Here is a 56897-nt window from a genome sequence, read left to right as displayed (position 1 = left end):
GGGACGTTGACCGCCACGCCCGGCAGGTTGATGCCCTTGTTGTTGGACACGGTGCCCGCCACGGTGACCTCGGTGACCACGTCCGTGTCCGTGACCTCCACGGCCCGCAGCGCGACCTTGCCGTCGTCGATCAGCAGGGTGTCCCCGGTGCGGACGTCCTGCGGCAGCCCCTTGAAGGTGGTGCCGCACCGCTCGGCGGTGCCCTCCACCTCCTGGGTGGTGATCGTGAACCGGTCCCCCACGGCCAGCGCGTGCGGCCCGTCGGCGAACCGGCCCAGCCGGATCTTCGGGCCCTGCAGGTCGGCGAAGACCGCCACCGGGCGGTCCAGGTCCGTGGCGGCCCGGCGGATGTCCGCGTAGGTCCGCTCGTGCACCTCGTACGTGCCGTGGCTCATGTTCATCCGCGCGACGTCCACGCCCGCGGCGATCAGCGCCCTGGTGTTCTCGTATCCCTCCGTGGCCGGACCGAACGTGGCAACGATCTTCGCGTGTCTCATGGTTCCACCCTAACGAGCGGAAGGTCCCTTCCGGGACTGACGCGGGACGACGTGCGGGTGAACGACCGGATCATCCGCGCACCCGGGCCTCGGCCGCCTCGGAGGCGTACTCACGCCGCCGCGGCCGCAGGGCACCGTCGTCGGCGCGCACCGCGATCGGCCGGTCCGTGGGCTCCACCGGGGAGGGCAAGCGGGTCCAGCTCTCCAGCGACTCGTCCACGGCCCGGGCACAGGCCCGGCCCTCGGCGATCGCCCACACCACCAGCGAGGCCCCGCGCCCTGCGTCGCCGGCCACGAACACCCCCGGGGTGTCCGTCTCGTACCGCCGGTCCCGGCGGACCAGGCCGCCCTCGAGCACGACGCCGGCGCCGTCCGGTCCCTGGGTCAGCCCGGTGTCCTCCACCCCCGTGAACCCGAGGGCCAGCAGCACGAGGTCGGCCGGGATCTCCCGTTCGGTGCCCGGCCGGGGCACCCGCCGCCCGTCCGGCAGGTACTCGGTCTCCGCCACCCGCAGGGCGCGGACGTGGCCGTTGCCGTCGTCGAGGAACTCCACGGTCGAGGCCAGGTACTCGCGGGTGCCGCCCTCGGCGTCGGCGCTGGTCACCTCGAAGACCTTCGGCATGGTGGGCCAGGGCTGGTCCTCCGGCCGCTCGGTGGGCAGTTCCCGGCCGATCGCCAGCGTGGTGACGGAGGCCGCGCCATGGCGGTGCGCGGTGCCGATGCAGTCCGCGCCGGTGTCCCCGCCGCCGAGCACGATCACGTGCTTGCCGTCGGCCCGGATCTGGTCCGGGACCTGCTGGCCGGCCACCACCCGGTTGGACTGCACGAGGTAGTCCATGGCGGGGTGGATCCCGGCCAGGTGCCGGCCGGTGACGGGCAGGTCGCGCGGCACGGGCGCACCGGTGGCGATGATGACGGCGTCGTAGCGCTCACGCAGTTCGGACCACGTGATGTCCTCGCCGATGGACACGGAGGTGCGGAACCGGGTGCCCTCGGCGACCATCTGCTCGATGCGCCGGTCCAGGATGTCCTTCTCCATCTTGAAGTCCGGGATGCCGTAGCGCAGCAGTCCGCCGACCTTCTCGTCCCGCTCGAAGACGGCCACCGTGAACCCGGCCCGCGTGAGCTGCTGGGCCGCGGCCAGCCCCGCCGGGCCGGAGCCGACGACGGCCACCGTGTGCCCGTTGAGCCGCTGCGGGATGACCGGATCGAGCCAGTCGTTGTCGAAGGCGGCGTCCGCGATCGACACCTCGGTCTGCTTGATGGTCACCGCCGGCTGGTTGATGCCCAGCACGCAGGAGGACTCGCAGGGCGCCGGGCAGATGCGCCCGGTGACCTCGGGGAAGTTGTTGGTGGCGTGCAGCCGTGCCGCCGCCTCCTCCATCCGGCCCTGGCGGACCAGGTCGTTCCACTCGGGGATGAGGTTGCCCAGCGGGCAGCCCTGGTGGCAGAACGGCACGCCGCAGTCCATGCAGCGCCCGGCCTGCTGGCGCACCACGGCCGGGTCCTGCCGGGCGTAGACGTCCTTGAAGTCCATGATGCGCACGGGCACCGGACGGGACGGACGGTCCCGGCGTTCGCGGTTGGTCAGGAATCCACGGGGATCAGCCATTGGTTGCCTCCAGAATCCGACCCCAGGCGTCGACGCCGTCCGGGTCCAGTCCTTCATCGATGACGGCCGCGCGGGCCTTGAGCACGGCGTCGTAGGTGGCCGGCAGCACGGTGGTGAACCGGGGCAGGGCCTCGTCCAGCGTGGCCAGCAGGTGGGCCGCCACCGGCGACCCGGTCTCGGCGTGGTGCCGGGCCAGCAGTTCGGCGATCGCCTCCCGGTCCTCGGGCCGGGGTTCCAGCAGCAGCAGGTCCCCGTTCGCCATCGCCAGCGGGTTCATCACGGTGCGGTCCAGGTCCAGGACCCAGGCCACACCGCCGGACATGCCGGCCCCGAAGTTGCGCCCGGTGCGGCCCAGGATCAGGGCCCGGCCACCGGTCATGTACTCGCAGCCGTGGTCCCCGATGCCCTCCACGACGGCGCTGGCCCCCGAGTTGCGCACCAGGAACCGCTCGCCCACGCGACCGCGAAGGTACAGCTCGCCGGACGTGGCCCCGTAGCCGATGACGTTGCCCGCCACGACGTTGTCCTCGGCGGCGAACCCGGCCCGCTCGTCCGGGCGCACGACGATCCGTCCGCCGGACAGGCCCTTGCCCACGTAGTCGTTGGCGTCGCCCTCGAGCCGCAGGGTGATGCCCGCGGGCACGAACGCCCCGAGGGACTGTCCGGCCTCGCCCGTGAGCCGCACGGTGATGGTGTCGTCCGCCAGCTCGTCCAGCAGCCGGGCCCGGGTCACGTGGTAGCCCAGCATGGTCCCGGCGGCACGGTCGGTGTTGACGATCGCCTTGGACACCTCGAGCGGCTGCCCGGTGGCGATCGCCGGCTCGGCGGCGGTGATGAGGTCGTTGTCGAAGTGCCGGTCCAGCTCGTGGTTCTGCCCCGTGTGGCTGAGCAGCTGCCGCGCCTTCTCGGGGTCGGCCGGATCGTAGCCGGACAGGATGCCGGACAGGTCCAGCCCACCGGTCTTCCAGTGGTCCAGGGACTCGTCCCGGTCGAGGACCTCGATGTGGCCGATCGCCTCCTCGAGGGACCGGAAGCCCAGCTCGGCGAGGTACTCCCGCACCTCCTCGGCGATGTACTCGAAGAAGGTGACCACGAACTCCGGGGTCCCGGTGAAGCGGGAGCGCAGCTCGGGGTTCTGGGTGGCCACGCCCACGGGGCAGGTGTCCAGGTGGCACACCCGCATCATGATGCAGCCGGAGACCACGAGCGGCGCGGTGGCGAAGCCGTACTCCTCGGCGCCCAGCAGGGCGGCGATCACGACGTCCCGGCCGGTCTTCAGCTGCCCGTCGACCTGGACCACCACGCGGTCGCGCAGCCCGTTGAGCATCAGCGTCTGCTGGGCCTCGGCCAGGCCCAGCTCCCAGGGGGCGCCGGCGTGCTTGAGCGAGTTCAGCGGCGAGGCGCCGGTGCCGCCGTCGTGGCCGGAGATGAGCACGACGTCGGCCTTGGCCTTGGTCACGCCGGCCGCCACGGTGCCCACCCCGGACTCGGAGACGAGCTTGACGTGCACGCGGGCGGCCGGGTTGGCGCGCTTGAGGTCGTGGATCAGCTCGGCGAGGTCCTCGATCGAGTAGATGTCGTGGTGCGGCGGCGGGGACACCAGGGACACCCCGGGCGTGGAGTGCCGCGTGGACGCCACCCAGGGGTAGACCTTGGTGCCCATCAGCTGGCCGCCCTCGCCGGGCTTGGCGCCCTGGGCCATCTTGATCTGCAGGTCGTCCGCGGTGGCCAGGTACAGGCTGGTCACGCCGAAGCGGCCGGAGGCGATCTGCTTGATCGCCGATCGGCGCTCCGGGTCGAGCAGCCGCTCGGGGTCCTCTCCGCCCTCACCGGTGTTGGACTTGCCGCCCAGCCGGTTCATGGCGATGGCCAGCGTCTCGTGCGCCTCCCGGGAGATGGAGCCGTAGCTCATCGCCCCGGTGGAGAAGCGCCTCACGATCGAGGAGACCGGCTCCACCTCGTCCAGCGGGACCGGCTCGCGCACCCCCGTCTTCAGGCGCAGCAGTCCGCGCAGGGTCATCAGGTCCTGGGACTGCTCGTCCACCCGGCGGGTGTAGTCCTTGAAGACGTCGTACTGGCGGGTCCGGGTGGAGTGCTGCAGCCGGAACACCGTCTCCGGGTTGAACAGGTGCGGCGGCCCGTCCCGGCGCCACTGGTACTCCCCGCCCGTCTCCAGCTCGCGGTACGGGTCGATGTCGTTGCCGTCCGGCGGGTACGCCGCCCAGTGCCGCTGCTGGTTCTCCGCGGCGATGACCTCCAGCCCCACCCCGCCCATGGGGGTGTGGGTGCCGGCGAAGTACCGGTCCACGAGGGACCGGGACAGGCCGATGGCCTCGAAGGTCTGGGCGCCGCAGTAGGAGGCGACCGTGGAGATGCCCATCTTGGACATGATCTTCTGCACGCCCTTGCCCAGGGCCTTGATCAGGTTGGCCACGGCCTGCTCCGCGGTGACGCCGGTGATGGCGCCGGTGCGCACGAGCGCCTCGGCGGACTCCATGGCCAGGTACGGGTTGACGGCCGAGGCGCCGTAGCCGATCAGCACCGCCACGTGGTGGACCTCGCGGACGTCCCCGGCCTCCACGAGCAGCGAGGCCCGCGTCCGGTTGGCGGAGGACAGCAGGTGGTGGTGCACGGCCGAGAGCAGCAGCAGCGAGGGGATCGGCGCCCACTGGGCGTTGGAGTCGCGGTCGGAGAGCACGATGAACTGCACCCCGCGGTTCACCGCGGTGGAGACCTGCTCGCAGATCTCGGTGAGCCGGGCGCGCAGGCCGGCCGCGCCGGCGTCGACCCGGTACAGGCCGCGCACCTTCAGGGCGACCTTGGCGCCGCGGCGCGAGGGTCCGCCCTCGGAGGGCTGCTCGCGCAGGTTGGCGATCTTGGCCAGCTGGTCGTTGTCGATCACGGGGAACTCGAGGTTGACGTGCCGGGTGCGCACCTGCTCCGTGGACAGCAGGTTGCCGTCCGGGCCGATCGAGGTGCGCATCGAGGTGACCAGTTCCTCGCGGATCGCGTCCAGCGGCGGGTTGGTGACCTGCGCGAAGGACTGCGTGAAGTAGTCGAACAGCAGCCGCGGCCGCTTCGAGAGCACAGCGATCGGGGTGTCCGTGCCCATGGCGCCGAGGGGCTCTGCACCCGTGGCGGCCATGGGCCCGATGAGCACGCGCAGCTCCTCGGTGGTGTAGCCGAAGGTCCGCTGGCGGTGGGCCACGGACTGGGCCGAGTAGCGCACGTGCTCGCGCTCGGGCAGGTCCGCGAGGTCCACCAGGTTCTCGGCCACCCAGCGGCGCCACGGGTTGGCGGCGGCGACCTCGGCCTTGACCTCGTCGTCCTCGATGATCCGGCCGGCCACGGCGTCCACGAGGAACATCCGGCCCGGGGCCACGCGGCCCTTTCGGACGACGCGCGCGGGGGCCAGGGGCAGCACGCCGACCTCGGAGGCCAGCACCACCAGACCGTCGTCGGTGACCCAGTAGCGGGCCGGGCGCAGGCCGTTGCGGTCCAGCACGGCGCCGACCTGGCGACCGTCCGTGAAGGCGACGGCGGCGGGCCCGTCCCACGGCTCCATGAGCATGGAGTGGTACTGGTAGAACGCGCGCCGGTCCGGGTCCATGGAGCCGTGGTTCTCCCAGGCCTCCGGGATCATCATCATGACCGCGTGGCTCAGCGGCCGCCCGCCCAGCATCAGCAGCTCGGCCACCTCGTCGAAGGACTGGGAGTCCGAGGCCCCCGGCGTGCAGATGGGGTAGAGCTTCTCCGGGTCCTCGCCGAGCACGGGAGAGTCCAGCAGGGACTGCCGGGCGCGCATCCAGTTGCGGTTGCCCTTGACGGTGTTGATCTCGCCGTTGTGGGCGATGGTGCGGAACGGCTGGGCCAGCGGCCAGGACGGGAAGGTGTTGGTGGAGAACCGGGAGTGCACGATCCCCAGCGAGGTCTTGAACCGGGGATCGGACAGGTCCGGGTAGAACGGCTGCAGCTGCCCCGTGGACAGCATGCCCTTGTAGACGATGGTCTGCGGGGACAGCGACGGGAAGTACACGCCGAAGCGGTTCTGGGCCCGCTTGCGCAACCGCCAGGCGCGCACGTCCAGGGAGTCCTCGGCGGTGATGAACAGCTGCTCGAAACGCGGCATCACCGATCGCGCGGAGGCACCGATGACGGTCTCGTCGACCGGGACCGGGCGCCAGCCCAGCACGGTCAGCCCCTCGTCGGCGGCCAGTCGCTCGATCCCCGCCACGGCCTCGTCGTACTCGGCCTGGGGCTGGGGCAGGAAGGCGGTGCCGACGGCGTAGTCCCCGGCGGCGGGCAGCTCGAAGCCCACGACGGCGCGCAGGAACTCGTCCGGCACCTGCATCAGCAGGCCGGCGCCGTCGCCGGTGCCGTCGTCGCCGCCGACGCCGCCGCGGTGCTCCAGGTTGCGCAGGGCCACCAGGGCGTGCTCGACGATGTCGTGGCCGGGCGTGCCGCGCAGGGTCGCGATCACGGCCAGGCCGCAGTTCTCGGTCTCCGTGTCCGGACGGTACAGGCCCTGCTCGGGCGGGATGGCGGAGAAGCGGTTGAACGGGTTCTTCGGGTCCCGTGCCATGGCCTCGGCGGCGCTGTCGTCGGGCAGCGCCGCGTCATCGTCTCGGGGGGCGTTCTCCGCAGCTGGGCGTGACGTCATGGAGGTCCTTCCGGTGTGCCGAGCGAACTCGGGCGGTGGAAGGGGACGTCGTTGGCCCCGGTGACGGCTCAGGCACGCTGGAGATCATCCGCGTCACCCGTGGCCGGTGCAGTGGAGTAAATACTAGCGACCGGTGGGGGGCTCACGCGTCGTTTCGACGCGAAAAACCCTCATTCTGTGTTTCGTCCGCGTTAACTTTGTGACCATCAGGCGTCGGTTCCGTTTCCGGCGTGGTCCCGGCCGGGGCGGGGGCGGCGGCGTCCGGGCCCTCCTCCACGGCGGACGGCTCGCGGCCCGGCCTCCAGACGGAGTCGGCGGCGGCCCGCGCCTCGGCGGTCCTGGGCCGGGTGGCCCAGAGCCCGATGAGGAAGCCCACGGCGATCAGGAACAGCAATAGGGAGGTCCACACGTTGAGCCGCTGGGTGACGCCGAAGAGGGTGATCATCTCGGCATCGTCGATGCGCATCATCTCGATCCAGGTGCGCCCGGCCGTGTACCAGGCCACGTAGGCCCAGACCATCATCCCGCGGCGCAGGCGCAGTCGCCGGTCGATGAGCAGCAGGAGCCCGACGCCGGCCAGGTTCCACAGCATCTCGTAGAGGAACGTGGGGTGGAACAGCGTGCCCTCCAGGGTCCCGGCGGGCCAGTTGGGGCTCTCGGGGCTGACCTGCAGGCCCCACGGCAGGGTGGTGGGTCCACCGAAGAGTTCCTGGTTGAAGTAGTTGCCCAGCCGGCCGATGCCCTGGGCCAGCAGCACGCCGGGGGCCACGACGTCGGCATAGGCGGAGAGCTTGAACCCGTACCGCCGGCAGGCGATCAGGGCGCCGACCGCACCCAGGGCCACGGCGCCCCAGATCCCCAGGCCGCCCTCCCAGACCCGCCAGATCCTCGTCAGGTCCCCGGTGCCGTCGAACCCCGGGCCGAAGTAGGCGTCCGGCGAGGAGAACACGTGGTAGAGCCGGGCGCCGACGAGCCCGAACAGGATCGCCCAGATGGAGACGTCGATGATGCCGCCCTCGGGGCCGCCGCGGGCCTTCCAGCGGGCGGTACCGAGCCACAGGCCGGCGATGATCCCGGCGATGATGCACAGCGCGTAGGCGTGGACCGTCACCGGTCCGAGGTGGAATCCGTCCCAGCCGGGGGCGGGGATGGCTCCGGTGACCAGCACCGCGTTCACGCGTCGGCCCCGTCCCTCACCGCTCCGGACGCCAGCTCGGCGGTCAGCGTCCCGACGGCGGCCGGGCCGCCGTCGCGCAGGGCGCTCACCAGGGCGGTGCCCACGATCGCGCCGTCGGCGTACCGCCCGATCTCGCGGATGTGCTCGGGCCGGGAGATCCCCAGCCCGACCGCCACGCGCGGGGCACCGGCCGCATGGGCACGGGCCACCACCTGCTCGGCGGCCGAGGAGACCTCGGTGCGGGCGCCGGTGACGCCCATGACGGAGACGCCGTAGACGAAGCCGCGGCTGGACCCGACGACGAGCTTGATCCGCTCGTCGGTGGAGCTGGGGGCGGTGAGGAAGACCCGGTCCAGCCCGTACCGGTCCGAGGCCTCGAACCAGTCACCGGCCTCCTCGGGGACGAGGTCCGGGGTGATGATGCCCGCTCCCCCGGCCTCGGACAGCCGGCGGGCGAAGGTGTCCACGCCCATCCGGTCCACGATGTTCCAGTAGGTCATCACGAGCACGACCGCGTCGGTCCGTGCCGAGACGGCCTTGACGATGTCGAACACGGAGTCGATCCGGAAGCCGTCGGCCAGGACCTGGCTGGTGGCCGCCTGGATGACCGGGCCGTCCATGACCGGGTCCGAGTAGGGGATGCCGATCTCGATGACGTCCGCCCCGTTGTTGCCCAGGGCCACGGCCGCCTCGATGGAGTCCTCGACGGTGGGGTACCCGGCGGGCAGGTAGCCGATCAGGGCGGTGCGCCCGGCCGCGCGGGCGGCCTCGATCGCCTCGGCGGTGCGCGAGTGCACGGTGTTGACGGTCTCGGACATCAGCTCTGGGCTCCTTCCGGCCGGGCCGCCACGGCCTCGGCGTCCCCGCCGGCGGGGGTCTCGGCGTCCGGCAGCATCCCGAAGTACTTCGCGGCGGTGGCCACGTCCTTGTCGCCGCGTCCGGAGAGGTTCACGACGATGATCTTCTGCTCGTCCTCGGGCGTGTCCGGGCCGATGAGACCCTCGTCCGCCCAGCGGCGGGCCAGTCGCAGGGCGCCGGCCAGGGCGTGGGAGGACTCGATCGCCGGCACGATCCCCTCGGTCCGGCACAGCCGCTGGAAGGCGTCCATGCACTCGGTGTCGGTGACCGGCTCGTACGTGGCCCGGCCGGTGTCGTGCAGCCAGGCGTGCTCGGGACCGACGGCCGGGTAGTCGAGGCCGGCGGAGATGGAGTGCGAGTCGACGGTCTGTCCGTCCTCGTCCTGCATGAGGTAGGTGCGCGCTCCGTGCAGCACGCCCGTGCGGCCCAGGTTGATGGAGGCGGCGTGGCGGCCGGTGTCCATGCCCTCCCCGCCGGCCTCCAGGCCGTAGAGCTCGACGCCCGGGTCGTCCAGGAAACCGTGGAAGATGCCCATGGCATTGGATCCGCCGCCCACGCAGGCGCACACGGCGTCCGGCAGGCGTCCGGTCTGGGCCAGGACCTGCTCGCGGGCCTCCTCGCCGATGACGGAGTGGAAGTAGCGGACCATGGCGGGGAACGGCGCCGGTCCGGTGACCGTGCCCAGCAGGTAGTGGGTGGTGTCCACGGAGGCGACCCAGTCCCGCAACGCGTCGTTGATGGCGTCCTTGAGGGTGCGGGCACCGGTCGTGACAGCCACGACCTCGGCACCGAGCATCTCCATGCGGGCCACGTTGAGGGCCTGGCGCTGGGTGTCCACCTCGCCCATGTAGACGGTGCACTCCATGCCGAACAGGGCGGCCGCCGTGGCGGTGGCCACGCCGTGCTGACCGGCCCCGGTCTCGGCGATGAGGCGGGTCTTGCCCATCCGCTGCGCCAACAGTGCCTGGCCGATGACGTTGTTGATCTTGTGCGAACCGGTGTGGTTGAGGTCCTCGCGCTTGAGGAAGACCCGCACGCCCGGGGTGTCGGCGGCGAACCGGGGCACCTCGGTGAGCAGGGACGGCCGGTTCACGTAATTCGTGAACAGGTCCTGCAGTCGCGCGATGAACTCCGGGTCCTCACGGGCCTCGGTGAAGGTGCGCTCGACCTCCTCGAGGGCGGCGATCAGGGATTCGGGCATCCAGCGGCCGCCGTACGGGCCGAAGTACGGCCCGGGCTGGTTCTGGTAGCTGCCGGTGTGCTCAATCATGTCTCGGTCCAGTCTGTTCAGTGCCTGTGCTGTGGTGCCGGATGTCAGCGGGCCCGGGCCGTCACCGAGGCCGCGCGGAAGTCCCGGATCGCCTGGGACGGGTCGCCGTGCTTCACCAGGGCCTCGCCGACCAGGACGGCGTCGGCACCGTCCTGCGCGTAGCCGGCGACCTGCTCGGGTCCCTCCACCCCGGACTCCGCCACCCGGACCACGCCCTCGGGAAGGTGCGGGGCGAGGTTGCGGTAGTTGTGCGGGTCGACGTCGAGGGTCTTGAGGTTGCGCACGTTCACGCCCACGATGCGCGCGTCCACGGCGACGGCCCGCTCGATCTCCTCGGGGGTGTGCGCCTCCACGAGGGCGTTCATGCCGAGATCGTGGGTGAGCTGCAGCAGTCCGGCCAGTTCTGCGTCGTCCAGGGCCGCGACGATCAGCAGCACCAGGTCGGCACCGTGGGCGCGGGCCTCGTAGACCATGTACTCGTCGACGGTGAAGTCCTTGCGCAGCACCGGGATGCCCACGGCGGCGCGCACGGCGTCGAGGTCGGCCAGCGACCCGCCGAAGCGGTGCTGTTCGGTGAGCACGGAGATCGCGGCGGCGCCCCCGGCCTCGTACTGCCGCGCCAGGTCGGCCGGCGAGGAGATCTCGGCCAGCGCGCCCTTCGACGGGCTGGACCGCTTGACCTCGGAGATGATCCGGATGCCGCCGGCATCCTCGCGGCCACCGGCGAGGGCGGCGTGGGCGTCCCGTGCCGGGCGGGTCCGCACGGCCTCCTCGGCCCGCTCCCGCATGGCGGCCAGGGGGACCTCGCGGCGCCGGGCCTCGAGGTCCTGGCGGACCCCGACGATGATCTCGTCGAGAACCGTCGCCATCAGTGGCGCGCGGCCTTGGCGTGGCCCTTGGTGCCCATGCCGGCCTTGCCCATGACGAAGCCCGCGATCACTCCGGCCACCGCGGCGACGATGCCGGCGATGGTGAGGAACATCAGGTCCGCGAGCATGCCGATGGACACCAGGACCGCACCGAGCAGGAGCAGCAGGACGAGGGTCCAGGCGGCCGGCGAGTTGCCGTGGCCCAGCGGCTCGGCGTGCGTCGGGTCGTTCAGGACGAGGTCGTCGTCGGAGGTGGGGCGCGTGGTGGTCATGGACCGTACCTTTCCTGCGGAAGCTGATCGGTTCTGCCGTTCATTCTGCCACGGAACCGCCCCGGCCCTGCGTAGATCACGGCAGATCACGGCCGGGGCGCCACGGTCAGGTCGGGTCCTCACCACGGGTCAGCTCGTCCCAGGCGTCGATCTCGTCGACGGGCCCGGTGGCCCCCGGCCCCGTGCCGTCGCCGGCACCGGTCCCGGCGGCCGTCGCGGCGGTGGCCCGGGTGTCGTAGCGGCGGTTCTCGCGCCAGCCGCGGCTGGCCACCAGCACGGCGATCCCGCAGGCCGCCAGCAGCACGCCCGCCGCCAGGGTGACCCAGGGCCAGAAGGTCAGGGCGTAGGCGGCGGCGTCGGCCGTGGTGCCGGTGGCCGCGGAGACCTGGGCCCGGGCGGCGTCCGCCGGCCGGAGCGTGGCGTTCACCGCGGACCATCCGGTGGCCACCCCGGCCAGGACCAGGAGCACCGAGGTCACCACCCGGCCGATGCGCCGGGCCATCGAGAGGGCGACGCCCGAGGCCATCCCCACCAGGGCCATCGCGGGCACGACGGCGGCGGCCTGGTTCCCGGTGGTCGTCACCGTGGCATCCGGGACCCCGGCCAGCCCGCTGGCCTGGATCCACGTCTGGGCGCCCGACCCGAGGATCACGGCCCCGGCGGCGATGGCCCACAGCACGGCGGTGCGTCGCGTCAGGCTCACTGCGCGTCCTCGTCCCCGGCGTCCGGCACCTGCAGGGTCCGCAACCGGCCGGCGGCCAGCACGGCGCGCATCGGCGCGCTGGACTTGGTGACCGTCTCGGCCGCCTCCGCCTCGGGGACGGAGTCCGCGACGATCCCGGCACCGGCCTGGACGTACGCGGTGCCGTCCACCAGCAGGGCCGAGCGGATGTTGATCGCCATGTCCATGTTCCCGGCGAGGTCGAAGTAGCCCACCACGCCCCCGTACGGTCCGCGTTCCTGGGGCTCCCACTCGTCCAGCAGTTGCAGGGCCCGGGGCTTCGGGGCGCCGGACAGGGTGCCGGCCGGGAAGGCGGCGGCCAGCACGTCCAGCGCCCGGCTGCCCGGGGCCAGCCGCCCCTCCACGTGGGAGACCAGGTGCATGATGTGGCTGAAGCGCTCGACCTCCATGAACTGGGTGACCGACACGGACCCCGGGACGCAGACCTTGGACAGGTCGTTGCGGGACAGGTCGACCAGCATCAGGTGCTCGGCACGCTCCTTCTGGTCGTTGACGAGGTCCTTCTCGTGCAGGTGGTCCTCGGCCACCGTCGCCCCGCGGGGCCGGGACCCGGCGATCGGGTGCGTGATCACGGAGCCGTCGTTCACCGTGACCAGGGCCTCGGGCGAGGACCCGACGATCTGGTACCGGCCGCCGTCGGGCCGCTCGAAGGTGAACAGGTACATGTAGGGGCTCGGGTTCATGGCCCGCAGCACGCGGTAGACGTCCAGTCCGCCGGCGTCGGTCGCCGCGGAGAAGCGCCGCGACACCACGATCTGGAACACCTCGCCGTCGGTGATGGCCTGCTGGGCCTTGGCCACGGCGTCGAGGAAGCCCTCCTGCGTCCAGGAGTCCCGCACGTGGGTCGCCAGCTCACCGGGGGCGAGGTCCGGCCAGCCCGGCGGGGCCGTGGAGACCGGGTCGTGGGTGGGTGCCGTGAGCCGGCGGACCATCGACTCGAGGCGGGCGACGGCGTCGGCGTGGGCCGCCTCCACCCCGGAGTCCAGCCCGTCGCGGTTGATGGCGTTGGCCACGAGGGTCACGGTGCCGTCGACGTTGTCGTGCACGGCCAGGTCGGTGATCAGGTTCAGGGCCAGCTCGGGCAGGCCGAGGTCGTCCGGCGGCGGGGAGGGCAGCCTCTCCCAGCGCCGCACCGTGGGCCAGCCGAGGAAGCCGGCCATCCCGGACAGCAGGTTCGGCCGGTCCGACCCCGGGCCGTCCCAGGCATCCGTGGCCAGGTGGTCCAGGGTGGCGCGGAGCACCTCCAGCGGGTCACCCTCGGTCGGCACCCCGGCCGGCGGGGTGCCGAGCCACTGGGCGCTGACACCGACCTGTCCGTCCCCGCCCTCGACGCGGCGCGTGGTCAGCGTCGCGGAGCTGCCGGCTCCGATGAATGAGTACCGGGACCACACCCCGCCCTGCGCCGCGGACTCCATGAGGAACGTGCCGGGCACGTCGGCGGCCAGCCGGCGGTAGATCCCCACCGGGGTGAGGCCGTCCGCCAGCAGGGTCATGGTCACCGGGATGACCCGGTGCTGGCGGGCCAGGACGGAGAACTCCCCGGCCGAGGGGGTGATGCCGCCGAGTTCACGCATGGGGGTGCCCCGCGATCGGGAAGGTCGTGGGTCCCGGCGCCGGGGCGGTCGACGTCGGCAGGCGCCGGCCGTCGAAGCAGGTCCGCGTCCCGGTGTGACACGCCGGGCCGGTCTGGTCCACGTGCACCAGCAGGGCGTCGCCGTCGCAGTCCAGGGACACCGAGACGACGGCCTGCGTGTTCCCGGAGGTGTCCCCCTTGCGCCAGTACTCCTGGCGGGACCGGGAGTAGTACGTCGCCCGGCCGGAGGTCAGCGTCCGGCGCAGCGCCTCCTCGTCCATCCAGCCGAGCATCAGCACCTCACCAGTGTCGTGCTGCTGGGCGATGGCCGCCACGAGTCCGTCGGGGTTCTTCTTGAGCAGGCGGGAGATGGCGGGATCGAGCGTGGCGGGTTGTTCCATGGTGGTCCAGTCTATGCGCCGTGTAGCGTGGGGCGTGTTATGCCGAACGACACTGACAGGGCCCCGTCGAGGGACTTCACCGCCGCGTCCCGCGACGCACTCGTGGAGGCGTTGCTGTCGGCCGGCCCCGGCCAGCCGACACTCTGTGAGGGCTGGCAGACCCAGCACCTGGCCGCGCACATAGTTCTCCGCGAGGGGTCGCCGCTGGTGGCCGGGCTCGTGGTGAAGCCCCTCCAGTCCCGGCTGGAGCGCCGGACCATGGACCTCGGGGACTCGGCGGCGACCCCGGAGGCCTACCAGGACCTCGTGGCGCGGATCAGCGCGGGCCCCTCGGCGGGGCGCCGGCTCGCCGAGCGGCTGCAGCACCTGCCGGCCGTGCGACGGGCCGCGCAGGCGACCAACCTGCTGGAGTTCTACGTCCATACCGAGGACGTGCGGCGCGCCCAGCACCGCTGGGCCCCGCGGCACCTCGCCGAGGAGTACGCCGACGCCCTGTTCACCGAGCTGGCCCGCTCGGCCCGGCTGCGCTATCGCTCCGAGGACACCGGGATCGTGCTGGCCCGCAGCACCGGCCAGCGGGTCGTCGCGCGCAGGCCCGGTCCGGGAGAGCCCTCCCGGACCATCTCGGGGCCGGCCGGCGAGCTCGTCATGCACGCCTTCGGGCGGCGGGACAACGCCCTGGTCGTCGTCGACTGACCTGCGCTCAGGCGGGCCGGGTCAGGTACCGGTACCGCGCCGCCGTCGTGAAGCCCAGGTCCTCGGCCAGCGCCAGCGCCTTCTCCGAGCGTTCCTCCACCTGCATCCAGATCCCCTCCAGGCCCATCCGGACGGCGTGGTGGAAGATCGCGTCGATGATCGGGCCGACCATCCCCCGGCCGCGCAGGTCCTTGCGCACCTTCACGGCGTACACGCCCCCGAAGGACCGTTCCGGCGTCTCGTGCACGATGGAGAGCTTGGCGATCGCGGCCAGCGTCCCGTCCTCGTCCGGGTAGTCGAAGAACCGGCTGCTGCCGCCGGCCAGGAGGCGGCGGTAGACCATGCGGCTGGCGGGGTCGATCGCGTCGGCCGAGGTGCCCATGTGGGCGTCCAGCCAGGCGTCGGAGAGGGTCTCGGCGATCCCCACGCGCGGGTCCCAGGCCGTGTGCTGCGGGATGTCCTCACGGCCCAGCCACAGCACCCGCGTCGGGGCGACGCTCTCGTAACCCCGCCGCTCGAGCAGGTCGGCCAGTCGCTGCTGCCCCTCGAGGAAGTCGTCGTCCTCGCCGGCCGTGCCGTCCGGTCCGGGCACGGCCGCGGAACCGGGCCACGTCCCCGACGCCGGCTGCCAGACCTGGAAGGTCGGGGCCAGCCAGCGCTCGGCGGCGCGCCGTTCCACCTCGTCGACGGCCGCGGAGATCTCGGCGGGGTCCCGCGGCATCGAGGTGGACAGCACGCTGTTCGCGCGCCGGGTGATGCCGGAGGAGAACCGCACGGACCAGCCCTCGACCTGCTGGACCTCGATCGCGGGCCAACCCAGTGCCGTCAGCCGCTGCAGGACGAGGGGGGTGACCTGGGTGGCCCGACCGGTCCGGGGATCCTCAGCGGACAGGGTGACCAGCCTCCCGGATGGCCTGCTTCACCCGCGCGATCATGTCCACGGGACCGAAGTGGAAGATGGAGGCGGCCAGCACGGCGTCCGCGCCGGCGTCGATGGCCGGCGGGAAGTCCTCCGGGGAGCCGGCGCCGCCGGAGGCGATGAGCGGGACGGTGGTGACCGCGCGAACCGCGCGGATCATCTCGAGGTCGAAGCCCTCCTGGGTGCCGTCCGCGTCGATGGAGTTCAGCAGGATCTCCCCGACCCCCCGCTCGGCGGCCTCCCGGCACCACGCCACCGCGTCGATGCCGGTGCCCTGCCGGCCGCCGTGGGTGGTGACCTCGAAGCCGGAGGCCACGGAGGGGTCGTCGGTGCGGCGGGCGTCCAGGGACAGGGTGAGCACCTGGGAGCCGAAGCGCCGGGTGATCTCGTCGATGACCTCGGGCCGGGCGACCGCGGCGGTGTTGATGGAGACCTTGTCCGCACCCGAGCGCAGCAGCTTGTCCACGTCCTCCACGGACCGCACCCCGCCCCCGACGGTCAACGGGATGAAGACCTCCTCGGCGGTCTGGGCGACCACGTCATAGGTGGTGGAGCGGTCGGCCGTGGACGCGGTCACGTCCAGGAACGTCAGCTCGTCCGCGCCGGCCTCGTTGTACCGGCGGGCCAGCTCGACCGGGTCACCGGCGTCCCGCAGGTCCTCGAACCTCACGCCCTTGACGACCCGGCCGGCATCGACGTCCAGGCAGGGGATGACACGTACGGCAACGGTCACGGGGGCTCCTCTCAGATCCGGATCGCGTGGATGGCGGAGACCAGGATGGCGCGGGCCCCCATGTCGTAGAGCTCGTCCATCACCTTGTTGGTGTCCTCCTTGCGCACCATCGAGCGCACGGCCACCCAGCCCTCGTCCTGCAGCGGCGAGATCGTCGGTGATTCCAGCCCCGGGGTGACGGCGGAGGCCCGTTCCAGGTTCTCCCGGCTGACGTCGTAGTCGATCATCACGTAGCGGCGGGCCACCAGCACGCCCTGGAGGCGGCGCAGCAGCACGTCCAGGCCCTCGGGACGCTTGCCGGACTGGCCGATGATGATGGCCTCGGAGCGCATGATGGGCTCGCCGAAGGTCTCCATGCCGGCGGCCCGCAACGTGGAACCGGTCTCCACGACGTCCGCGATGGCGTCGGCGACGCCCAGGTTCACGGAGGACTCCACGGCACCGTCCAGGTGCACGATCATCTCCGGCTTGACCGACTGGGTGGACAGGTAGTCCTCCAGCAGCCCGTCGTAGCTCGTGGCGATGCGCTTGCCCTCGAGGTCCGCCAGGGACGAGAACCGGCCCACCGGCGCGGCGAAGCGGAACGTGGACTTGCCGAAGCCCAGGGCCATGATCTCCTCGGCGGAGCCGTTCACCTGGGCGTCCTGGAACAGGTCCCGGCCGGTCAGGCCGATGTCCAGGGTGCCCTGGCCGACGTAGACGGCGATGTCCCGGGGGCGCAGGTAGAAGAACTCCACCTGGTTCTCCGGATCCATCATGACCAGTTCCTTGGAGTCGCGGCGCTGGAGGTAGCCGGCTTCCTGGAGCATGTCGCGGGCGGCCTCGGACAGGGCGCCCTTGTTGGGGACGGCGATGCGCAGCATGGGTGCTGGTTCTCCTGGGGTGGTGACGAGTGGGTGGACGGGGGCGATCCCGGGTGCGGGAACCGGCACGGGTCAGAGGTGCCGGTAGACGTCCTGCAGGGTCAGGCCCTTGGCGATCATCAGGACCTGCAGGTGGTACAGCAGCTGGGAGATCTCCTCCGCGGCCTCGTCGTCGGATTCGTACTCGGCGGCCATCCAGACCTCGGCCGCCTCCTCGACGATCTTCTTGCCGATCCCATGGACCCCGGAGTCGAGCTCGGCGACGGTGCCGGAGCCCTCCGGCCGTGTCTCGGCCTTGTGGCGCAGCTCGGCGAAGAGTTCATCGAAGGTTTTCACCCCTTTAGCGTACCGACCGCGCGGCCCCGCCCCGGACCGTCGCCGTCGTATGTGAAGAACGTGGGGCGTCAGCGCAGGGCCAGCTCCGTCAGGACGGCGGCCTGGAAGGCCTCGTAGCCCTTGTCCTCGCTGGAACCGGGAAGCCCGGCGCGGTCCAGCGCCTGCTCCTCGGTGTCGCACGTGAGCACCCCGAAGCCGACCGGGGTCCCGGTGCGCACGGAGACGTCCACGAGTCCGTCCGTCGCCCCGGAGCAGACGTACTCGAAGTGCGGGGTGCCGCCGCGGATCACGACGCCCAGGGCCACCAGGGCGTCGAACCGCGGCGCCAGCCGGGCGGCCGCGACCGGCAGCTCGAACGTGCCCGGGTCCCGCACCTCGACCGCCTCGATCCCGGCCTCGGCGGCCGCGCGGCGGGCGCCGGCCAGCAGCCCGTCCATCACCTCGTCATGCCATTGCGCGGCGATGACGGCGACGCGCAGCGACTCCGCGCGCGCTTTGGTCATGTCCAGTCCCTGGGGTGCTCCGTGTCCGCTCATGCCTGTCCTCCTGTGGTCGTGGGTGTCGTGAGGGGTGTCATCGTGGGGGTCCCCCTCGGGGGTGTGGTGCTGCTGCGATCCGGCACCAGGTCCCCGGCCAGCCGGTGGGCCATCCGGTCCCGCTTGGTCGCGAGGTAGTCGCGGTTGTGCTCGGTCACCGGTGCCGGGCTGGGCACGATCTGCTCGACGTGGATGCCCGCGCGCGTCAGCTGCTCCGCCTTGTCCGGGTTGTTCGTGACCAGCCGGATGCGGAACAGTCCCATCCGCCGCAGGATGGCCGCGGCCGAGCGGTAGCTGCGCGCGTCCGCCGGCAGGCCCAGGTGCTCGTTGGCGGCCACGGTGTCCATGCCCGCGTCCTGCAGGGCGTAGGTCATGATCTTGTTGGCCAGGCCGATCCCCCGGCCCTCGTGGCCGCGCAGGTAGATCACCGTCCCGCCCTCGGCGGCGCTCTGGCGCAGCGCGTGCTCCAGCTGGGCGCCGCAGTCGCAGCGCTCGGAGCCGAAGACGTCACCCGTGAGGCACTCCGAGTGCAGGCGGACCAGCGGGGGCCGGCCGGAGGCGTCCATCATGTCCGGCACGGGGGCGCGCAGCACCATGTGCTCGGCACCCGTCTCGTGGTCCGGGTGCACGGAGACCTGGAAGGTGCCGTACCGGGTCGGCAGGCTGACCGTGGGCACGGCCATGGACCCGGGCCCCTCGAGCGCGGGGTCCACCCCGGTCTCGAGGTAGGCCACGAGGTCCTCGATCGACACGAGCGGCATGCCGTGGCGGTCGGCGAACCGGCGCAGCTCGGGCAGGCGCATCATGGTGCCGTCGTCGTTGACCAGTTCGGCGATGGCACCCACCGGGGCGCGCCCGGCCAGGCGGGAGAGCTCCACCGCGGCCTCGGTGTGGCCGCGGCGCTGCAGGACCCCGCCCTGGGCCGCGACCAGCGGGAAGAGGTGGCCGGGCCGGCTGACCAGGTCCGCCGTGGACGACGGGTCGGCCAGGACCTTGAGCGTGATGGCGCGGTCGGCGGCGGAGATCCCCGTGGTGGTGCCGGCGATGGCGTCGCAGCTGACGGTGTAGGCCGTGCCCTTGGGGTCCTCGTTGCGGTCCGTCATGGGCGGCAGCTCGAGGCGGCGGGCGACGTCCGGGGGCATCGGCGCGCACAGGACACCGGAGGTGTACCGCACGGTCAGGGCGACGAGCTCGGGGGTCGCGGCATCGGCGGCGAAGACGATGTCCCCCTCGTTCTCCCGGTCCTCGTCGTCGACCACGACGACGGCCCGTCCCGCCGCGATGGCCGCCACGGCGGCTCCGATCGGGTCCAGGTGGATCGCGCTCATGCCGTCACCTCCTCGGTCTCGAGGGCCCGGTCGTAGTCGTGGAGGCGGGCGGCGTACTTCGCCAGGACGTCGACCTCGAGGTTCACCCGGTCCCCCACCACACGGGTGCCGAGGGTCGTGGCGGTCAGGGTGGCCGGGATGACGCCGACCTCGAACCAGTCCTGCCCCGGGGCCGGGGCGCTGACCGCGCTCACGGTCAGGGAGACGCCGTCGACGGCGATCGAGCCCTTCTCGGCCACGTAGCGGCCCAGGCCGGCCGGCAGGGCGATGCGCACCTGCCGCCAGTCGCCGTGCACCTCGATCCGGGCGACGGTGCCGGTGCCGTCGACGTGGCCCTGCACGACGTGGCCGTCCAGGCGTCCGTTCGCCGGGACGCAGCGTTCGAGGTTCACGCGGTCCCCGGGGGCCAGGGTGCCCACGGTGGTGCGGCGCAGGGTCTCGCCCATGACGTCGACGGTGACGGTGCCCGCGGCGGCCCGGATGTCCGTGGCCGTGAGGCAGGTCCCGTTGACGGCGATCGAGCCGCCGTCCTCCAGGCCCACGAGGGACTGCGGGGCATGCAGGGTCAGCCGGGCGGCGTCCTGCTCCGGCAGGGACTCCAGCGCGGAGACCGTGCCCAGTTCGGTGATGATTCCGGTGAACATGTTTCTTCCTTCGGGGTGATCAGGCGGAGAGATGGATCAGGACGTCCTGGCCGAGGCGGCTGAGTCCACCCGTCTCGGCGTCGTCCAGGGTGAGGGGGCGGGACTGGCCCAGGGTGGTGTTCTCCGGCCAGTGCAGCCCGGAGGGGCCGTGCCCGATGACCAGCGGTGCCTGGTAGACGAACAGCTCGTCCACCAGGTCCGCCGCGAGCCAGGCCGAGAGCACGGTGGGGCCGCCCTCGATGAGCAGGTGGCCGGGGGTGGCGCCGCCGTGGGGCCAGGGACCGCCCCGCCCCTCGAGTGCGGCCAGCACCTCGGCGGGGTCGTGGCTGCGCACGTGCAGCCAGTCACGGGGGACGTCGCGCAGGCCCTGCACCACCGGCACGGGCTGGACGGGATGCTCCGTGCCGTCGTCGCGGCGGGCGGTCAGCCGGGGATCGTCCGCCAGGACGGTGCCCGTGCCGACCACGATCGCGTCGACCCGAGAGCGGACCTCGTGGGCGTGGCGGCGAGACTGCTCGCCGGTGATCCACTGGCTCGTCCCGTCCGCGGCGGCCACCCGTCCGTCGAGGGACTGCGCCAGGTGCCCGGTGACGAAGGGCCGTCCGGCGTCCCGGGCGGCGAGCCAGCGGCGGTTCAGCGAGAGTGCTGTCCCCGCGGCGGTGTCGGGGACCCGGGCGACGTCCACACCGGCCGCGCGCAGGCGGGCCGCTCCACCGCCACCGGTCCCCGTGGGGTCGGCGACGGCGTAGCGCACCGACCGGATGCCGGAGGCCAGGATGGCCTCGGTGCACGGACCCGTGGAACCGGTGTGGTCGCAGGGCTCGAGCGTGACCCACAGGGTGGCACCGGCCGCATCGTGGCCTCCGCCCCGGAACTGCCGCAGCGCGTCCACCTCGGCGTGGTCCGTGCCCCGGCCGCGGTGATGACCGGTGGCCACCACCTCGTCCCCGACGGTGATCACGGCGCCGACCAGCGGGTTCGCGCCCCGGGGTCCGCGCAGCGCCGCCTGCACGGCCAGTTCGAGGGTGGCCTCCACGGCCACGGTGCCTGTCCCGCTCATGGCGTGTGGACCGGGGTCGGGACGGGGTCCTGCGCGGCCGGCCGGACCGTCGGGTCCGGGATGAGGGTCTCGACCTCCGGCTTCTCGTGTGCCTTGGCGCGCACCCAGACGAAGAACCCGACCAGGGTGAACACGCCGTAGAACAGGTACATGAAGGCACTGGCGTAGTAACCGGCGCTGAACAGCAGCGGGACGCCCACGACGTCGACGGCCACCCAGACCAGCCAGAACTCCACCCAGCCCCGGGCCATCCCGTAGGTCGCGATCAGTGAGCCGACGAAGGTCCAGGCGTCCGCCCACACGGGCTCGTAGGATCCCAGGGCGCTGAACAGCGGCGTGAGCGCCACGGTGCCGATGACCATGGCGGCCACGATCCCGATGCGGGCCCTCCAGCCGGCCCACTGCGGCGAGATGGCCGTGTTGTCGGCGATACCGTGCCGGCCGTGGCGCTCGGCCCTGGCCCGGCGCCACTGCCGCCAGCCGTAGACGGACACGGCGATGAACATGAGCTGGCGACCGGCCTGACCCAGCAGGTTCGCGGTGTCCGCCCCGCCGAACAGGCCGGAGAGGAACACGGTGAGCAGGATCAGGTTGCCGATGATGCCGACCGGCCACGCCCAGACCTTGCGGCGCATGCCGCCCAGGGCCGAGGCCAGTCCGAAGATGTTGCCGACCACTTCCCGCACCAGCAGCCCCCCGCCGGCGACGGGGATGTACCAGGTGAACAGGTCGACGAGCCACCGCATGATGTCCATGATTCTCCCTTCGGAACGCGGCGGCTCCGGGGAATCATGCTGCGAGTCCGCCCTTCGGAGTGGGTGCGGACCATGACGGTTCCGACTCCACGCCGAACGGCGGGGCTGCACGTGCTTCTCCCATCCAGACTTTAACTGTCGGTACCGGAATTCCACCGGTTCAACCGTCCATCGGCACTGCGGATGCAGGCCGACTCGCGGGTCGCGGACTTTGACCGCCGGTTCGGATTCTCACCGACCCCGGAGCACGTTGGACCCCATTGTGCCACGTCTGGGCGCGCATCCCGTGCAGGCGACGTGTTCCATGTCTCACTGCGTCATGGGGGCCCGCCGGCCCCGCGGTGGTCAGCCCAGGGCCGCGCGCCGCAACGCCTCGATGGCGCCCGCCGGGTCCTCGGCGCCGTACACGGCCGAGCCGGCCACGAAGACGTCTGCCCCCGCCTCGGCGGCGCGCAGGATGGTGTCCTCGGTGATGCCCCCGTCGACCTGGAGCGCCACCGGGACGCCGGAACCGTCCAGGGCCTCGCGGGCGCGCCGGATCTTCGGCAGGACCTCATCGAGGAAGGACTGACCGCCGAAGCCCGGTTCCACGGTCATCAGCAGGAGCATGTCCAGGTCCGCGAGCATGTCCAGGTAGGGCTCGACGGCGGTCTGGGGCTTGATCGCCATCCCCGCCCGGGCGCCGTGCCGGCGCAATTCACGGGCCAGGTGGATCGGTGCCACGGAGGCCTCGGCGTGGAAGGTCACGGACTCCGCCCCGGCCTCCGCGTAGCCCGGAGCCCACCGGTCGGCGTCCTCGATCATGAGGTGGACGTCCAGGGGCAGGTCGGTCGCGGAGCGGATGGCCTGCACCACCGGCAGCCCGAACGTCAGGTTCGGCACGAAGTGGTTGTCCATGACGTCCACGTGCACCGCGTCCGCTCCGCCGATCCGCTGCAGTTCCTCGGCGAGCCGGGCGAAGTCGGCGGACAGGATCGACGGGTGGATGTGGATCCCCCGGGTGTGCTCGGCGCGGTGCGGCATGGCGTGGGTCATCACGAGGCTCCCTTGCGGAACAGGGCCATGAACATGGCGTCGGTGGAGTGCAGGTGGGGCCAGAGCTGGGCGGTGCCCGGTGCGCCGGCGGTCCCCGCACCGGAGACGTCGCCGGTGGCCACCGCGTCGAGGGCGCCCACGGTGTCCAGCAGTTCCAGCTCCGGGTGCCGCTTGAGCACGTCCTGGACCTGGAACACGGTCTCGGCCGGGTGCGGCGAACAGGTCACGTAGCCGAGGACGCCGCCGGGGGCCAGTGCGGTGACGGCGGAGTCGAGCAGCTGGCGCTGGAGTTCGGTGAGCGGTCCCAGGTCGGAGGGCTGGCGCCGCCATCGCGACTCCGGCCTGCGGCGCAGGGATCCCAGTCCGGTGCAGGGCGCGTCGACCAGGACGCGGTCGAACGGCTGACGCTGACCGGACCGGACCTCGCCGCCCACGTCCCGTCCGTCGCCGCAGCGGACCGACCACGCCGTCCGCGGCACCGCGGCCAGGGCCTGCTCGACGAGCGTCGCGCGGTGTCCGGCGACCTCATTGGCCAGCAGGGTGGCCCCCCGCTGATGGGCCAGGGCGGCCAGCAGGGCCGCCTTGCCCCCGGGGCCCGCGCAGAGGTCGAGCCAGCGCTCACCCGTGGCCTCCCCCGGCTCCACCCCGGCCAGGGCGCGAGCGGTCAGTTGCGAACCGACGTCCTGCACGCGGACCGTGCCCTCCCGCACCCCGGGCAACCGGCCGGCGTCGCCGCCCCGGTAGAGCGCCGATTCCGGGGCGAGGGCGCCGGGCTCGGCACCGGCCTCGAGGACCGGCGTCAGGTCGCCGAGCCCGGGAAGCGCCACCAGGTTCACGACGGGGGCGGCGTTGTCCGCCTCGAGGAGGGCGTCCAGCTCGTTCGTGGGACGGCCGTGGTTGGCCAGCGACTGGCGCAGCGCCCGGACGATCCACCGCGGGTGTGAGTGGCGGATCGCCAGGGCGTCGTCGTCGCCCGGGGCCGGTGCCAGCTGCTCCAGCCAGGCCTCGCGGTCCTGGGCGCTGACCTTGCGCAGCACGGCGTTGACCAGGCCCGAGGGCCCCGCGCCGACCTGGTCCCGGACGAGGGCCACGGTGGCGTCCAGGGCGGCATGGGCGGGTACCCGCATGCCGAGCAACTGGTGGGCCCCGAGCCGCAGCGCGTCGAGCACGGGGCGGTCGAGCTGGTCCAGGGACCGGTCGACGCAGGTGGCCAGGACGGCGTCGTAGAACCCCTGGCCCCGCAGGGCCCCGTAGGCCAGCTCGGTGGCGAACCCGGCATCCCGGCGGTCGAGGCGGTGTGCCGCGATCCGGGACGGCAGGACGAGGTTGGCGTAGGCGTCGTCGCGGCTGACCGCGGTGAGTGTCTCGAAGGCCGCCAGCCGGGACGGGTCCGCCGAGCGACGACGCTGGGAGGGTGCCGTGGCGGAGTACTTCCGTGGCCCGCCCGAGGTGCCACGGTTGCGCGTCCGGCCGCGGTCGTCGCGACGTTCATCGCCCCGCTCGCCGCCACCCCGGCCGGGCCGTCCCCGGTTGTTCCGCTCACTCACCGTGCCTCCTCCGCCCCGGTCAGGAACCGGGCCCCCTCGGGTAGTCCGCGGGCCCAGTCGGCCGCGGCCATGACCTTCTTCCCGGCCGGCTGGACCCTCTCCAGGCGGATGGTGCCGTCGGCGCACTGGAGGTGGACGGCCTTCCGGCCCACCACGAGCTCCCCGGGCCGGCGCGGGCCCGCCGGGGCGTTCCCCTCCGGGGTGGGCACCGCCTCGGGCCGTGCACCGACGAGCTTGATCCGTACCGGGCCGTCGGCCGGCGCCGGGCCGGCCAGGAGGGCCCACGCACCCGGTTCCGGCGTGGTGCCGTTGATGCGGGCCGCCACCGCAGCAGCGGCCTGGGCGGCGTCGACGTGACCGTCCTGCTGCCCGAGCTTCGGCGCCAGGGTCGGCTCCCCGGACTGGGGCTCGGCCCGGGCGGTTCCGTCCTGGATCCCTGCGAGGGTCTCTGACAGCAGCGCGGCGCCGCTGACGGCGAGGTCGGCCAGCACCTCGCCGGCGGTCTCCCCCGGCTCGAGGTCCCGTGTCAGTCGCGAGAAGACCGGGCCGGTGTCCAGGCCGTCCTCCAGCTGGAACACGCAGGCGCCGGTCACGGCCTCCTGCGCGAGGATGGCGTGCTGCACCGGCGCCGCGCCCCGGTAGGCGGGCAACAGCGAGAAGTGCAGGTTCACCCAGCCGTGACGCGGCAGGGACAGTCCCGCCGCTGGCACGAGGGCCCCGTAGGCCACGACGGCGGCCGCGTCCAGGTCCAGTGCGGCGATCCGGTCCAGGGTGTCCCGGCCGGGCTCCCCGCTGAGCCGGGAGGCGTGCAGGACCGGGATCCCGAGCTCGGCGGCCCGCGCCGCGACCGGCGACGGCGTCAGCGTCCGCTTGCGGCCCACGGGGGCGTCCGGGCGGGTGAGCACGGCCACCACCGAGAACCCGGCCTGGACCAGGGCCTCCAGGGAGGGCACGGCCGTCTGCGGGGTCCCCGCGAACAGGACGCGGAAGTCCGCGCGGGCGGCGCTCACCGGGCACCCCCGAAGCTCGAGTTCACGGACTTGGCGCGGTCAGCCTGCGTGGTCCCCGACACCTGGCCGTAGGCGCGGTCACGCAGTCTGCGCCGTGAGTCCTTCCGGTCCTCCCCCGTCAGCCGGTCGATGTAGAGCCGGCCCTCCAGGTGGTCGACCTCGTGCTGGAAGCACCGGGCGAGCAGGCCCTGCCCCCGGTACTCCACGGGCTGGCCGTCCGCATCGACGCCGGTGACGACGGCCTCCGAGTACCGCTCCGGGTTGTAGTGCAGTCCCGGCACGGACAGGCAGCCCTCGCCGGGCTCGGTGACCAGCTCCCCGGAGGTCCACAGGACCGGGTCGATCACGTGTCCGCGCCGGCCCTCCACGTCGAAGGTGAAGACGCGCAGCTCCACGCCGACCTGCGGGGCGGCCAGGCCGACGCCGCCGACGTCGTCCATGGTCTCGAACATGTCCTGCACCAGTCGGTGCAGGTCGGTCCGGTCCGGCCCGGCGGCGGCCGCAGGCGTGCGCAGGACAGGGTCGGGGAAGGTGCGGATGGGAAGGACGCTCACGCGCCCACCTTAGTCGCGTCCGTCCCGTGGCCGGCGGCAGGGGCCTGTCCGGGGGCCTGGGCCGGAGGGGGTCCGATGGGCCGCAGTGCCGGGCCGGCGCTGTCGGCGATCTGGGAGTAGCCCCAGACCTGGCGCAGGGCCCAGAACTTCCGCCAGTGGGCCGGGAGCACCTCGGGGTTGGCCTGGTGGGCGACGACCTCGGTCTGGCCCAAGGCGACGCCGAGCAGGACCGGCGCGTCCCCGTAGCGCCAGGGCTCCCACGTGCCGGTCGCCGGATCGACGAGGGACTCCTCGGCGCGCAGCCCGGCCACCAGCTGCATGACGACCTTGGCGTCCAGCGGCTTCACCCGGCCGTCGCGCGTGGTGCCCTTGGTCTTGTAGTCGATGATGCAGGTCCGTCCGCCGATGGTGGCGACGAGGTCCAGGGTCCCGGCGTAGCCCACGGTCGCGTTCCAGACGGTCAGCTCGGTGGCCAGGGGCCGGACGTCGTAGAGGTCCCACCACTCGTCGAAGCGGTCCGCGTAGGCGCCCTCCCCGTGGTCGGCCAGCACTGCACGGACCTCGGCCGTGCGGTGGGGCCGGCCCAGCGCCCGCAGCCCGACCTGTTCGGCGTAGTCGTGGACGCGGTCCCCTCGTGCGGCCGCCTCGTCCCGGTACCGTTCGGCCGCGCTGGAGGCCTGCCGTGCCACCGACTTCAGCTGCGGCCGGGAACCGACGACCTGGGGCAGGCGCGGGTCCTCGATGACGGCAGTGGCGGCCATGTGGCCCGCCCAGCCGCTCAGGTCGGCCGCCTGCTGACCGATCACCGTGGTGATGGAGGGGACCTCCGGCACGCCGTCCAGGCTGCGGGCGTACATGCGGCCGTATTCGGTCTGGTGGGCGAGTCGGGGCTGCGTCATGGTCATCCATTCTCCCATCCGTCCGGACACGGTAAGGGCCGCGTCCGGACAGGGTGAACACGCGGGCCGTGGGGCCGATTGGACGATCGGCCCGAACGTGCAGTAGAGTCATCTCTCGTTGGAAATCACGGTGACTGGTTCTTCCGGTCACCAGTTTTCTGTGCGGATGTAGCTCAGTTGGCTAGAGCGCCACCTTGCCAAGGTGGAGGTCGCGAGTTCGAATCTCGTCATCCGCTCGCAAGTCTCCCAACCCTGGTGGGGTGGCCGAGAGGCGAGGCAACGGCCTGCAAAGCCGTGTACGCGGGTTCGAATCCCGTCCCCACCTCGCATCGGTCGCCATCCGCTAGGATGGGGACCTGCAGCTGAAGGATTCCGGGTCACCGGAAACCCCCAGCGCGATTAGCGCAGCGGTAGCGCGCTTCCCTGACACGGAAGAGGTCACTGGTTCGATCCCAGTATCGCGCACGGACGGAACGCCCCCCGGGGCAGACCGGCCACGCGGATGTAGCTCAGTTGGCTAGAGCGCCACCTTGCCAAGGTGGAGGTCGCGAGTTCGAATCTCGTCATCCGCTCCCTCGAGAAAGGCCCTCCCGACCGGGAGGGCCTTTCTGCTGTCCCCACTGTCCCCGCTGTCCTTGGTGTCCCGCGAGGCGGGTGCGGTCGCCGCGGGCCCAGCCGGCGGACCGGCCGGGCCCGGGGGCGTTACAGGCCCGTCTCGCCCATCTGCCCCTCACGGACCAGTGCGGTCATGCGGGACACCGTGCGGAAGTACTTCTTCAGGTAACCGCCGTTCATCATCTCCTCCGTGAACAACCGGTCGAACGGCACCCCGGAGGCGATGACGGGCACGTCCTTGTCGTAGAGGCGGTCTGCCAGCACGACGAAGCGCAGAGCCATCGCCTGTTCCGTGATGGTCTCCACCCCGTGCAGCACCATCACGTCGATGTCCTCCACCAGCGCGCGATACCGGCTCGGGTGCACCCGGGACAGGTTCGCGGTGAGGGCGGAGAAGTCGTCCTGGGACACGACCCCGGCCTGGGGGAACCGCTCCCCGACGATCTCCATCAGCGCGTCGTCGGCCAGCGGCTCGGGCGCCGCGGCCAGCCCGCGGTGGCGGTAGTCCTCGCCGTCGATGCGGATCACGTCGAACTGCTCGGCGAGCACCTGGATCTCGCGCTTGAAGTCCTGCGCGGCGAAGCGGCCCTCCCCCAGCGACCCGGGCAGCGTGTTGGAGGTCGCCACGAGCCGCACGCCCGCGTCGGCGAGTTCCCGCATCAGCCGGGACATCAGGACGGTGTCGCCCGGGTCGTCGAGCTCGAACTCGTCGATGCAGACCAGGGTGTACTCCTTGAGCACGTCCACGGTCTTGCGGAAGGACAGGGCGCCCACGAGGTTGGTGTACTCGACGAACGTGCCGAACGCCTTCCGCCCCGGGGCCGCGTGCCACAGCGAGGCCAGCAGGTGGGTCTTGCCGACCCCGAAGCCGCCGTCGAGGTAGATGCCGGTGGCCGACGCGCCGTTGCCCCCGCGCCCGCCGCGGCCGTTCCCCGAGCGCTTGTCCCGCCCCTTGAACAGGCCCAGGAACCCACCGCCCCCGGACTCGGCGCCACCGCCCCGGCCGTTGATGGAAGCCGCGAAGTCCCGCAGCCGATGCACGGCCTCGGCCTGCGAGGGGTGCGTCGGGTCGGGGATGTAGGTGTCGAAGGAGACCTCGCCGAAGCGGTAGGACGGGTGGAATCCGGCCAGTAGGTCCTCTGCGGACACCTGCGGGGTGCGGTCGGCGAGGTGAACGATCTCGGCCACGAGCGGCTCCGTCCTGGCGGTGTAGAGAGGCGTGAGGGGGGTGAGGACAGGGCAACTCTACCGGTGCGCGCCCGCTGCCCCGGGCCACGCGCGCGGGCTCGGAGCACCTGCCGGCACCCTGTCCAATTACCACGCGATATTGTGGCGTAATGTGAACACCGATGGCCGTCCACCGGCGACCGGCGTCCCCCACCGATAGGGTGGACACGGCCCGTGACGGTCACCGCCCCGCAGCACCTTCCCGCGGGGACCCGCGAAGCGAAAGGCACTGCCGAGGATGACGACCACCGCAGACACCGCAGGCGTTGACGAGTTCAGCGGATACGCGCACCCGGACAAGCTCGTGTCCACCCAGTGGGTCGCCGATCACCTCCAGGACGAGAACGTCGTGGTCCTGGAGTCCAACGAGGACACGCTGCTCTACAGCACGGGACACATCCCCGGTGCCCTGAAGATCGACTGGCACACCGAGCTCAACGACCCGGTGACGCGCGACTTCATCGGCCCGGAGGAGTTCGCCCGCGTGGTCGGGTCCAAGGGGATCACCCGGGACACCACCGTGGTCTTCTACGGGGACAAGTCCAACTGGTGGGCGGCCTACGCCCTGTGGGTGTTCACCCTCTACGGCCACCCGGACACCCGCCTGATGAACGGCGGCCGGGACAAGTGGATCGCCGAGGGCCGCGAGACCACCCGGGACGTCCCGCAGGTCTCGCCGGCCGAGTACCCGGTCACCGAGCGCGACGACACCACCGAGCGGGCCTCGCGCGAGGACGTCCTGGGCCACTTCGGCAAGCCCCTGATCGACGTCCGCTCCCCGCTGGAGTACACCGGTGAGACCACCCACATGGAGGGCTACCCGCAGGAGGGGACCCTGCGCGGCGGGCACATCCCCACCGCGGCCTCCGTGCCGTGGGCGAGGGCCGCCAACGAGGACGGGACCTTCAAGTCCCGCGAGGAGCTGGAGCAGATCTACGCGCAGGACGCCGGCCTCGGCGAGTCCGACGACGTGGTGGCGTACTGCCGCATCGGCGAGCGGTCCTCGCACACCTGGTTCGTGCTGCGCCACCTGCTCGGCTACGAGAAGGTCCGCAACTACGACGGCTCGTGGACCGAGTGGGGCAACTCCGTACGCCTGCCCATCGCGGTCGGCGAGGACCGCGGCGAGCTGCCGCGATGACCACCACGGCGCTCCCCGAGACGCTCCGGGGGATCATCGAGGACTTCCAGTCGGTGCCGGACCCGGAGAAGCTGGAGCTGCTGCTCGAGTTCTCCGATGAGCTCCCCGCGCTGCCGGAGCGCTACGCCGGGCACGAGGACGAGATGGAACAGGTCATCGAGTGCCAGTCCCCCCTCTTCCTCGCCGTCGAGCTCCAGGACACGCAGGACCGGGAGGCGCAGTCCCCCGGTGCCGGCTCGGCGTCGCCGGACTCGATCGTCCGCCTGTTCATCTCCGCACCACCGGAGGCGCCGACCTCGCGCGGCTTCGCCTCGGTGCTCGCCCAGGGACTCGATGGCCTGACCGCCGCGACCGTCCTGGCCATCCCGGAGGACCTCTCCTCCCGGCTGGGCCTGCAGAAGGCCCTGACCCCGCTGCGGTTGCGCGGCATGTCCGCCATGCTGGGCCGGATCAAGCGCAACATCGCCGACCAGCTCGCCGGCCAGTCGGCGGGGTGAGCGGACGGCCGTCCCGGTCGGCGGCGACGCCGGCCCTGCGCGTCCTGGAGCGGGCCGGCGTCGACCACGAGGTGATGGGCTTCGAGTCCGCGGTGTCGCCGCGGTCAGGGTACGGAGCCGAGGCCGCCGCGGCGCTGGGGCTCGAGCCTGCGGAGGTGTTCAAGACCCTGATGGTCCAGCTCCCGGACGGCTCGCTCGCGGCCGCCGTCGTTCCCGTCTCCGGTTCCCTGGACCTGCGCGCCGTCGCCCTCGCGCTGGGGGTCAAGAAGGTGGCCCTGGCCGATCCGGCCCTCGCGGAGCGCCGCACCGGCTACGTGGTGGGCGGCATCTCCCCGGTGGGCCAGAGGAACCCGGTCCCGACCGTCGTCGACTCCTCCGCCCTCGACCTGCCCCGGATGCACGTCTCCGCCGGGCAGCGGGGCCTGGAGGTGAGGCTCGTGCCACGGGACCTGGTGGCGGTGACGTCAGCGGTGGTGGCGAGGATCGCGGCGCCGCGCTGAGGCCGCGCGCAGGACCGTCAATCCAGGGCGGAGGCACCGCCCGTGGTCGCCGTGAGCGCCTCGGCGATCGCGTTCTCGGTGGCCTGGAGCACCTCGGACACGGAATTCGTGGTGCCGGGGCTGCCCACCGGCGTGAGGGCGGCGGCCCGGATGTGTTCCTTGTCCGAGTCGGGGAACAGCCGGTGCAGCAGGCGCGTGCTGCGCATCAGGGAGATCAGCGGCCAGGTGACGTCGTCGGCGGGCTGTGTCCCGCGCAGGACGGACCGGAGGGTGTTCTTGAGCTCCTTCTCGAAGTGGTGGTCCTTCTCCACGTAGCGGGTGCGGTGGAACACCCAGAGCACGATGCTCTCGTCCTCCTCCAGGATCCCGCGCTTGACCAGCGAGGCGGCCACGGCGTCCCGCAGGGACTGGCGGGAGAAGCGGTTGATCCACTGCTCGGCATCACGGTGCCGGGTGAAGGCCCGGATGATGTCCCAGACCTGCTCGAGGGGCCACTCCAGGTCCGTGGTGTGCGCCCAGGCCGGAGGGTTGGGGTCGCCGGTGAAGACCTGTTCCGGCCGGTCGATGCTCTGCACGGTCGTCTGGGTGACCTTCAGGCGGCCGCGGCGGGCCAGGTCGGCCAGCGCGGCGCCGGCCAGTCCGAGGCCGACGGTCGGGCCGTCCAGCAGCAGCCGGCCCTTCTCGTCATCGAGGCACAGCAGCAGGAAGTACTCGGGGAGGTTCAGGGGACGCTCGGTGAGAGGTTCGTTGGTGTCCTTGATGGCCTCATTCATGCCCCCATTGTGCCGCACGGTCCGAGGCGCCACGCCCCCCTGCCTGGCGGTAGACCGCGGCCACCCGCTGCCCGACCGTGACGGCCGAGGCCGCGGCGAGCAGGACGAGAGCCCCGGTCAGGACCCAGGGCTCCAGGTCGAGGCCCGTCAGCCCCGCGAAGACCAGGGTGACCACGAGGCGCTCGGCGCGTTCGGCGATCCCCGTGTTCGCGTCGAACCCCAGCGACTCGGCCTTGGCCCGGACGTAGGAGACCAGCTGGCCGAGGATCAGGCACGCCGCCGCGGCGGTGCCGGCCGGCGCGAGGTCGCCCGGTCCGAAGAACCAGAGCATCAGGCCCAGGAACACCGCGGCGTCCTGCACGCGGTCCAGCGTCGAGTCGAGGAAGCTCCCCCAGGCCCCCGGGCTTCCGGCCAGCCGGGCCATCACGCCGTCCAGGACGTCCGAGAAGATGAACAGGGTGATCACGACCGTGCCCCAGAACAGCTCCCCGGCCGGGTACAGCACCAGGGCACCGAGGACCACGCCCAGGGTGCCGGCGATCGTGACGGCGTCCGCCGTGACCCCGCGGTCCAGCAGGAACCTCGCCAGCGGCGTGAGGATCCGCGTGAACAGCGTCCTGGCGTGGCGGTTCAGCATCAGGTACCGGACCCGCCGGCGGTCGCCGCCTGCCGCGCGTCGAAGGCGGCCTCGGCCTCCGCCCAGGCCTCGGCCACGACGGTCCGCACGGTGTCCAGGGTGATGGTGATGTTCTTAGTCTGGGCGATGATCGGCAGGAAATTCCCGTCACCGCCCCACCGGGGCACCACGTGCTGGTGCAGGTGCGCGGCGATGCCCGCGCCACCGGCCTTGCCCTGGTTCATGCCCAGGTTGAACCCGGTGGCACCCGAGGTCTCCCGCAGGGCGGTCATGGCGATCTGCGCCAGCCGGGCCAGCTCCGCCGTCTCCTCCACCGTCAGGTCGGTGTAGTCCGGCACGTGGCGGTAGGGACAGATCAGCAGGTGCCCGGCGTTGTACGGGTACAGGTTGCACAACACGTAGGCCGTGGTCCCGCGCGCGACGATGAGGGACTCCTCGTCCGACCGCGTCGGCGCCGCGCAGAACGGACACGTCGACTCGTCGCGGACCTGGTCCTGTCCCCCGCGGACGTAGGCCAGGCGGTGGGGGTTCCACAGTCGCTGGAAGCCGTCCGGCGTCCCGGCGAGCTGGAAGTCGTCGGTGCGCGGGCCGCCGTCGGGCCCGGCCTCCCGCTCCGGCACCGGCTCTCCCTGCTGCCCCGGCTGGGACGTCACTGGATCTCCCGGTTCCTCACGGCGCTCACGATGCGCTCGACGGCCTCGGCCACGGGCACGCCGTTGTCCTGGCTGCCGTCCCGGAAGCGGAAGGACACGGCCCCGGCCTCCGCGTCCTCGCCGCCGGCGATGAGCACGAAGGGCACCTTCTCCTTGGAGGCGGTGCGGATCTTCTTCGGGAACCGGTCCGAGCCGTCGTCGAGGTGGGCGCGGATGCCCTGGGCCCTGAGCGTGGCGACGACCTCCGCGAGGTAGTCGTTGAAGGCCTCGGCCACGGGGATGGCCACGACCTGCTCCGGGGCCAGCCACGCCGGGAAGGCACCGGCGTAGTGCTCGGTGAGCACGCCGAGGAAGCGCTCGATGGAGCCGAACAGCGCGCGGTGGATCATCACCGGGCGCTGGCGGGTACCGTCGGCGGCCTGGTACTCGAGGTCGAAACGCTCGGGCAGGTTGAAGTCGAGCTGGATCGTGGACATCTGCCAGGTGCGCCCGATCGCGTCCTTGGCCTGGACCGAGATCTTCGGGCCGTAGAAGGCGGCGCCACCCGGATCCGGAACGAGGTCCAGCCCGGAGGCGGTGGCGACCTCCTCGAGGGTGCGGGTGGCCTCCTCCCACGCCTCGTCGTCACCGACGAACTTCTCCGGGTCCTTGGTGGACAGTTCCAGGTAGAAGTCGTTCAGGCCGTAGTCCTTGAGCAGGTCCAGCACGAAGGTGAGCGTGGTGGCCAGCTCCTCCTTCATCTGCTCCCGGGTGCAGTAGATGTGGGCGTCGTCCTGGGTCATGCCGCGCACGCGGGTCAGGCCGTGCACCACTCCGGACTTCTCGTACCGGTAGACCGCGCCGAACTCGAACATCCGCAGGGGCAGCTCACGGTAGGACCGGCCGCGCGAGGCGAAGATCAGGTTGTGCATCGGGCAGTTCATCGGCTTGAGGTAGTAGTTCTGCCCCTGCTTGCTGATCTCGCCGGTGACCGGGTCACGCTGCTCGTCGATGTGCATGGGCGGGAACATGCCGTCCGCGTACCAGTCCAGGTGCCCGGAGACCTCGTAGAGGTGCTGCTTGGTGATGTGCGGGGTGTAGACGAACTCGTAACCGGCCTCCGTGTGCCGGCGGCGGGAGTAGTCCTCCATCTCCTTGCGGATGATGCCGCCGCGGGGGTGGAAGACGGGCAGACCGGAGCCGAGCTCGTCCGGGAACGAGAACAGGTCCATCTCGGCGCCCAGCTTGCGGTGGTCACGCCGCTCGGCCTCCGCGAGGCGCTCCTGGTAGGCCTTGAGGTCGTCCTTGGTGGGCCAGGCGGTGCCGTAGATCCGCTGCAGCTGCTTGTTCTTCTCGTTGCCGAGCCAGTAGGCCGCGGCAGAACGGGTCAGGGCGAAGGCATTGGAGATCAGCTTGGTGTTGGGCAGGTGCGGGCCACGGCAGAGGTCGCACCACACGGTCTCGCCGGACTTGCGGTCCACGTTGTCGTAGATGGTGATCTCGCCGGCGCCGACCTCGATGTTGGCCCCCTCGCCGACGGCGTCCGCTTGGTCCTGCTTGCCGAGCAGTTCCAGCTTGTAGGGTTCCGCGGCCATGGCCTCGCGGGCCTCGTCCTCGTTCACGACGCGGCGGGCGAAGGACTGGTTCGAGTTGATGATCTTCTGCATCAGCTTCTCGATGGCCTTGAGGTCCTCGGGGGTGAACGGGTCCTCGACGTCGAAGTCGAAGTAGAAGCCGTCCGTGATGTACGGCCCGATGCCCAGCTTGGCGCCCGGACGCAGCTGCTGCACGGCCTGGGCCATCACGTGGGCGGCGGAGTGGCGCAGGACGTTCAGGCCGTCCTGTTCGGAGATGTCGACGCCGACGACGTCGGCCCCGGCCGGGATCTGGCGGCTCAGGTCCTGCAGCTCACCGTTCACCCGCATCACGACGGTGGTCTTCTCGTCGGCGAACAGCTCCGTGCCGGTGGATCCCAGGGCCACCTCCCGCTGTTCGGCGTTGACGGTGATGGTTATCTGCTCGCTCTGCAGCGCCTCGGACACGGGCCATTCCTCCTTGGTTGGGGCTTCACAGCTGGTGGCATACGGGGGCCACCGCCAGCCACGGGCCATTCTAGGGCAGGGCCGCAGGTCGGGCGGCCAGTCCGCGGCACCCGCCTGATCGTCCGCGAGCGCCTGATCCCCTGTTCTCGCCTCATCCCCATCCGGGCCACCCGGGGCAATCACCTCGGAGTCCCCCTCCGGGAGTGGTCCCCTCAACAGTTGTCCTCGGCCAGTCCAGACGCATCATGGATCTCCTGGTGGCGGAGTGCCGTCCAGCATGCCAGGCCTCGACGTCAGGTTCGGATCCCGAGCAGATCCTCGGCAGCCGCCTCGGGGCGCCAGTAGGTGTTGCGGCGGGGGCGCTGGGAAGGATCCCGGTATGCGGCGGGAATTAACCAGGGAACGCCATGGCGCATCGAGATCGTCCATGCTCCCGCGTGCACCGCGTGATGATGGTGCGAGCACAACAGCACACCGTTGTCCACGGAGGTTGGCCCGCCGTGTTCCCAGTGCTCGACGTGGTGGGCCTCGCACCACGGCGCCGGAATGGTGCAGCCCGGCGCGGTACAGCCACCGTCCCGGGCCGTGATCGCACGGCGCAGCTTCCTGGTGAACAGTCTCCGGGACCGGCCCAGGTCGAGGACCTCACCCTCACCTCCCAGGACGACGGGGATCAGTTCAGCGTCACACGCCCAAGCGCGAATGGTGGTGGGGCTGATCTCGCCGACGTAGGCCGCCGAACTGAACCGGCTCCCACGCTCTCCCGATCCATCGTCCCTGAACGAGGCATTGGCGCTTTCCGGACTCATGCCACTCCGGGGCTCCGCTTCCAGACTGGAGTCGCAGCAGGGCTCCGGGCAGGCCTCTGGAGCGGACCCGCTCGATGATCGTCGAGCCGGGAGCTCCGACGGCGGCCGGAAGGTGTGGTCCAACAACGTCTGGTAGTCGATCGTCACGAGTACTTGTGGCCGGGCTCCCCCACCACCGTCGGGAGCGTCGGTTCCGGCGGTGAGGGCGAGGGCACCCGTCAGTGCGCTGATCATTCCGTCCAGTTCTTGTTGGCTCCGGGTCCGTTCGTCCAGGTCATCGGGGTCACTGACCGGAGTGTTCCAACCCGCGGGCTCGCCGGCCGCCGCGGCGGCGTACCGTGCGGCGCGCTCTGTCTCTGCCTGGGCCTCGAGCTCCCTTGCCGCCCGTAGCTGCTGCGCCCACAGGATGCCGGGGTCCGAGAACACGTCGGCCCCGTCCATGCCATCAGGATCACGGACGCCGCCGGTTACACGGTCACCATCGAGCGTTGCCTCCAGGTCGGCCTCGATGTCGACGTCGACGACCGTATCGACACCGCTGTTCGCACTGGAACTTTTGCCTGCACGAGAGGTGTTCGTGGGTCCCGTGGTGCAGGCCTGCCGAGCCGGACTCGCGGACTCCGCCGTTGGAATGGAGTCGCCGGCGGGAGTGGAAGCGGCGGTTGGTATGGAGTCAGTCGGGGTGGAAGCGGCACCGGCGGGGTTGGACGGCGCGGAACTCTGCGCTCGGGTGTTCGAGGCGGCTGAGACGAGGGTCTTGAGGACTTCGTGCTGGCCATCGGTGGCCACTAAGGACCAGCGATGCAAACCCGTCCGCCGGCCCCGGTAGAACAGCCCCTGCTCAGCCCGCCGCCGGCTCTCGGTGGGCTCGGCCCCGTCCGGGTTCACGAGCGCGTCGAAACGGATCCGCCAGTGCGCGCAGACCGTGCCCAGTGCGTCCGGGTCGAGGACTCGGGCAGAGCTCACCAGAGACCGTTCCCCCTCGACGAGCAGCTGGTCCACGTCCGCAGGGGCCACCTTCGCGTCCGTCGACTCCGCCCGGGCGCCAGCCAGGGTGGATGCGATCACGTCCACGGCGGCCGGGTCCAGGTCTGCTTCCGAGGCGGCTCGCGACAGGATCGGCAACCGGGGAGGCATTGCCTGAGTGCGATCGAGGGTCGGGGTGGACAGGACGTACCGGGATCGCTCGATCCGGGACCTGGCGTGCCGACGGGAGATGCGCAGGTGCTCCCTCAGGTAGTCCACGGCATCGCGATAGGCGGACTTGCCTTCGGGAATGCCGAGGATCTCCTTCCGGCTCGCGTGCTCGTCGAACAGCCTGTCCGTGTGACCGGCCAGCGCGGTCCGCGCCGAATCGACGACCCGGCCCAGCTCTTCCACGGACGTGTGGAGTTCGGGGAACGTTCCCCGGGGCGGCGGGACCTCGACCGGAGTCTGCGCCATGGCGTCCTCGAAGCTGATGTCCTCCACGACATCCGCATGCAGTCCCCACTCATCGGCCGGATGCAGTCGGTCGTTGGAGGGGAAGTGCGGTAAGCGCTCCACGAGCATCGGGTCGCCGATTCTGCCGGCCAGCTCGCCCACCAAGGCCCGGGCTGCATCGAGGAGATCGGGAAGACTCCAGTCCGACAATTCGTCCGGGATCCGCCCGCCCATGGTCTCCTCCTTCCCGTTCATCGTTACCGCTGATCCTTCACGGCCGTTGCTCCCCTTCACGGTCGCTGCTCCGAGGCCAGCCGATGATCCTTGTCCGGGCGGCAGCCTGGCTCCGGCCCGTATGGCGTCCTCTAGTACATACATTCGACTATGCATCGCGGACGCGGTAAGAGCCTGTCGGTCATGTGTGGATGAGCGGGGCTGACGCGTCGGGTGTGGAGTACGGACGGCCTGCTCCTGAGGCACCGCACCCGGCGCCTAGCCGCACGGTAGCGCCTTCCCTACGCTGGGTGGCCACTGGCGCAACCGCCCGGTAGACCGCGGTACCGAGCCCCACCTCCCCTTCCCACCCCGATTCCGGAGGACACCGTCATGTCCAGCACACGCCATCCACGGCCGCCCCGCGTCCGCGTGCAGAACTTCGCGGTCTCCCGCGAGGGCATCGCGGCCGGGTTCAACCAGACCCTGGAGCGCCCTTTCGGTGACCTTGACCCGGCTCCGCTCATGAGCTGGGCCGGGGCCACCGACAGCTGGCCCAACCGCACGGATCCGGGCGGCAGCCGCGGCCTGGACGACCACATCGTGCGCGACTTCACGCACAACATCGGCGCGGAGATCATGGGGCGCAACAAGTTCGGCCCGATCCGGGGCCCCTGGCCGGACGAGGAGTGGCGGGGCTGGTGGGGTGATGATCCGCCGTTCCGCACCCCGGTCTTCGTCCTGACCCACCATCCCCGGTCGTCGTTCTCGCTCAGCGACACGACGTTCCACTTCCTCGATGCGAGCCCTGAAGAGGCAGTGAAGGTCGCCCTGCAGGCGGCCGGGGGCCAGGACGTCCGGATCGGGGGTGGCGTCACCACCGTCCTGCAGTTCCTGGAGGCGGGCCTCATCGACGACCTGCACGTCGCCGTCGCGCCCGTCGAGTTCGGCGACGGACTGCGCCTGTGGTCCAGCCCCGTGGAGCTGGAGGACCGGTTCCACCACGAGAGCGTCCCGAGCCCCAGCGGCGTGGAACACTACTTCTTCTGGCGCTGACGGAGGACGGTTCACTCCTCCGGCGTCGGCAGCAGCTCCCAGGTCTCCGGGTGCGGGACCGGCACGGGCCGGTGGATGTCCAGCTCGCGCACCCCGGCGCCCTGGATGCCCCTCCCCCGGCGGTCACCGCCGGTCGCCGAGCTCTCCGGCGGGAGCCCGACGGCGCCGCGCACCCTGACCGGCCAGTCGCCGGTGTCGTGGTGGGGGATGTCCCGGGGCGCACCGGCGTCCGGAGCGGACCCGGCACCGGCCGCGACGAGCCGGCGCCGGGCCCCGGGACCCCAGGGGACCGGTTCCCGGGCGCCACCGGACCGGGCGGCGGACCGGTCCCGGCGCAGCCAGGCCCGCCATTGCTCGCGCGTGCTGTCCAGGTAGTCCGGGTCCGGCAGCGCCTCGGGCCGGTGCAGGTCCCAGGCGCGGATGGCCTGCAGGCTGATCGCCTTGGGCCCGGTCCGCCGGGTGGTGCCCTCGATCAGCAGCAACCGGGCCGAGAACAGCATCTCCCCGGTCTCGTGCTGGGCCTCCGTGAAGAACGAGGCGTCCACGCAGCCGGTCCCGTCGTCCACGGAGATGAAGACCACGCGCTTGCCGCTGCGCATCGGCGGGGTCTGGGTGGCCACGCGCACCCCGGCCACCAGCACGCGGGACTGCGAGCGCAGGCTCAGCAGGTCCTCCGCCGCCGTGACCCCGAGGGCGTCCAGGTAGGGCCGGTGCGAGTCCATCAGGTGCGCGGTGGTGTCCATGGCGGTCAGGTCGAGTTCGGTGCGCACCATCTGGTCGCGGCTCGGGGCGGGGAACATCGGCACGATCGCCTCCGTCTCGGTGTCCGGCAGGTCCAGGGACAATTGCCCGTCCACCTGGCGGGGTCCCGCCGTCCGCTTCCGCCCGGTGGGGGCCTCGCCGAGCATGCCCGCCGATCCCCCGGCGTGCTGCAGCTCCAGGTGGTGTACCAGGTCGGTGCGCGAGGCCCCGCCGGGGGGCAGCAGGCAGTCCAGCGCCCCCAGCTGGGCCAGTCGCTCGAGGTTGCGCCGGGTGGGCCGGGCGCGGTCGCGCACGTCGGCCAGCGAGGCGTACGGCTGTCCGGCCACGATCCGCCGGACCTCGCGCTCGCTCAGCCCGGACATTGAGGTGAGCGCCAGGCGGATGCCCCACCGGCTGCCGTCGGGATGCCGGGAATGCCCGGGACGTGCAGGACCACCGGGCAGTTCCGGGTGGGCCGGCACCCACTCCATCCGGAACCTCTCCGTGGAGGCGTTGATGTCCACCGGGAGCACGGGGATGCCCATGCGGCGGGCCTCGGCGATCATCAGCCGGCGCGGGTACATGCCCGGGTCGTGCTCGAAGATCCCGGCCAGGAACGCCTCGGGGTGGTGGGTCTTGAGCCAGGCCGAGTGGTAGGTGGGCACGGCGAAGGCCGCCCCGTGGGCCTTGCAGAACCCGAAGGAGCCGAAGGCGTGCAGGGTGCCCCAGACCTCGTCGATGACGTCCAGGGGATAGCCCTTCTCCAGCGCCGCGGCCCGGAAGTAGGCCTCCACGACCTCCTCCTGCGGTCCACCGATCTGTCGGCGGAACTCGTCGGCCTTCGCCAGTCCGCAGCCGGTCATGGTGTCCAGGGTCCGCAGCACCTGCTCGTGGAAGACGGTCACCCCGTGGGTCTCGGATAGCACCGGTTCCAGGTCCGGGTGCGGGTACCTCGCCGCCGCGAAGCCGTGGCGCTGCTCGAGGAACGGGCGCACCATGTCCGACTGCATGGGACCGGGGCGGAACAGGGAGATGTCGATGATCAGGTCGTTGAACTCGACCGGGGCCAGCTTCCCGATCAGCTCCCGCTGGCCCGGTGACTCGATCTGGAAGATCCCCAGGGTGTGGGTGGTGCGGATCATCCCGAACGTGGCCTCGTCGTCCAGCGGCACCCGTTCCAGGTCGACCCGCTCCCCCGTGGTCCGCTCGATCTCCTCCAGCGTGTAGGCGATCGTGGACTGCATGCGCACCCCGAGCACATCCAGCTTGAGCATGCCCATGGGGTCCATGTCGTGCTTGTCGAACTGGCTCATGGGCAGCTCGATGCCCGAGGGCTGCACCGGGGTCCGGTCCAGCAGTGTCCGGTCCCCCAGGATCACCCCGCACGGGTGCATGGCGATGTGCCGCGGCAACCGGTCCAACCGCTCGGTGAGGTCCACCAGCAGGTCCAGTTGCTGCTGTCCCGCGGCCCGCCCGGACTCGACCTGCTCGGCGAACCCGCGCAGCTCGGGCATCCGGCCCATCGCCTCGCGGAAGCTCGAGGCGGAGAACCGCCACAGTTGCTTGGCGATCGTGTCCACCTGTTCGGCGTCCATCCCGAGCGCCATGCCGGCGTCCCGGACCGCCCCGCGGGCCCGGTAGCCGTTCTGCATGCTCATCAGCGTGGTGCGCTCGTTCCCGAACCGGGTGAAGATCGCCGCGTAGACGTCGTGCCGGCGGGCAGACTCCACGTCCACGTCGATGTCCGGCAGGGTGGAGCGGTCATGGGACAGGAAGCGCTCGAAGATCAGCTCGTGCCGCATCGGGTCCACGTTCGAGATCCGTAACAAGTGGTTGACCAGCGAGGACGCCCCGGAGCCCCGGGCCGAGACCCGGACCCCCAGGTCCTCGATCATCCGGACCACCTCGGCCACGGTGAGGAAGTAACTGGCGAAGCCGAGCCGGGTGATGATCCCCAGTTCGTGTTCCAGCCGGTCCTCCAGGTCCCGGCCGGCCCGCGACGACGAGAACCGGCTGCCGCTGTACAGCTGCGGGAAGCGGGCGTGGGCCCCGGTCAGGGTGCGCTGGCGCAGGGCGGTGACCGGGTCGCCGTCGATCCCGATCACCGAGGCCTCCGGTACCGTGGGCCGCCCCCAGCCCAGGTCCGGTCCGGGGTCCATCCGGCAGGCGTCGGCCAGGGCATGGGTGGCCTCCAGCAACGCGCCGGCGCCCTCTGCCCCGGCGGCGCGGCAGACCTCGCGGGCCACCTGGTGCATGGATCCGGCCGGCTTCAGCCAGCCCTGCCCGTTGGGCTGGAGGTCGGCCAGGGCCTCCAGGGAGCTCAGTGCCCGGGCGGCATCGAGGACGTCGGCGGTGGCGGCACCGTCCGGGGTGGCGTACCGTACCGCGTTGGTCAGCACCGCCGGGACCCGGGCGTCCCGGGCCGCGCGGAGCATCTTCACGGCGTGCGCGGCCGAGAGCTTCTCCCCGGGCGGGGACAGGTGGCAGACCACCTCCACCCGCAGCGACCCGGCCGGCAGGGCGGCCTTCCAGCGGCGCAGCAGCGCCCGGCCGGCGGTGTACCTGCGCGCGGCCATCAGCTGCCCGACGTCGGATCCCGGTCCCAGCAGCACGAACAGTTCCGGTGGGGCGCCGTGGTGGGGGCCGGCGGCCCAGCCGGCCAGCTCGTCCATCGTCACGTACGGCGTGCCCCCGGCGGACCCGCCCGTGGTGTGGGCGTGGGCCGCCGAGACCAGCCGGACCAGGGCACGGTAGCCGCTGCCCCCGGTCCCCCCACGGGCCAGCACGACCACCCGGCCGGCGCTGTCCAGCACCCCCGTGCCGGTGTGGTCGGATCCCCGGTGCACCGCCAGGTCCACGCCGATGACCGGGTCCAGGCCGTGTTCCCGGCAGGCCCCGACGTGCTTGGCGGTGCCGTACAGGCCGTCCCGGTCGGTGCAGGCCAGGAGATCGGCGCCGTCCGCGGCGGCCGCCGCGGCCAGCTCACCGGGCCAGGACACCCCGTAATGGGCGCTGAAGGCGCTGGCTACGTGCAGATGGGGGAACCCGGGGGTACCGCCCATCAGGCGCTCTCCCTCAGGCGCACGGCGGCGCCGTCATGGATGCGGACCAGCCGCCACCGGCCCGAGTCCAGGTGGTGGGAGATGTCCAGGGTGAGCAGCGGTGAGTTGCGGGCCCGTTCCAGGCGCACCTGCACCCGCCAGACCTCGTGGTCCACCAGCCCCGCGCCGCGGCCTCGCTCGGCCCGGTGTTCCTCGGTCCACCAGCGCCGTCGTTCGTACCAGCGCACCGGTTCGGCGGCCAGTACGTAGTCGCGGCCGTTCCACCCCAGGTGCAGCGGCACCCCCGCGGTCGTGCAGGCGACCGTGACCGATTGCGTGAAGATTCCCATGGGACCTGATACCCGTCCTTCTCGTCGTGCCTTCTCAGTGCCGTCGGTGCCGGGGTCCACGGTGGCTCCGGTCCGGCCGTCTGGGAAGGAACGGCGAACCGGAACCGGGGATGACCCGGCCTGGCGGTGGGAGGTAGCGGTCCGAGGGGAAGGTCCGGCCGTACTCCCACCATGGTATTAGAACGCATGTTCGAACACCACACGTCAGGCTAGGGAGGACGCCGGACACGATAAGCGCGCAGGTCACGGGCGCGCGCGGCGCCCCTCAGGCCCGGAACAGGCGCGGAGCAGGCACGGCGGGACTAGGGGGCAGGCCTCGGCGACGGAACGAGGAGGACAACGGGCTCACCACCGCCGCAGGATCACCGCGGCGGCGGGATCACCAGGACGGCGGGGTCACCAGGACGGCAGCGCCGGAAGCGGGCCGTCGGCCTCGACGTTCTCACCGTCACCACGGGCCAGCCAGGCCAGCAGGCCCTCGCGGTCGGACTCGACCCTCAGGGCACCGTCGCCCACGACCCACTCGTCGCGCTCCTCGGTCACCAGGGTCATGCCGGGGGCGCCCTTCGCGCGCATGGTCCGCACCGCGGCCTCGACGGCGTTGAGCAGGGAGTCCGGGTCGGCCTCCTCGATGGTCCACGCCGTGTCCAGGTCGTGGTGGTGCACGACGACCTCGGAGATGCGCAGCGCGACGATCGAGGTCACCGGGATCTCCTTGCCGTGCAGGTCCACGGACTCGACGGCCAGTTCGCCACTGAGCCGCTCGGACTGCTCCGCGAAGAACGCGGACGACTCGCGAAGGCGGCGGAGCAGCTCCTCGCGGGGCAGGGCGGCCAGCTCGTCGATCTCCCGGTCCCGCGCCTCACGGGAGGGGTAGAGCTGCTGCTCCTCACCGGTGGTGGCCCAGTCGATGAGCCGCACGAGTGCCCGGCCGTTGGAGGCGAGGTGGGCCAGCACGTGGGCCCTGGTCCATCCCTCGCACAGCGACGGGGCACGCAGCTCCTCCTCGGACAGGGAGGCGGCGGTGGCCTCGAACATGGCGGTCTCCCGGCCGAGGCGGGACAGGTCGGAGTGCAGGCGCGCTGGATTGATCATGAAGGCCACCCTATCCACGCGCCGGGGGGCGTTCCACCGTCCGGACGGGTCCATCCAGACGGGTCCGGACGGCATCAGGAGGTTGCGGATCTCAACGGCCCGCCGGTGCCGCACCCCCCGGCGGAGGACTGGGTAAACCCCTCATATGATGCAGGTCACTCCTCTGGGACTCTGGAACGCAGCCCGGGGACCGGCAGCCGGCCGGCCCACCACGAACCGATCCGAGAGGACCGACAGCCCATGTCACACCCTCCCACCCCCGTCGCCCACGATCCGCGCCAGGAGGCACGCACGGCCAACTGGGTCGCGGCGATCGTCTGCTGCGCCCTCGTCTTCGACGGCTTCGACCTGACCATCTACGGCACCGTGCTGTCCACCCTGCTCGATGACCCGAGCCAGATCGGCCAGCTGGACGGCGCCGCGGCCGGCGCCCTGGGCTCCTACGCCCTGATCGGGGTCCTCGTCGGCTCCCTCACCTGCGGATTCCTGGGCGACCACTTCGGCCGCCGCCGGCTCATCCTCGGCGGCATCGCCTGGTTCTCCATCGGGATGTTCATCACCGCGCTGACCACCTCGGTGGCGGCGTTCGGCGTGATGCGCCTGCTCACCGGACTGGGGCTCGGGGTGATCCTGGCCACGGCCGGGGCCACGATCGCCGAGTTCGCCCCGGCGGGCAAGCGCAACTTCTACAACGCCCTCGTGTACTCCGGGATCCCCGCCGGCGGCGTCCTGGCCGCGCTGCTGGGCATCGTCCTGCTCGAACCGCTGGGCTGGCGCGGACTGTTCATGATCGGCGCCACGCCGATCCTGTTCCTGCTGCCGCTGGCCTGGTTCAAGCTCCCCGAGTCACCCCGCTGGCTGCACGCCCGCGGCCGCATCGAGGAGGCCCGTGCCGCCTCCGCGCGGACCGGGGTGCCCCTCCTGGAGGAGATCGTGGTCCAGCAGGCCGGCGCGGCGCCGGCCAAGCGGGGATTCGCAGCGGCCTTCTCCCGTCAGTTCTTCCTGCCGACCGTCCTGCTGGGCTTCATGTCCTTCTCCGGCCTGTTGCTCACCTACGGCCTGAACACGTGGCTGCCGCGCATCATGGAGGGTTACGGCTTCGACAAGGGTTACTCCCTGTCCTTCCTGCTGATCCTCAACAGCGGGGCCGTGCTGGGCGGGATCGTCGCCTCGCTGGCCGCCGACCGGCTCGGTGCGCAACGGATCGTGGCCACCACCTTCGTCCTGGCCGGGATCACCCTGGCGCTGATGACCTTCCAGTTCCCGGCGCCGGTCCTGTTCCTCTACATCGCCGTGGCCGGGGTCGGCACCCTGGGCACCCAGGTGCTGATCTACGGGTTCAGCTCGAACTACTACACGACCAATGCCCGCGCCGCCGGGGTCTCCTGGGTCGCCGGCTTCGGGCGCATCGGTGGCGTGCTCGGGCCCCTCATCGGGGGCTGGCTCACCGCGGCCGGCGTGGGCGGCAGCACCGCCTTCTACATCTTCGGCGGCGTGGCCCTCTTCGGGGCTCTGGTCACCCTGGCCGTTCCGCGGCAGTCGCGGCTGGAACGGGCCACGGACACCGCGGCCACGGCGGACGTCCCCGGCGTCGCCGGCGCCACCGGGCACCATGGCGCCGAGGCCGGCGAGCCGGCGAGCGCGGTCCCGGCGTCGCGAGCCTGAACGCCTCCGTGCGGCCCGCCGCCGTCCCTCAGTCCTCGGGACGGTAGCGGGCCGCCAGCTCGCTGCGGGACCGGACGCCGAGCTTCCGGTAGATGCGCGTCAGGTGGTACTGGACCGTCTTCTCCGCCAGGAACAGCGAGCGCGCCGTCTCCTTGTTGGTGGCCCCGTGCGCCACGAGCTCCACCACGGCCTGTTCCTGCGCCGTGAGGTCGACGTCGGCCCGGCCCGCGGCCACGAGCACGGGGTCCGCGGGGGCGTCGACGGGGCCGACGTCCATCCCGGTGGCCTTGAGCTCGCGGTCACAGCGCTCGACGTAGGTCACGGCGCCCAGGGAGTCGTAGAGGTCCTTCGCCACCTGGAGCACCGAGGAGGCCAGCCGGCGCTTCCCCGCCCGGCGCATGCTCTGGCCGAAGGCGAAGCTGATCCTGGCCTGCAGGTAGGGCCGGTGCAGTCCCCGCAGCTGCCCCAGCGCGGACTCGAAGTGGTCGCGTGCGGCGTCCGGGTCGCCCTGCGCGGCGAGCAGCCGGCCCCGGGACCAGGACATCCGGGCCTGGTCGGAGGGGATCGCCCGTTCCCGGCACAGTCCCTCGAACGCGGTGAGGAACTCCTCGGCGCGCTCCAGCCGGTTCGTCATCACCAGGGCGTTGACATAGGTGTCCTGCCACGGCCAGAAGGAGACGCGACCGGCCGTCCAGGGGTCGATCTCCGTCAACGGCTCGAGCGCCTCCAGGGCGCTCTCGTAGTCGGACCGGGCCTCGTGGAACCGTGCCCTGGCCAGGTGTGCGGGCACTAGCATGGCCCGGTAGGTGCCCGGGTGGACGGCGGCCCTGGAGACGTAGTGACGCGCCCGTTCCCAGTCCCCCCGCATGGACCACAGCTCGGCGGCCGTCCAGTACAGCAGGGGCCCGATCAGGGGCATCCGGGCCGATTCCAGCCGGACCGAGGCCCGGGACACCGTGGCCGCGGCGGCGTCCCAGTCCCCCAGCACCAGTTGGGTCCGCGCCAGCCAGGCCTCCGCCCACAGGGAGATGCGCAGCGAACCGCCGCGATGTTCCGTGGGGGTGGCCGCCTCGAAGCCCACCAGCGCCGACTCGACCTGGTCGGCCCGCAGGGCCAGCCAGGCGGCACCCATCTGGATCCGCTGCTTCTGGGCGTTCTCCCCGGCGCGGGCGGTGGCCCGCTCGTAGGCGGCCTCGGCCTCCTGCAGGCGCCCGCGGGCATACAGGCCGAGCCCGTAGATGGCCTCCGACTCGATGTGTGCCGGGCTGCCCGCCTCGGTCAGGGACATCGCCGTCTCGCCCCACTCGGTCATCAGCGGCCCGTCCCACGACGCCAGGCCGTGCAGGACGAAACGCTGGGCCGCCTGGGCGGCCGCCGCCGGGTCCCGGTCGGCGTCACTGGTCCGCCACGCCTCCTCGAGATGGTGCCGGGCGCTGCGGCTCTGGCCCGAGACGGTCGAGAGGTAGCCCAGGACCGAGGAGCGCAGGGAGGAGGACGGCATGGCCTCCACGGCCGAGGTCCAGGTCTGGGCCCGGGCGATGTCCCCGGCGCCGACCGAGGCGTCCACCGCCCGCAGCAACCGGTCGTCGTGGCGTTGCGGGTCCGTGGTGAGACGGGCCGCGGAGAACAGGGCGGACGAGACGTCCTGCCACGCGCCCCGTTCGCCCTGCCGGGCGGCGAAGTCCTCGAGCTCGGCGGCCAGGGCCGCGTCCGGTCCGGCCGCGGCGGCCACCCGGTGGGCCAGCCGGTCGGCCTCCAGGGGCACGACGGCGGCCGCGCGCCGGTGCCGGGCCAGTCGCCTGCTCGGCAGGGCCTGTTCGTAGATCGCCTCGGCGGCCCCCGGCTCGACGAAGGAGACCGCCGAGCCGTCGTGGTCCACGGTCCACCGCAGCAGTCCGGTGCGATGGCCCTCGTCCAGGGCCTCGATCACGGCCTCCGGCCCGCTGAGACCGCTGACCTCCTGGATCTCGGCGAGCCCGGCCGGGGAGCCCAGCACGGCCAGGGCCTCGGCGACCTCGATCAGTCCCGGCGTGGCATCGGCCATCAGGCCCCGCACCCGGGACTGCATCCGGGCACTCGCCGGCAGCGACGGGAACCAGCTCTGCCAGGTCTCCGGCGGCATCTCCTGCAGCAGTTCCAGGACCGGTCGCGGCAGCCCCCGGGTGTGCCGGACGAGGCCCTGCGCCGCCGTGTCCCCCAGGTCCAGGCCGAAGCGGGACCGGGCGAGCCGGCGGACATCCTCGGCGTCCAGGGGATCCAGGCGCAGTTGGCGGACCCGGTACTGGCCGAGGAGGTCGCGCAGGCCGGGGGGCAGGGCGTGGGAGCGGGAGGGGTCGAGGGTGAACAGGAAGAGCACCTTCGAGGACTTCAGCCGCCGCATCACGAACACCAGGATGCGCACGCTGGCCTCGTCGAGATGGTGGACGTCGTCCACGGCGACCACCACGGGCCCCCGCAGCTGCAGTGTCTCCAGGTGGGTGGTCAGGGTGGCGGCGTAGTTCGCCGCCTGGGCGACGCTCAGTTCGGGCACCGGCATGGCCGGTGGCATGGGCGTGGCGTCGTAGCCCTTGGCCGACCGCAACGGTGCGGTGTCCATGAGCTGGGAGTACCCGGCCAGGGCCAGTTGGGACTCCCAGGCGTCCCCCACGGCGTTCAGGACCCTGACGCCGCGACCGGCAGAACGGCAGTGCTCGAGGAAGGACTCGAGCACCGCCGTCCGGCCCGATCCGGAGGGGCCGCTGAGCACCACGGTGCCCACCGTCCCGCGACGTGCCTGGCGCAGGGCCTCGTCCAGCTCGGCCAGGACCCCCGCGCGGCCGACCAGCACCCGGTCCGGTGCTGTCTCGCCGTCGGGCACCGTGTACTGCATGCGGACGAGACTAGCCGACGTGGGGGTGGCGCCCGTCACGGGGCGGACGCCACCGGCAGCCGCGCTCAGCCCAGGTCCCCCCCGGCGACCGGCAGCACGCTCCCGGTCAGGTACGAGGCCTCGGCGGAGGCGAGGAACACGATGGGCGCCGCCTGCTCGTCCAGCGTCCCGTAGCGCTTCATGAACGAGGACTCCACCGTCTGGTCGACGATGGCCTGGTACCACTGCCTCTCCTGCTCGGACTCCGCCTCGGGCCCCCGCTTCACCTTCCGCGGCGGCGCCTCCGTGCCGCCGGGAGCGGTGGCGACGACCCGGATCCCCCGTCCGGCGACCTCCATGGCCAGGGACTGGGTGAGCGCGTTGACACCACCCTTGGCCGCCGCGTAGGGCACCCGGTTCATGCCGCGCGTGGCGACCGAGGAGACGTTGACGATCACGCCCGAACCCTGCGACAGCATCGTGGGCAGCACGGCGCGGCAGCTCCACAGCGTGGGGAACAGGGACCGGCGGATCTCGCGCTCGATCCGCTCCTCGTCGTACTCCTCGTAGGGCCGGGCCCAGATGGTGCCGCCGACGTTGTTCACCAGCACGTCCACGCGGCCGTGGGCCGCCACCGCGGCCTCCACGGCCTCGGCGGCGCCCGCGAACGTCTCCAGGTCCGCCGTGACCGAGGTGGCCGAACCGCCGGAACCGGTGCGGCCGGCGTCGTCGTTGATCCCCCGGGCCACCTCGTGGACGAGGTCGGCACGGTCCACGAGCACGACAGCGCCGCCCTCGGCCGCGATGCGCTCGGCCACCTTCTGACCGATCCCCTGGGCGGAGCCGGTCACGACGGCGACCTGGTCCGCGAACCGCCCCGGGGTCAGGAACTGGCCGGCATGGCTCCGCCCCATCAGGCCCCGGCCACCTTCGCGTCGATCGCGGTGTCCATGGTGCCCTTGGCGTCGCGGGCGTGGTTCATGATGACCTCCCGTGCCCGCTCCCGGTCCTGCGCCTCGAAGGCCGAGACGACGTCGAGGTGGTCCTGGGCCACGCGCGAGAAGATCTCCGTGCCCTTCTCGAAGGTCGCGGCCATCTGGGCGTGGATGTCCAGGCGACGGTAGGACTCCAGCAGGGTGGGGTTGCCGGAGATGGTGAAGAGGTACTCGTGGAACTCCTCGTTGGTCCGGACGTACTCCTCCGGGTCGCCCACCCGGTCGCCGTCGACGAAGTCGACCGTGGCCTCGGCCAGGCGGCGGAACTGGGCCATCTGCTCCTCGCTGAGCCGGCCCATCATGAGCTCGGTGATCGCCAGCTCCAGGCCCATGCGGGCGTCGAGGTGGGCGAAGCTGTCCTCCTTGCGGAAGTCCAGCCGGCCGGTCTCCAGCGAGGAGATCGCCTCGGCGGCGGTGAGGGTGTCACCCTCGGCGGCCACCTGCTCGGGCGGGACGGGGGCACCGGTCTCGGCGTCGCCGCCCGTGGTCTCCTTCGGGGCGAAGCGCTCGAAGTAGAGGTTGGCCGGCTCGATGCCCTCGGAGTCCAGCCACTTCGAGACGGCGTTGACCATGGGCGGCGGGCCGCACAGGTAGATGTCCACGTCGCCCTCGTTGACATGGGTGGGTTCGATGACCTGGGTGACGTAACCGGTGTGCGGGGCGGAGGTGCCCGGCTCGGAGGCGATGTAGTCCCAGGTGAAGTTCGGCAGTCGCTCCTCGTAGGCGCGCAGCCAGTCCAGGCCCACGATGTCGGCCTCGCGGGTGACGCCGTAGACGAGGTGGACGGGGTACTGCGTGGGGCCCTCGCACAGCTTCTCCAGGATGGACAGCAGCGGGGCCAGGCCGGTGCCGCCGGCCAGCAGCAGCAGCGGCCGCTTGGGCTCGCGCAGGAAGAACGAGCCGTAGGGCCCGGTGAACTCCACGGTGTCCCCGACCTGGGCGCGGTCGCGCAGGTACTCGGACATGGCCCCCTGCGGGGAGATGCGCACCATGAAGGAGGTCTCGTCCACCTCGGGACCGGTGCTGAAGGAGTAGGACCGCTCGGCGTCGGTGCCCGGCACCTTGATGTTGACGTACTGGCCCGGCAGGAAGGCGAGGTCCCCGCGGTTCTCCGGGGTCAGCGTGAAGGAGATGGTGGACTCGGAGTGCTTGTCCAGCTGGGTCAGCGTGGAGGTGAACGCGGCCGCCGAGGTCTTGGCCGACTCGGCGGTGGCCGGCACCTGGATGCTCATGTCCGACTCGGGCACGGCCTGGCAGGTGAGCAGGTAGCCCTTCTCCAGCTCCTCCTCGGTCAGCGCGTCGTCGATGAAGTCGCCCGGGTCGAACGAGCCGGAGTCGCAGAACGACTTGCACGTGCCACAGGCACCGTCGCGGCAGTCGGCCGGGATGTTGATGCGCGCCTTGTAGGCGGCGTCCATGATGGTCTCGAAGTCGCCGACCTTGACGACCTTCGTCACGCCGTCCTCGAAGCTCAGGGCTACCTTGTGTCCCATGGGTCCTCCTTGGTCCGGGCCGCATCCCGCGGCCCGCTGAATCGTGGGTGGTGGCCGGCCGCGCGCGTCGGCGGCCGGAAGGTCCCGGGGGACCTCAGATCATGTAGATGTCCACCACGTGGTGGATGTAGTCGTTCTTCAGGACGACCTTCTTGCTGCGGATGACCGGCTCGGCCCCCGAGAGGTCGATCGTGTAGAAGCTGGTGCCGAAGTACGTGTCCGTGGACTGGTACCGGTAGTACAGGGTGAACCAGTTGAAACGGACCTTGACCTGGTCGCCGTCGCGCTCGAGCACCTCGACGTCGGTGATGTTGTGCCCGGTGCGCGGGTCCGGCAGGGAGGTCGCGGAGGACCGGTCGGTCTTGATGCGGAAGACGCGGTCCTCGATCCCGCCCCGGTTGTCGTAGTAGATCAGGGAGATCTCGGACTGCGGGTCCTCGGTCAGCTCGTCGTTGTCGTCCCACGCCGGCATCCAGAACTCGGAGTCCGGGTGGTAGCACTCGAGCCACTCGTCGAAGTCGCGGTCGTCGAGCAGTCGGGCCTCCTTGTACAGGAAGGCGCGGACGGTCTCGAGGGTCAGGATGTCCTCGGTGGTCTTGACGGTGGGCACCGCGGTGGCAGTGGTGGTCATGGGAGCAGCTCCTCGCAGTTCGTGTCGGTCTCGGTCAGGCCAGGGCCGGCTCGGCGGCGGATTCCTCGGCGGCGACCGCCTGTTCCATGACCTCGTGCCAGTACATGTGCTGGATCGGGTACAGGCCCTCGTCCTCGGTGCGCGCACCGGAGGCGATGACGCCGTTCATGCCCAGGGCGGCGGCCTGCTCGTCCGGGCCGTCGACCTGGTGGGCGGAACCGCGGGACATGTCGTTCCACTGGGCGGTCTTGGCCCAGTAGGTCTTGTTGCAGGAGCGGAACTCCTCCAGGTCGTCCGGGGTGGCCATGCCGGTGGCGTTGAAGAAGTCCTCGTACTGGCGGATGCGCTTGGCGCGGTTCTCGGCCGACTCGCCCTTGGGGGCGATGCAGTAGATGGTCACCTCGGTCTGGTCCGCGGAGATCGGCCGGAAGTGGCGGATCTGCGAGGAGAACTGGTCCATGATGTAGACGTTCGGGTAGAGACACAGGTTGCGCGAGATGTTGATCATGAAGTTGGCCATCTCCTCCCCGTACTTCAACACCAGTTCGTCGCGGCGGTCCCACAGCGGGCGGTCCTGGGGGTTGGTCCACTCCTGCCACAGCAGCAGGTGGCCGTGCGGGTACGAGTAGAACCCGCCCTTGACCTTGCCCCACTTGCCGGCGTCCATGGCCTTGGTGGTGTTGGCGGAGTCGCCGGCGGTCCGGCGGGCGGTGGTGGCCGCGTAGTTCCAGTGCACCGAGGTGACGTGGTAGCCGTCGGCGCCGTTCTCGGCCTGGACCTTCCAGTTGCCGTCGTACGTGTAGGTGGAGGCGCCGCGCAGGACCTCGAGGCCCTCCGGGGACTGGTCCACGATCGAGTCGATGACCTTGGTGGCGTCCCCCAGGTGCTCCTCGAGCGGCAGCACGTCCGCGTTGAGGGAGCCGAAGAGGAAACCGCGGTAGGAGTCGAAGCGGGCGACCTTGGTCAGGTCGTGGGAGCCGTTGGTGTTGAAGCCCTCGGGGTAGCCGCCGTTGCGGCCGTCCTTGACCTTGAGCAGCTCACCGGAGTTCTTGAACGTCCAGCCGTGGAACGGGCAGGTGAAGGTGGTGCGGTTGTCGGTCTTGCGACGGCACAGCATCGCGCCGCGGTGGGAGCACGCGTTGACGATGCAGTTGAGCTTCTCCTCCTTGTCCCGGGTGATGACCACCGGGGTGCGGCCGATGTGGGTGGTGAAGTAGTCCCCGACGTTGGGGATCTGGGACTCGTGCGCCAGGTAGACCCAGTTGCCCTCGAAGATGTGCTTCATCTCGAGCTCGAAGATCTCCTCGTCGGTGAAGATCTCCCGCTTGGCCCGGATGATGCCCTTCTCACGGTCGTCGACCACGGCGTCGGTGAGGACTTCCCGGACATGGGACAGGTTCTCGGTCATGGCGTTCTCCTTCTGGCAGTGACACCGCGCTTCCAGGCCGGCAGGCCCGTTTCCGGCGCGATGGCGGAAAGTACGCCTGCCAGTCTGCCGAACGGTGACTGCGCTCACATCAGGGGAACCCCTAGGGCTGACCAAGGGGGTGATCCATATGCTCCTGCTACCCAATCCGTGGCGACAGGCTCTTGGATATCCGCAGGCCACGGGGCCTATGCTGGCCCGCGGGACCGGGAGTCGTTGCCCTCGTCACACCCTGATGCGGCCGGGCCGGGGGCCCGCCCCCCGGGTTCTGCCGAGGGCCGCCCGGTCCGTCAGTCCGCACCAGCGCCTGGCGCGCACCCCCAGGACGGAGGCGCCGATGCCCGAGCAGCGCCGCACCGCGCCGACGTGCCCTGCCCGCCCCCGGCCCGGCTCATGCCCGGGCCGCCGGGACCGCGTCGGGGGCGTCGGGCCCGGCCTCCGCCCCTGCCCGCAGTGCGGCGTGGTCCCCGCGTTCGAGCAGCCGGGAGACCGCGAAGCCGATCACGATGCCCCAGAACGCCGAGTGGAGGGTGAACAGGTCCAGTCCGGAGATCGTCACCACGAAGGTCACGAGGGCACCCATCGTGAACGTGGTCGAGAAGGCGGTGACGAACGCCTGGAGCAGCGCCCGCAGCATGGCGATCCCGCCGAGGGCGAGCACGAACGCCTCCGGCGTGGCCAGCATGAACCGCACCAGTCCGGGGGCGAGCAGGGCACAGGCCAGGGAGAGCACCGCGTAGACGAGGGCGGCGGTGTACTGGCGGTGCCGCTGCCCGGAGGCGGTCAGCAGGGCGTTCGTGGGACCGGTGACGCAGGCGGACACCGCCCCGAAGACCGCGTTGACGAGCGAGAACACCCCCGAGGCGACCGCGAACGAGGTGATCGGCGGACGGTGCCCGGCGGCCCGCAGGACGGCGATGCCCTGGCCGTTCTGCACGAACAGCACCGTGATGGCCAGCGGCACCACGAGCTCGAGCTGGGCGGCCCACGTGAACTCCGGGACGGTGATCACCGGGGCGGCCAGCACGGGGCCGTCGCCCCGCAGGTCGAACTGGCCGCTGAGCACCACGGCCGCCACACCCACGAGGAGCGTGCCCAGGACCGGCGGCAGGACCCGCCCGAGCACCGGCACCGCGGCCAGGACGAGGTACGCGATGACCATGGGCGCGGCCACGGCCGCGTTGTCCCGCGTGGCGTCCACGATGTCCGTGCCGAAGCGCAGGAAGACCGCCGCGACCATGGCCATGATGATCGGCATGGGGATGGCCGTCATGACGCGGCGCACGAGCCCGGTCATGCCGAGCGCGAGCACGAGCACCCCGCAGCCGAAGAACGCCCCCACCACCTCCGCGAAGGACAGGTGCTGCAGCGAGGGCCCCAGCAGCACGGTGCCGGGGATCGACCAGGCGAAGCCCAGCGGCTGGCGGTACACGAGGGACATGACGATCGTGGCCAGCCCCGCGGAGAGGAAGATGCCGAAGACCCACGAGGCCAGTTCGGCCTGGGTCAGTCCCCCGGCCAGGCCCACCGCGAGCGTGACGGCGATCGGCCCGGAGGCGGAGAACACCACGCCGACGAGTCCGTTGGCCGCATACTCGGGGCCGAGGTCGCGCCACGCGCGGCGCGGTCCCACGGGTCTTCCGCCGGGGCGTTCGAACAACGGTTCGCGTCCCGGCGCCGCCGCCTGCGGCGGGTCCTCCGTGGTCGTCATCTCCGCTCCTCCTCGTCGTCGGCCGTGCCAGTCCATCATGACCGGGACCGCCGGGGACGCCACCAGGGGTGCCCAGCCCAACCTGGGTATGGCATGCCCAGGCTGGGCCGGAGTGACCTCGGCCCCGGCGGCGACGACCCTGGGCAACCCGTCCACGACGGGACGACACGACGACAGGACGACCACGGGATGACGACAGCGGGACCGCGAGGCGGCAGGGACGGGAGGCCGGGATGACGGCAGGATCGGACAGGCGAGCGGACGCGGAGGGCGTCGAACCGGGGGCCCGGCTCGGGGACTTCCTCCGGGCGCGCCGCGCGCTGGTGGACCCGCCCCGGCACGGCGGAGGCCGGCGTCGGGTCCCGGGGTTGCGCCGGGAGGAGGTCGCGGCGCTGGCCCGGGTCAGCACGGACTACTACACCCGGCTGGAGCAGGGCCGGCACCGCCGCCCCTCGGACTCCGTGCTGGCCGCGCTCGCCGGGGCGCTCGAGCTCGACGACCTGGCCACCCGGCACCTCTTCGACCTGGCCCGGGCCGTGCCCGCCCGGGGAACGGCACCGGAACCGGTCCAGCGGGTCCGGCCCTCGCTGCACCTGCTGCTCGAGTCGTTCACGGAGCATCCCGCCTTCATCCGCGGGCGCCGCACGGAGGTGCTCGCGATGAACCGGCTCGCCGCCGCACTGCTCGCGGACCTGCCGGCCCGGCCCGCGCGGGAGCGCGCCCTGGTCCGCTGGGCCTTCCTGGACCCGCAGGCCCGGCAACGGTACGTCGACTGGGAGGCGGTCGCCTCCTCCATGGTGGGCACCCTGAGGCTCGACGCCGGCCGGCACCCGGGCGATCCCCTCCTGGACCGCCTCGTGGCGGAGCTCACCGCCGGCAGCGACGAGTTCCGCGCCTGGTGGGCGGACCACCGCATCGCGGAGCGGCGCGACGGGATCAAGCGACTGGTCCACCCGGTGGTGGGCCGGGTGGACGTCCGCTACGAGGCGCTGGAGGTCACGGGCGTGGAGGACCAGACGATGTTCGTGTACACGACGGAGCCCGGCAGCGACTCCCGCGCCGCCCTGCACCGGCTGGCGGGGCTGGTCGCCGCGGACCGGGACCCCGTCGTGTCACCGCGCGCCGGTCAGGCGGAGACGTAGTCCGGGAAGGCGGCGGGCTCCGCCAGCGGCTTCTTCACCGGGGCCATGTCGATGCCCAGGTCCCGGGCGAACACGGTGTGACTGCCGGTGTAGACGTTCTCCGCGTTCTCGTCGAGGGTGAACACCCGGGCCCCGCGCAGGGTGTGCGTGTCCGCGGTCCCGTCGTTCAGGCCGTAGGTGCCGAATCCGGTGCCCGGGCCGTAGCCGAGCTCGATGCCGAAGTAGTCACCGATGAACGTGTTGATGTGGTCGTGGCCGCAGTACATGCCCAGCACGTCCCCGCGTTCCAGGGCGGCCGCGTACATGCCCGAGTTCACCAGGCCGGTGTAGATGCCCTCGTTCTTGACCCCCTCGATGCCGTGGCGTTCCACGGCCGCCGCGTGGCCGGCGTCGTCCGAGGTGAACTGCTGGCCGTGCCACATGTGGTGGAACTCCCAGACGGGGATGTGGAAGAACATCAGCGACGGGACCCTGCCGTACCGCTTCTCGGTGTCCCGGGAGAGCCGCTGGTACCAGTCGATCTGCTCCGGGCGGATCCAGTCGTAGGCCATCAGCCCGTCGTGCCCCTGACCGCCGACGGTCTCCGGCGCGTAGCGGCCGGAGTCCAGCAGCCACAGGCCGAAGGCCGCGCGGTTGCCCTTCGAGGAGCGGATGAGCAGGTGTGCGTTCGACTCACCGGGGACGCCCCTCCCGCCCTCGTCCACGGCCGGGTTGAGGTTGTGCTCGTACTGGCGCAGGAAGTCGACGATCTTCGCCTCGACCATGGAGGTGCCGTTCTCCTCGACCGAGTCCTCGTCGTGGTTGCCGAAGGTGATGGCCCACGGGATGCCCCGCGACTCCATCGGCATGACGACGTTGTTGTAGGCCTGCTTGACCTCGCGGTCCGTGCGCGGCGAGCCGTTGATGACATCCCCGTTGATCACCACGAAACCCGGCTTCTCCCGCTCGAGCACGCCCTCCATGAGCTCGATGGTGCGGCGGTCGGTGAGGGGGCCGTCCTGGGTGTCATTGAACTGCACCACCGTGAACGTCCCGTCCCGCCCGAAGGACAGCGGCATCCGCCCGGCCGCGGTGGAGCGGCGTCCGGGTGCGGCGTGGGCCGCGGAGGGCAACGCGGACAGCAGTCCGGCGGCGGCCAGGGCGCCACCGCCGGCGAGCAGGCCGCGGCGGTGGAAGGACGGGGTCTGTGCGGTCATGAATGGGCTCCTCGAGGTCGATGGTGCCCGCCCCGGCGGGCGGGCCCAGCGACCGTAGGAGACCCACGGGACGGGCCGGAGACCGTCAACCGGCCGTCAGGTGTCCTGCGGATGACGCCAGGGGAAACACCCCGTCCCCACGGGGGCGGGCCC

At 71.8% G+C, this 56897-nt stretch carries 47 protein-coding genes, 4 tRNA genes, 1 pseudogene and 1 riboswitch (1 of these 53 only partly in view); of the genes and pseudogenes, 11 read left to right on the top strand and 41 right to left on the bottom strand.

Going from position 1 to position 56897, the window contains the following annotated elements:
- From pyk to hisI, 11 genes and pseudogenes are all read right to left on the bottom strand, one after another.
- Nucleotides 1-497 carry the 5' portion of a pyruvate kinase gene (gene pyk, locus Q0283_RS06025; RefSeq protein ID WP_183525698.1) on the bottom strand. The gene continues 997 nt to the left of window position 1, outside the view, so 497 of the gene's 1494 nt are visible here — the first part of the coding sequence; it begins with the start codon at nucleotides 495-497; its stop codon lies off the left edge, out of view.
- A 148-nt stretch (nucleotides 498-645) separates the two neighbouring features.
- Nucleotides 646-2109, bottom strand: a pseudogene (locus Q0283_RS06020) (glutamate synthase subunit beta); the annotation flags it as partial.
- Complete coding sequence (gltB, locus tag Q0283_RS06015; RefSeq protein WP_298043753.1) at nucleotides 2102-6691, bottom strand: glutamate synthase large subunit; 4590 nt, start codon at nucleotides 6689-6691, stop codon at nucleotides 2102-2104. The pseudogene Q0283_RS06020 and the gene gltB, both read right to left, overlap by 8 nt.
- Before the next feature lie 220 nt (nucleotides 6692-6911).
- On the bottom strand, nucleotides 6912-7946 hold the full coding sequence (gene lgt, locus Q0283_RS06010) for a prolipoprotein diacylglyceryl transferase (protein ID WP_298043691.1): 1035 nt from the start codon (nucleotides 7944-7946) through the stop codon (nucleotides 6912-6914).
- The gene (trpA, locus tag Q0283_RS06005; protein WP_298043689.1) at nucleotides 7943-8764 is read right to left on the bottom strand and encodes a tryptophan synthase subunit alpha; all 822 of its coding nucleotides are present in this window, start codon (nucleotides 8762-8764) and stop codon (nucleotides 7943-7945) included. The genes lgt and trpA overlap by 4 nt, the downstream gene beginning before the upstream one ends.
- The gene (gene trpB, locus Q0283_RS06000) at nucleotides 8764-10074 is read right to left on the bottom strand and encodes a tryptophan synthase subunit beta (RefSeq protein WP_298043687.1); all 1311 of its coding nucleotides are present in this window, start codon (nucleotides 10072-10074) and stop codon (nucleotides 8764-8766) included. Before trpB ends, trpA begins: the two co-directional genes overlap by 1 nt.
- Nucleotides 10075-10118: 44 nt before the next feature.
- Nucleotides 10119-10943, bottom strand: coding sequence for an indole-3-glycerol phosphate synthase TrpC (trpC, locus tag Q0283_RS05995; RefSeq protein WP_298043685.1), 825 nt, complete (start codon nucleotides 10941-10943; stop codon nucleotides 10119-10121).
- A complete protein-coding gene (locus Q0283_RS05990) occupies nucleotides 10943-11215 on the bottom strand; it encodes an HGxxPAAW family protein (protein ID WP_298043683.1) in 273 nt (90 codons plus the stop codon). Before Q0283_RS05990 ends, trpC begins: the two co-directional genes overlap by 1 nt.
- A gap of 106 nt (nucleotides 11216-11321) precedes the next feature.
- Complete coding sequence (locus Q0283_RS05985; protein ID WP_298043681.1) at nucleotides 11322-11918, bottom strand: Trp biosynthesis-associated membrane protein; 597 nt, start codon at nucleotides 11916-11918, stop codon at nucleotides 11322-11324.
- Entirely contained in the window at nucleotides 11915-13531 is a 1617-nt protein-coding gene (locus tag Q0283_RS05980) for an anthranilate synthase component I (RefSeq protein WP_298043678.1), read from the bottom strand. The genes Q0283_RS05985 and Q0283_RS05980 overlap by 4 nt, the downstream gene beginning before the upstream one ends.
- The gene (gene hisI, locus Q0283_RS05975; RefSeq protein ID WP_298043676.1) at nucleotides 13524-13931 is read right to left on the bottom strand and encodes a phosphoribosyl-AMP cyclohydrolase; all 408 of its coding nucleotides are present in this window, start codon (nucleotides 13929-13931) and stop codon (nucleotides 13524-13526) included. The genes Q0283_RS05980 and hisI overlap by 8 nt, the downstream gene beginning before the upstream one ends.
- Before the next feature lie 39 nt (nucleotides 13932-13970).
- Between hisI and Q0283_RS05970 the strand changes: the two genes are divergently transcribed.
- Nucleotides 13971-14627 carry a TIGR03085 family metal-binding protein gene (locus Q0283_RS05970; RefSeq protein ID WP_298043673.1) on the top strand — a complete coding sequence of 219 codons (657 nt, stop codon included), beginning with the start codon at nucleotides 13971-13973 and terminating at the stop codon, nucleotides 14625-14627.
- Nucleotides 14628-14634: 7 nt separating this feature from the next.
- On the opposite strand, the gene Q0283_RS05965 is transcribed toward Q0283_RS05970, so the two are convergent.
- From Q0283_RS05965 to Q0283_RS05900, 14 genes are all read right to left on the bottom strand, one after another.
- Nucleotides 14635-15402 (bottom strand): GNAT family N-acetyltransferase, encoded by a 768-nt coding sequence (locus Q0283_RS05965; protein WP_298043671.1) that lies wholly within the window; start codon nucleotides 15400-15402, stop codon nucleotides 14635-14637.
- Nucleotides 15403-15508: 106 nt separating this feature from the next.
- Nucleotides 15509-16279 carry an imidazole glycerol phosphate synthase subunit HisF gene (gene hisF, locus Q0283_RS05960; RefSeq protein WP_010142505.1) on the bottom strand — a complete coding sequence of 257 codons (771 nt, stop codon included), beginning with the start codon at nucleotides 16277-16279 and terminating at the stop codon, nucleotides 15509-15511.
- An 11-nt stretch (nucleotides 16280-16290) separates the two neighbouring features.
- Nucleotides 16291-17142 (bottom strand): ATP phosphoribosyltransferase, encoded by an 852-nt coding sequence (hisG, locus tag Q0283_RS05955; protein WP_010142504.1) that lies wholly within the window; start codon nucleotides 17140-17142, stop codon nucleotides 16291-16293.
- A gap of 72 nt (nucleotides 17143-17214) precedes the next feature.
- Nucleotides 17215-17478, bottom strand: a complete 264-nt coding sequence (locus Q0283_RS05950; RefSeq protein ID WP_183525657.1) for a phosphoribosyl-ATP diphosphatase — start codon at nucleotides 17476-17478, stop codon at nucleotides 17215-17217.
- A 68-nt stretch (nucleotides 17479-17546) separates the two neighbouring features.
- A complete protein-coding gene (ribH, locus tag Q0283_RS05945) occupies nucleotides 17547-18014 on the bottom strand; it encodes a 6,7-dimethyl-8-ribityllumazine synthase (RefSeq protein ID WP_298043665.1) in 468 nt (155 codons plus the stop codon).
- On the bottom strand, nucleotides 18011-19342 hold the full coding sequence (ribB, locus tag Q0283_RS05940) for a 3,4-dihydroxy-2-butanone-4-phosphate synthase (RefSeq protein ID WP_183525651.1): 1332 nt from the start codon (nucleotides 19340-19342) through the stop codon (nucleotides 18011-18013). Before ribB ends, ribH begins: the two co-directional genes overlap by 4 nt.
- The gene (locus Q0283_RS05935; protein ID WP_298043663.1) at nucleotides 19339-19986 is read right to left on the bottom strand and encodes a riboflavin synthase; all 648 of its coding nucleotides are present in this window, start codon (nucleotides 19984-19986) and stop codon (nucleotides 19339-19341) included. The genes ribB and Q0283_RS05935 overlap by 4 nt, the downstream gene beginning before the upstream one ends.
- A 19-nt stretch (nucleotides 19987-20005) precedes the next feature.
- Nucleotides 20006-21046 (bottom strand): bifunctional diaminohydroxyphosphoribosylaminopyrimidine deaminase/5-amino-6-(5-phosphoribosylamino)uracil reductase RibD, encoded by a 1041-nt coding sequence (ribD, locus tag Q0283_RS05930; protein WP_298043661.1) that lies wholly within the window; start codon nucleotides 21044-21046, stop codon nucleotides 20006-20008.
- The gene (gene pnuC / locus Q0283_RS05925) at nucleotides 21043-21801 is read right to left on the bottom strand and encodes a nicotinamide riboside transporter PnuC (protein ID WP_298043659.1); all 759 of its coding nucleotides are present in this window, start codon (nucleotides 21799-21801) and stop codon (nucleotides 21043-21045) included. The genes ribD and pnuC overlap by 4 nt, the downstream gene beginning before the upstream one ends.
- A gap of 108 nt (nucleotides 21802-21909) precedes the next feature.
- A riboswitch (FMN riboswitch) is annotated at nucleotides 21910-22053 on the bottom strand.
- Nucleotides 22054-22146: 93 nt separating this feature from the next.
- Nucleotides 22147-22836: a ribulose-phosphate 3-epimerase gene (rpe, locus tag Q0283_RS05920; RefSeq protein ID WP_010142497.1), complete on the bottom strand. Its 690-nt coding sequence runs from the start codon at nucleotides 22834-22836 to the stop codon at nucleotides 22147-22149.
- Complete coding sequence (locus Q0283_RS05915; RefSeq protein ID WP_298043657.1) at nucleotides 22836-24383, bottom strand: RsmB/NOP family class I SAM-dependent RNA methyltransferase; 1548 nt, start codon at nucleotides 24381-24383, stop codon at nucleotides 22836-22838. The genes rpe and Q0283_RS05915 overlap by 1 nt, the downstream gene beginning before the upstream one ends.
- A complete protein-coding gene (locus Q0283_RS05910) occupies nucleotides 24380-25393 on the bottom strand; it encodes a methionyl-tRNA formyltransferase (protein ID WP_298043655.1) in 1014 nt (337 codons plus the stop codon). Before Q0283_RS05910 ends, Q0283_RS05915 begins: the two co-directional genes overlap by 4 nt.
- Entirely contained in the window at nucleotides 25390-25947 is a 558-nt protein-coding gene (gene def / locus Q0283_RS05905; protein WP_298043653.1) for a peptide deformylase, read from the bottom strand. Before def ends, Q0283_RS05910 begins: the two co-directional genes overlap by 4 nt.
- Nucleotides 25944-26846: a cytochrome gene (locus Q0283_RS05900; protein WP_298043651.1), complete on the bottom strand. Its 903-nt coding sequence runs from the start codon at nucleotides 26844-26846 to the stop codon at nucleotides 25944-25946. Before Q0283_RS05900 ends, def begins: the two co-directional genes overlap by 4 nt.
- A gap of 162 nt (nucleotides 26847-27008) precedes the next feature.
- Here Q0283_RS05900 and Q0283_RS05895 point away from each other — a divergent pair.
- From Q0283_RS05895 to Q0283_RS05880, 4 genes are all read left to right on the top strand, one after another.
- A tRNA-Gly gene (locus tag Q0283_RS05895) sits at nucleotides 27009-27082 on the top strand.
- A gap of 18 nt (nucleotides 27083-27100) precedes the next feature.
- Nucleotides 27101-27171, top strand: a tRNA-Cys gene (locus tag Q0283_RS05890).
- Nucleotides 27172-27239: 68 nt separating this feature from the next.
- Nucleotides 27240-27311, top strand: a tRNA-Val gene (locus Q0283_RS05885).
- Nucleotides 27312-27344: 33 nt separating this feature from the next.
- Nucleotides 27345-27418: transfer RNA gene (locus Q0283_RS05880), tRNA-Gly, on the top strand.
- 130 nt (nucleotides 27419-27548) lie between these two features.
- Here the strand turns inward: Q0283_RS05880 and zapE are convergent.
- Nucleotides 27549-28649 (bottom strand): cell division protein ZapE, encoded by a 1101-nt coding sequence (gene zapE / locus Q0283_RS05875; RefSeq protein WP_183525628.1) that lies wholly within the window; start codon nucleotides 28647-28649, stop codon nucleotides 27549-27551.
- A gap of 277 nt (nucleotides 28650-28926) precedes the next feature.
- Between zapE and Q0283_RS05870 the strand changes: the two genes are divergently transcribed.
- The 3 genes from Q0283_RS05870 to ybaK are packed head-to-tail and all read left to right on the top strand — an operon-like array spanning nucleotide 28927 to nucleotide 30826.
- Entirely contained in the window at nucleotides 28927-29829 is a 903-nt protein-coding gene (locus tag Q0283_RS05870; protein ID WP_183525625.1) for a sulfurtransferase, read from the top strand.
- Nucleotides 29826-30326 (top strand): SufE family protein, encoded by a 501-nt coding sequence (locus tag Q0283_RS05865; RefSeq protein WP_298043647.1) that lies wholly within the window; start codon nucleotides 29826-29828, stop codon nucleotides 30324-30326. The genes Q0283_RS05870 and Q0283_RS05865 overlap by 4 nt, the downstream gene beginning before the upstream one ends.
- Complete coding sequence (ybaK, locus tag Q0283_RS05860) at nucleotides 30323-30826, top strand: Cys-tRNA(Pro) deacylase (protein WP_298043645.1); 504 nt, start codon at nucleotides 30323-30325, stop codon at nucleotides 30824-30826. Before Q0283_RS05865 ends, ybaK begins: the two co-directional genes overlap by 4 nt.
- 17 nt (nucleotides 30827-30843) lie before the next feature.
- Here ybaK and Q0283_RS05855 read toward each other — a convergent pair whose 3' ends face one another.
- The 5 genes from Q0283_RS05855 to Q0283_RS05835 all read right to left on the bottom strand — a co-directional run bounded on the left by Q0283_RS05855 (nucleotide 30844) and on the right by Q0283_RS05835 (nucleotide 37375).
- Nucleotides 30844-31599: a GPP34 family phosphoprotein gene (locus Q0283_RS05855; RefSeq protein ID WP_183525615.1), complete on the bottom strand. Its 756-nt coding sequence runs from the start codon at nucleotides 31597-31599 to the stop codon at nucleotides 30844-30846.
- A complete protein-coding gene (gene pgsA / locus Q0283_RS05850) occupies nucleotides 31592-32236 on the bottom strand; it encodes a phosphatidylinositol phosphate synthase (protein ID WP_298043642.1) in 645 nt (214 codons plus the stop codon). The genes Q0283_RS05855 and pgsA overlap by 8 nt, the downstream gene beginning before the upstream one ends.
- The gene (locus Q0283_RS05845) at nucleotides 32236-32856 is read right to left on the bottom strand and encodes an HIT domain-containing protein (protein WP_183528332.1); all 621 of its coding nucleotides are present in this window, start codon (nucleotides 32854-32856) and stop codon (nucleotides 32236-32238) included. The genes pgsA and Q0283_RS05845 overlap by 1 nt, the downstream gene beginning before the upstream one ends.
- Nucleotides 32857-32885: 29 nt before the next feature.
- Nucleotides 32886-34910 carry a threonine--tRNA ligase gene (thrS, locus tag Q0283_RS05840; RefSeq protein ID WP_298043640.1) on the bottom strand — a complete coding sequence of 675 codons (2025 nt, stop codon included), beginning with the start codon at nucleotides 34908-34910 and terminating at the stop codon, nucleotides 32886-32888.
- A gap of 293 nt (nucleotides 34911-35203) precedes the next feature.
- Entirely contained in the window at nucleotides 35204-37375 is a 2172-nt protein-coding gene (locus tag Q0283_RS05835; protein ID WP_298043638.1) for an HNH endonuclease signature motif containing protein, read from the bottom strand.
- Nucleotides 37376-37747: 372 nt separating this feature from the next.
- Between Q0283_RS05835 and Q0283_RS05830 the strand changes: the two genes are divergently transcribed.
- Entirely contained in the window at nucleotides 37748-38410 is a 663-nt protein-coding gene (locus tag Q0283_RS05830) for a dihydrofolate reductase family protein (RefSeq protein WP_298043636.1), read from the top strand.
- 11 nt (nucleotides 38411-38421) lie between these two features.
- On the opposite strand, the gene dnaE is transcribed toward Q0283_RS05830, so the two are convergent.
- The 3 genes from dnaE to Q0283_RS05815 all read right to left on the bottom strand — a co-directional run bounded on the left by dnaE (nucleotide 38422) and on the right by Q0283_RS05815 (nucleotide 43637).
- Nucleotides 38422-42213 carry a DNA polymerase III subunit alpha gene (dnaE, locus tag Q0283_RS05825; RefSeq protein ID WP_183525604.1) on the bottom strand — a complete coding sequence of 1264 codons (3792 nt, stop codon included), beginning with the start codon at nucleotides 42211-42213 and terminating at the stop codon, nucleotides 38422-38424.
- On the bottom strand, nucleotides 42213-42542 hold the full coding sequence (locus Q0283_RS05820; protein WP_010142480.1) for a DUF6504 family protein: 330 nt from the start codon (nucleotides 42540-42542) through the stop codon (nucleotides 42213-42215). The genes dnaE and Q0283_RS05820 overlap by 1 nt, the downstream gene beginning before the upstream one ends.
- A gap of 396 nt (nucleotides 42543-42938) precedes the next feature.
- Nucleotides 42939-43637 (bottom strand): maleylpyruvate isomerase family mycothiol-dependent enzyme, encoded by a 699-nt coding sequence (locus tag Q0283_RS05815; RefSeq protein WP_298043632.1) that lies wholly within the window; start codon nucleotides 43635-43637, stop codon nucleotides 42939-42941.
- A gap of 240 nt (nucleotides 43638-43877) precedes the next feature.
- Here Q0283_RS05815 and Q0283_RS05810 point away from each other — a divergent pair, with 240 nt between their 5' ends.
- Nucleotides 43878-45302, top strand: a complete 1425-nt coding sequence (locus tag Q0283_RS05810; RefSeq protein WP_298043630.1) for an aromatic acid/H+ symport family MFS transporter — start codon at nucleotides 43878-43880, stop codon at nucleotides 45300-45302.
- Nucleotides 45303-45330: 28 nt separating this feature from the next.
- On the opposite strand, the gene Q0283_RS05805 is transcribed toward Q0283_RS05810, so the two are convergent.
- From Q0283_RS05805 to Q0283_RS05780, 6 genes are all read right to left on the bottom strand, one after another.
- Nucleotides 45331-48171, bottom strand: a complete 2841-nt coding sequence (locus tag Q0283_RS05805) for an AAA family ATPase (RefSeq protein WP_298043628.1) — start codon at nucleotides 48169-48171, stop codon at nucleotides 45331-45333.
- A 65-nt stretch (nucleotides 48172-48236) separates the two neighbouring features.
- Nucleotides 48237-49064 (bottom strand): 1,6-dihydroxycyclohexa-2,4-diene-1-carboxylate dehydrogenase, encoded by an 828-nt coding sequence (locus Q0283_RS05800; protein ID WP_298043626.1) that lies wholly within the window; start codon nucleotides 49062-49064, stop codon nucleotides 48237-48239.
- On the bottom strand, nucleotides 49064-50638 hold the full coding sequence (gene benC, locus Q0283_RS05795) for a benzoate 1,2-dioxygenase electron transfer component BenC (RefSeq protein ID WP_298043624.1): 1575 nt from the start codon (nucleotides 50636-50638) through the stop codon (nucleotides 49064-49066). The genes Q0283_RS05800 and benC overlap by 1 nt, the downstream gene beginning before the upstream one ends.
- A gap of 94 nt (nucleotides 50639-50732) precedes the next feature.
- Nucleotides 50733-51269 (bottom strand): benzoate 1,2-dioxygenase small subunit, encoded by a 537-nt coding sequence (gene benB / locus Q0283_RS05790; RefSeq protein ID WP_183525583.1) that lies wholly within the window; start codon nucleotides 51267-51269, stop codon nucleotides 50733-50735.
- A gap of 34 nt (nucleotides 51270-51303) precedes the next feature.
- On the bottom strand, nucleotides 51304-52677 hold the full coding sequence (gene benA / locus Q0283_RS05785; RefSeq protein ID WP_183525580.1) for a benzoate 1,2-dioxygenase large subunit: 1374 nt from the start codon (nucleotides 52675-52677) through the stop codon (nucleotides 51304-51306).
- 409 nt (nucleotides 52678-53086) lie between these two features.
- A complete protein-coding gene (locus Q0283_RS05780) occupies nucleotides 53087-54406 on the bottom strand; it encodes a benzoate/H(+) symporter BenE family transporter (protein WP_183525577.1) in 1320 nt (439 codons plus the stop codon).
- A 233-nt stretch (nucleotides 54407-54639) separates the two neighbouring features.
- Here Q0283_RS05780 and Q0283_RS05775 point away from each other — a divergent pair, with 233 nt between their 5' ends.
- Nucleotides 54640-55548 (top strand): helix-turn-helix transcriptional regulator, encoded by a 909-nt coding sequence (locus Q0283_RS05775; RefSeq protein ID WP_183525574.1) that lies wholly within the window; start codon nucleotides 54640-54642, stop codon nucleotides 55546-55548.
- Here Q0283_RS05775 and Q0283_RS05770 read toward each other — a convergent pair.
- Nucleotides 55533-56744, bottom strand: coding sequence for a metallophosphoesterase family protein (locus tag Q0283_RS05770; protein WP_183525571.1), 1212 nt, complete (start codon nucleotides 56742-56744; stop codon nucleotides 55533-55535). The genes Q0283_RS05775 and Q0283_RS05770 overlap by 16 nt on opposite strands.
- Nucleotides 56745-56897 lie beyond the last annotated feature (153 nt).

Source organism: uncultured Citricoccus sp., from assembly GCF_937871995.1.
In the GTDB taxonomy this organism is placed as follows: domain Bacteria; phylum Actinomycetota; class Actinomycetes; order Actinomycetales; family Micrococcaceae; genus Citricoccus.
This window is presented reverse-complemented; position numbering and strand designations above follow the sequence as displayed.

Bases quoted from the DNA above. Each gene is read 5' to 3' on its own strand.
- gltB (WP_298043753.1), bottom strand. From the start codon at position 6,691: ATGGCACGGGACCCGAAGAACCCGTTCAACCGCTTCTCCGCCATCCCG.
- trpA (WP_298043689.1), bottom strand. From the start codon at position 8,764: ATGTCCGAGACCGTCAACACCGTGCACTCGCGCACCGCCGAGGCGATC.
- trpB (WP_298043687.1), bottom strand. From the start codon at position 10,074: ATGATTGAGCACACCGGCAGCTACCAGAACCAGCCCGGGCCGTACTTC.
- trpC (WP_298043685.1), bottom strand. From the start codon at position 10,943: ATGGCGACGGTTCTCGACGAGATCATCGTCGGGGTCCGCCAGGACCTC.
- Q0283_RS05990 (WP_298043683.1), bottom strand. From the start codon at position 11,215: ATGACCACCACGCGCCCCACCTCCGACGACGACCTCGTCCTGAACGAC.
- Q0283_RS05980 (WP_298043678.1), bottom strand. From the start codon at position 13,531: ATGCGTGAACTCGGCGGCATCACCCCCTCGGCCGGGGAGTTCTCCGTC.
- hisI (WP_298043676.1), bottom strand. From the start codon at position 13,931: ATGGAACAACCCGCCACGCTCGATCCCGCCATCTCCCGCCTGCTCAAG.
- Q0283_RS05970 (WP_298043673.1), top strand. From the start codon at position 13,971: ATGCCGAACGACACTGACAGGGCCCCGTCGAGGGACTTCACCGCCGCG.
- hisG (WP_010142504.1), bottom strand. From the start codon at position 17,142: ATGCTGCGCATCGCCGTCCCCAACAAGGGCGCCCTGTCCGAGGCCGCC.
- ribH (WP_298043665.1), bottom strand. From the start codon at position 18,014: ATGAGCGGACACGGAGCACCCCAGGGACTGGACATGACCAAAGCGCGC.
- ribB (WP_183525651.1), bottom strand. From the start codon at position 19,342: ATGAGCGCGATCCACCTGGACCCGATCGGAGCCGCCGTGGCGGCCATC.
- Q0283_RS05935 (WP_298043663.1), bottom strand. From the start codon at position 19,986: ATGTTCACCGGAATCATCACCGAACTGGGCACGGTCTCCGCGCTGGAG.
- ribD (WP_298043661.1), bottom strand. From the start codon at position 21,046: ATGAGCGGGACAGGCACCGTGGCCGTGGAGGCCACCCTCGAACTGGCC.
- pnuC (WP_298043659.1), bottom strand. From the start codon at position 21,801: ATGGACATCATGCGGTGGCTCGTCGACCTGTTCACCTGGTACATCCCC.
- rpe (WP_010142497.1), bottom strand. From the start codon at position 22,836: ATGACCCACGCCATGCCGCACCGCGCCGAGCACACCCGGGGGATCCAC.
- Q0283_RS05900 (WP_298043651.1), bottom strand. From the start codon at position 26,846: ATGACGCAGCCCCGACTCGCCCACCAGACCGAATACGGCCGCATGTAC.
- Q0283_RS05870 (WP_183525625.1), top strand. From the start codon at position 28,927: ATGACGACCACCGCAGACACCGCAGGCGTTGACGAGTTCAGCGGATAC.
- Q0283_RS05865 (WP_298043647.1), top strand. From the start codon at position 29,826: ATGACCACCACGGCGCTCCCCGAGACGCTCCGGGGGATCATCGAGGAC.
- Q0283_RS05855 (WP_183525615.1), bottom strand. From the start codon at position 31,599: ATGAATGAGGCCATCAAGGACACCAACGAACCTCTCACCGAGCGTCCC.
- pgsA (WP_298043642.1), bottom strand. From the start codon at position 32,236: ATGCTGAACCGCCACGCCAGGACGCTGTTCACGCGGATCCTCACGCCG.
- Q0283_RS05835 (WP_298043638.1), bottom strand. From the start codon at position 37,375: ATGGGCGGGCGGATCCCGGACGAATTGTCGGACTGGAGTCTTCCCGAT.
- Q0283_RS05830 (WP_298043636.1), top strand. From the start codon at position 37,748: ATGTCCAGCACACGCCATCCACGGCCGCCCCGCGTCCGCGTGCAGAAC.
- dnaE (WP_183525604.1), bottom strand. From the start codon at position 42,213: ATGGGCGGTACCCCCGGGTTCCCCCATCTGCACGTAGCCAGCGCCTTC.
- Q0283_RS05820 (WP_010142480.1), bottom strand. From the start codon at position 42,542: ATGGGAATCTTCACGCAATCGGTCACGGTCGCCTGCACGACCGCGGGG.
- Q0283_RS05815 (WP_298043632.1), bottom strand. From the start codon at position 43,637: ATGATCAATCCAGCGCGCCTGCACTCCGACCTGTCCCGCCTCGGCCGG.
- Q0283_RS05810 (WP_298043630.1), top strand. From the start codon at position 43,878: ATGTCACACCCTCCCACCCCCGTCGCCCACGATCCGCGCCAGGAGGCA.
- Q0283_RS05805 (WP_298043628.1), bottom strand. From the start codon at position 48,171: ATGCAGTACACGGTGCCCGACGGCGAGACAGCACCGGACCGGGTGCTG.
- Q0283_RS05800 (WP_298043626.1), bottom strand. From the start codon at position 49,064: ATGGGGCGGAGCCATGCCGGCCAGTTCCTGACCCCGGGGCGGTTCGCG.
- benC (WP_298043624.1), bottom strand. From the start codon at position 50,638: ATGGGACACAAGGTAGCCCTGAGCTTCGAGGACGGCGTGACGAAGGTC.
- benB (WP_183525583.1), bottom strand. From the start codon at position 51,269: ATGACCACCACTGCCACCGCGGTGCCCACCGTCAAGACCACCGAGGAC.
- benA (WP_183525580.1), bottom strand. From the start codon at position 52,677: ATGACCGAGAACCTGTCCCATGTCCGGGAAGTCCTCACCGACGCCGTG.
- Q0283_RS05780 (WP_183525577.1), bottom strand. From the start codon at position 54,406: ATGACGACCACGGAGGACCCGCCGCAGGCGGCGGCGCCGGGACGCGAA.
- Q0283_RS05775 (WP_183525574.1), top strand. From the start codon at position 54,640: ATGACGGCAGGATCGGACAGGCGAGCGGACGCGGAGGGCGTCGAACCG.
- Q0283_RS05770 (WP_183525571.1), bottom strand. From the start codon at position 56,744: ATGACCGCACAGACCCCGTCCTTCCACCGCCGCGGCCTGCTCGCCGGC.